This is a genomic window from Filobacillus milosensis (assembly GCF_004402015.1).
In the GTDB taxonomy this organism is placed as follows: domain Bacteria; phylum Bacillota; class Bacilli; order Bacillales; family Alkalibacillaceae; genus Filobacillus; species Filobacillus milosensis.
In genome coordinates this window covers 57672-115342 of the sequence record NZ_SOPW01000001.1, presented here as the reverse complement: position 1 = coordinate 115342, position 57671 = coordinate 57672, and the positions used below count along the sequence as shown (strand labels likewise).

Genomic DNA, 57671 nt, shown 5'->3' with positions numbered 1-57671 from the left:
CATTAATGGATTTCCGTTTTCAAAAACATTTTAAAGCTTCTCGAGGCGTCAATGGGATGCCAAAAGGTATGCATGGTAAAAATTCTGATCCATTAATCGTACCGGTTCCTCCAGGAACAACAATACGTAATGCAGATACAGGAGATTTAATAGCAGATTTAACCGAACATAAACAACAAGCTATTATTGCTCATGGTGGCCGTGGAGGCCGTGGAAACATTCGTTTTGCGAATGCTCGAAACAGAGCGCCTGAGCTAGCGGAAAATGGGGCACCAGGGGAAGAGTTATACGTAAAATTAGAATTAAAAGTATTAGCAGATGTTGGTTTAGTCGGCTTTCCAAGTGTGGGAAAATCAACGTTATTATCAATTGTTAGTGCTGCCAAACCTAAGATTGCTGATTATCATTTTACTACTTTGGCGCCAAATTTAGGTATGGTCCAAACTGAAGACGATCGTAGCTTTGTTATGGCGGATTTACCTGGACTAATCCAAGGGGCTCATTCAGGTATTGGGTTAGGCCATCAATTTTTACGACACATTGAACGTACAAGAGTCATAGTACACGTGATTGACATGTCAGGTTTAGAAGGACGCGATCCATACGAAGATTTTGTTACGATCAATGAAGAGTTAAGGCAGTATGATGAAAAAATGATGCAGCGACCACAAATAATCGTAGCTAATAAGATGGATATGCCAGATTCAGAAGACAACCTTGAATTATTTAAAGAGCAAGTAGGAGAAAAGTATCCGATTTTCCCTATTTCAGCGATCACTAAAGACGGAGTGAGAGAGTTATTATTCGCTGTGGCTGATACATTAGAAAAGATTCCTAAAAATCAGTTTGAAACAGATGAAGATGAGACTCAAACCGAAGAACGCGTATTATATAAATTTGAAAAAGATGATGATACGATTGAAATAACAAGAGATGACGATGGAGCTTATGTGTTATCAGGAAATACTATTGAACGTATCTTCAAAATGACAGATTTCAATCGAGATGAATCCGTACGTCGTTTTGCTCGTCAAATGCGTCATTTAGGTGTAGATGATGCATTAAGAAAACGAGGGGCAAAAGATGGTGACATTATTCGTCTGTTAGATTTTGAATTTGAATTTATTGAGTAAAGGACCAGAATACTGGTCCTTTTTATATTAGCGCTTAACATTAAATTTATAGGCAAACGCTCAACTTTTATTCGCATATGCATAATGTGTTAGTGGGATATTTTATACTTTAAGGACATTAACTTTCTTAAAGTATTAACGTATGTGAAAAACTAAGGCTTTCGCTATTTTGGCGTGGCGTAAGCCAAGTTTTTCTCAAAATTTGAAAGGAGAAATTCATCATGAGAATACATGTTGTGCAAAAGGGAGAGACGTTTGAGTCAATAGCTAAAGCTTATGATTTAACAGTTGATCAGTTAATACAAATGAACCGGCATTTAGATAGGAGTAATGTGCTTTTACCTCAAATGAAAGTAAAAGTGCCTTTAAATGTACAAAAGTCACCTAAAATGTCTAATAATGTTGGCAAAAAAATTGATGTAAGTAATAAACGTTTGTCACCACCACATGACCCTAATAAACCTAAAGTGTTACCAATAGTTGCGGAAGATGAATATGTCATGAGTGATAAATTGATTTCAGCGATCGATGATGATCAGGAGGATGAATTTATACAACAGTTTTTGCCAGAAGGATATTATAATTGGCAACCGGATCCATACGCTCAGCCGGTTATGTATGATTATCACATTCCCGTTCAAGTGATGGAACCAATCCCTTATGAGAACGAACCAGTCAGAAATAGTTACTATAATCCATACGAACACGTCAATCAGTATGCTTATTTTGCCCCATACTACCCTAATTATAATTACATGTATCGCCCATATAACCCGTGTGGCTGCGGTGGTTATTATTACTAATTCTTTGAGTAATTAAAACAGGTTATGATAATATATAAAATAGTACTCGTAATTAAAGGGGAATAATTAGATGGAAAAACATATAGAGCAATTAACGAAATGGCTCCAGGCTAAAGTTGAAGAAGCCAATGTTAATGGGTTAGTTGTTGGCTTAAGCGGAGGTATTGATTCTTCCGTTGTAGGTTACCTAATTAAAAAAGCTTTGCCGAATAACTCACTAGGTGTAGTTATGCCCTGTAAAAGTAATGGTCAAGATGAAGCAGATGCTCAATTAGTTATTGAAGGTTCGGGCATTGATTCAGTAACTGTAGATTTATCAGAGCAACATGATCTGCTTTTAAATGGCATTAAGACTTCTTTGGAAAGTAAAAATGACTGGAATGTAAATAATGAACAATTAGCCGATGCCAATCTTCGTGCAAGGTTAAGAATGAGCACACTTTATACCATTGCAACTAATTATAATTATCTCGTCGTTGGAACTGATAATGCTGCTGAATGGTATACAGGTTATTTTACAAAATACGGTGATGGTGGAGTTGATTTAGTTCCGCTATTACATTATACAAAATCAGAAGTTCGAGATTTAGCTCGAGAACTAGGTGTGCCGGATAAGATTATCACAAAGGATCCAAGTGCAGGACTTTGGGATGGTCAAACGGATGAAAGTGAAATGGGTGTATCATACGATACAATTGATGCTTTTTTACGTGGAGAAAAAGTGGATGAGGAATCAGAAAAAACAATTATTAAAATGCATGAACGAACGGCTCATAAACGTGCATTACCACCATCTCCACCAGATTTCCATCATTTCACATTAGAATAAACGAATGATGAAACACCTCTTATTTCAAACTAATGAATACGGAGGTGTTTTCATGTTTAAGAAAATGATTGTGTTTTTTAGTATAATGTTACTTGGCGCGTGTACGTATGTTAATCCTGAAAAGCAAGAGGAGAGTATTTCAAATTCTGAAGAAACGACAGAAATCCAATTTGATCAGGAAAGGCCAACTGATGAAGAGTTAATTCGCTATAATAATTATGAGAACCCTTATGAATATTATGAGCAGCGAGAAACTGATAAATCATTAGGGAATACCGATAATTCTAAGCGAATTCGCTCTGAGAAATTCAGAGAGCAGAATGATTTAAATCGTAATATTTATTATGAGTTAAGAAACATGCGTGAGTTTATTGAAGTTGGTGTTTCTGTTCAGGACCAGCAAATTTATGTAGCTGTACATTTAGCTAATCGCGTCACGGAAGATGAAGCCATTGCAAAAGTTAAAGAAGTAGTGGAAAATATAACTGGTCGTACAGATGTTACAGTTTATGTTAACCAGGAATATCACAATCGGATTGAAGACCGTAAAAAAGATTAATGAATTCTAGAAAAGGAGTTTTCTTCTCCTTTTCTTATACATAACGGAGGCGGGGAAATAATGAAATTTGCAATTGTTACTGGCGCTTCACGAGGTTTGGGTGAAGAAACGGCCAAAAATTTACTAACACAGGGTTATAATCTATTTACGATTTCCAGAAAAAGAAAAACTAATGAACTTAAAAATTTAGCTAATGAAAATCGCCAATCTTATTATCACCATTCATGTGATCTAAGTGATTTAGAAAAATTAAATGATGTGTTATATGAAATCGTAACAAAGCTACAAGATCAGAACATTGAAGAACTATTAATTGTTAATAATGCCGGAATGGTTACACCAATCGGTCCTGTTGGTTCATTAGAGAACCACGACATTGTTAAACATATTTCAGTTAATTTAACTGCAATTATGTTAATGGTCAATACAATGAAGAAACATGTTGAGTCCAATCGCTTATTTGTTGTAAACATATCTTCTGGTGCTGGGGAAAATGGTGTATATGGCTGGAATGCTTATTGTTCCACAAAATCTGCTGTGAATATGTACACGGAAACGGCAGCTCTAGAAGCTAAAGAATTAAAATCAAAAGATCTTCATATCGCTTTCAGCCCAGGAGTTATGGATACGGAGATGCAAGAGGAAATTCGAAGCAGCGATGAAGAGGACTTTAAAAACGTTGATAAATTCAAGCAATATAAAGAAGAAGGTAAACTTAGAAGTCCAAAAGAGGTCGCTGATTTACTTACAGATTTAATCCAAAAACCTGATGAAATAGAAAACGGTAAGGTTTACCGAGTTTATGATCTAGTTAAATAATTCTTTAAGGGGAGGAGATTATTATGGCAGGTCATTCAAAATGGCATAATATTAAACATAAAAAGGGCGCTAAGGATGCTAAGCGCGGAAAAATTTTCATGAAATTAGCTAAAGAGATTTATGTTGCTGCTAAACAAGGAGGCAGTGACATGGAGACAAATTCTGCTCTTCGTTTAGCAGTAGATAAGGCAAAATCCAATAATATGCCTAATGACAACATTGATCGTGCGATTAACAAAGCAACAGGAAATGTTGAAGGGGAAAACTACGAAGAAATGGTTTATGAAGGCTATGGTCCTGGCGGTGTAGCTGTAATGGTTGAAGCATTAACCGATAACAGGAATCGTACGGCGTCTGAAGTACGTCATGCTTTCTCAAAGAACAATGGCAATCTTGGTGAAAATGGCTGCGTATCCTTTATGTTCCATCGTAAAGGTTACATCGTGATTAAGCGTGAAGATTTAGATGTAGATGAGGAAACATTCATGCTGGAGGCAATTGAAGCAGGATGCGAAGAAGTTGAGGCTAGTGATGAAGTTTTTGAAGTGTACACAACAGTAGAAGACTTTGAAGAAGTTAGAAATGTTTTAAAAGAATCATATGTGCTTGAAGTCGCTGAATTATCTATGTTTCCTGATACTTATACATCAATTGAAGAAAACCAGCAAGAAGATATGAACAAAATGGTGGATATGCTTGAAGATCTTGATGATGTTCAGGAAGTGTATCATAACATGCAGTAAATGGTGAGCCTCTCCTTTTAGGGGGAGGTTTTCACATTTTTTATATCTCTAATAATTTAAAACATGTTACACTATGGGTAGAACATTTGTTTTATTAATATTAGGAGGAACCAAATGTACGCATACATAAAAGGGGAATTAGTTTCTTTAAATGAAGACCATGTTGTCTTAGATGTATCTGGGGTTGGCTATGAAATTTTTTGCCCCAATCCGTATCGTTTTCAAAAGGAAATTGACCAACAAATTAAAATACATACATATTTACATGTTCGAGAAGATGCTCAAATTTTATATGGGTTTAAAGAGCAAGAAGAAAAAGAAATTTTCAAGAAATTATTAAATGTTTCTGGAATAGGGCCAAAAAATGCATTGAATATTGTGGGACAAACTTCTGCACACGATTTTGCTATGGCTATTGAGAATGAAGATGATCAATATCTAACTAAATTTCCAGGTGTCGGTAAGAAAACAGCGAGACAAATGATCTTGGATTTAAAAGGGAAAGTTTCTGAATGGATGAACTCGCAAATAAGTCAACCAGTAGGTGAAGTGGTTACAACCCCTGCTGGAGATGTTTACTTTGATGAAGCAGTTGAAGCTTTAAAGGCATTAGGTTATTCATCACGTGAAATTAAAGGAATATCAAATCAGTTAAAAGCTTCTGAAGCTCAATCAACAGATGATGTAGTTAAGAAGGGGCTTCAGTTATTAATGCGTTAAAAAGAAGGTGAAAAATATGGATGAACGCATGGTTTCAGGTGAACTTCAAATTGACGATCAAGACGTCGAACAAAGCTTAAGACCATCAATGCTTTCTCAATATATTGGGCAATCTAAGACAAAAGAGAACCTAAGTATATTTATTGAAGCGGCAAAAATGCGAGAAGAGTCGTTAGACCATGTGCTATTATACGGACCACCAGGTTTAGGAAAAACGACGTTAGCATCAATTATTGCAAATGAGATGGGTGTTCAATTTAGAACGACTTCTGGACCAGCCATTGAAAGGGCGGGCGACTTAGCTGCAATATTATCATCTCTTGAAGCGGGAGATGTGTTATTTATTGATGAAATCCACCGTTTACCCAGGGCTGTGGAAGAAATTTTGTACCCTGCAATGGAAGACTTCGTTTTAGATATAGTGATCGGGCAAGGTTCTGAAGCACGTTCTGTCCGATTAGATCTTCCACCTTTTACTTTAGTTGGAGCAACGACACGTGCAGGCTTACTATCTGCTCCTTTACGTGATCGTTTTGGTGTACTTAGCCGATTAGAGTTTTATAATGTGGAAGAATTGAGCATGATTATAAAGAGAACAGCAGATATATTTGAGATTGAAATTAATCATGATGCAGCAGATGAAATTGCTTCAAGATCTAGAGGTACGCCACGTATAGCTAATCGCTTATTGAAACGTGTACGTGATATTGCGCAAGTTAAACAGGAACCGTCAATAACTTTCGCTACTACCCAAAAAGCTTTATCCATGTTGCAAGTTGACGTTGCAGGCTTAGACCACATTGACCATAAATATTTATTAGGAATCATTGATAAATTCCAGGGTGGTCCTGTAGGTTTAGATACAATTTCAGCAACGATAGGGGAAGAATCTCAAACTATTGAAGATGTCTATGAACCATTTCTACTTCAGCAGGGGTTCATACAACGAACACCTAGAGGGCGTGTTGCGACGTTGAGAGCTTATGAACATTTTGATCGGGAGGTCCAATAATCTTGATGGATTTTGGTAAAATCTTTATTATAATAGGGATTGTCTTGATTGTTGTTGGATTAGCTTGGAGTTTTATTGGAAAATTACCTGGTGATATAACCTTCAAGAAAGGGAATACGACCATTTATTTTCCAATAGTTACTTCAATCGTTATTAGTATCATACTTAGCTTAATCTTTTTTATTATTGGTAGGTTTAGATAAAGGGAAGTGAGCACAACATGAATATAGAAGATTTTGATTTTGAATTACCTGAAGAATTAATTGCTCAAACACCATTAGAAAACCGGGCAAATTCAAGGTTAATGGTGTTAAATCGAAAAGAAGAGTCCATTGATCATCGTAATTTTTATCATATTTTGGATTATTTCAATGAGGGAGATTGTTTAGTCTTAAATAACACAAAAGTTCTCCCTGCTCGATTATTTGGGCATAAAGAAGATACAGGCGGTAAAGTAGAAGTATTACTTTTAAATCAGCAAGAAGGCGATGAATGGGAAGTATTAGTCAAGCCTGCAAAAAAAGTAAAAGAAGGTACACGCATTGTATTTGGCGATGGACTACTTTCAGCTGAGTGCATTGGCTTAAAAGAACACGGTGGACGTGTCATCCGTTTTGAATATAATGGTATTTTCTTAGAAGTTCTAGATCAACTCGGTGAAATGCCGTTACCACCTTATATTAAGGAACAATTAGATGACCGTGACCGATATCAGACTGTTTATGCTGAAGAAGTAGGCTCTGCAGCGGCTCCAACAGCTGGGCTACACTTCACTGAAGAGTTGCTCGATCAGATTAAACAAAAAGGTGTTAAAATAGCTTATATAACTTTACATGTCGGTCTAGGTACTTTCCGGCCAGTACAAGTTGATAATATTGAAGAACATGATATGCACTCAGAGTTTTATCAAATGAGTGAAGACACAGCATCTTTATTAAATGATGTTAAAAATAGTGGGAACAAAATCTATGCAGTTGGGACTACATCTGTTCGAACATTAGAAACCATTGCAAGAGATGAAAGCGGACAATTTAAAGCTAAAAGTGGATGGACAGATATTTTTATTTATCCTCCTTATCAATTCAGAGCAATTGATGCGATGATTACGAACTTCCACTTACCGAAATCCACTTTAATCATGTTAGTAAGTGCATTTGCGAACAAAGAATTTATTCTGGAGGCTTATTACAAAGCTGTAGAGGAGCGCTATCGCTTTTTCAGTTTTGGTGATGCGATGTTAATCTTATAGTGAAGGTGAATGATAATGACAGCAGTTAGTTATGAACTGATTAAAACGTGTAAACAAACAGGTGCCAGGCTAGGACGTGTCACTACGCCTCATGGTTCATTTGAGACTCCCGTCTTTATGCCTGTAGGTACATTAGCTACGGTAAAAACGATGGCTCCAGAGGAATTGGAGTCTATGGGAGCGAATATTATATTATCCAACACTTATCATCTTTGGTTACGACCTGGAGAAGATATTGTTGAAGAAGCTGGAGGTCTGCACTCTTTCATGAACTGGGGCGGCTCAATTCTGACGGATTCAGGAGGTTTTCAAGTATTTAGTTTAAGTGAACGTCGGAAAATTGAAGAAGACGGGGTCCATTTTAGACATCATTTAAGTGGAGAAAAGCTCTTTTTATCACCTGAAGGAGCTATGCGAATTCAAAACTCACTTGGTTCAGATATTATGATGGCTTTTGATGAATGTCCTCCTTACCCTGCAACTCATGAGTATATGAAAGCATCTGTTGAACGAACAAGTCGTTGGGCAGAGCGTTGTTTAGAGGCACATCAAAAACCTGACCAACAAGGGTTGTTTGGTATCGTTCAAGGTGGTGAGTATGAAGAGCTTAGAAAGCAAAGTGCCAAGGATTTAATATCTATGGATTTCCCAGGCTATGCCATAGGAGGACTGTCTGTAGGTGAACCTAAAGATGTGATGAATCGTGTATTAGATTTTACTACACCTTTACTTCCAGAGGACAAGCCCAGATATTTAATGGGAGTGGGTTCACCGGACTCGCTGGTTGATGGAGCTATACGTGGTGTTGATATGTTTGACTGTGTGTTACCGACACGTATCGCTCGAAATGGGACATGCATGACATCAAATGGTCGTTTAGTTGTACGTAATGCAAAATTTGCCAAAGACTTTACGCCATTAGATGAGAATTGTGATTGTTATACATGCCGTAATTATACAAAGGCATATATCAGACATTTAATTAAGACTAATGAAACATTAGGAATAAGGCTTACGACTTATCATAATCTTTACTTTTTGATAAAATTAATGGAGAATGTGAGAGAAGCCATAAGAGAAGATCGTTTAGGCGATTTTCGTGATCAATTTTTTGATCAGTATGGTTTTAATAAACCAAATGCAAAGAACTTTTAGAAAGGAGGGGCAGCAGTGGATATTTTAAGCGGTTTACTACCAATTATTCTTTTTATTCTATTGTTCTGGTTGATTTTAATTCGTCCACAACAAAAGCGTCAGAAGCAAGTTAAAGATATGCAACAGAATTTACAAAAGGGAGATCGTATCATCACTATTGGTGGGCTTCATGGAAATGTACATGCATTAGATGAAGGCACACTAGTGATTGAAGTTGATGAAGGAACGAAACTTACATACGATCGTTCAGCTGTGCGAGAAGTTGTTCAGTCTAATTAATGAATAACGAGAGCCGACTCATTTTAATAGAGTCGGCTCTATTTTTATTTTCGTGTGTTTACTCCCATCATGCTCCCCACAATCGCAGCTACAACAAAGATTAAGAAGTATAATAGCTGGTTTTCATACATCCACGCATCTTGTGCTAAGAATTGATAAAGAATGATACCTACAACGTATAATACACCCACAATCAGTCCTGTCATCCAGCCTTTTTCCTCTGTCTTACCCCCACCAATAAAGCCACCAATCATTAATACTAATACACTGGTAATAAAACTTGTCCATTTGAAAGCCGAGCTTGACATATCCGAGAAGTTCACAATTAAAGCGATCATTAGACTGCTAATTAACATTAACGCAATGATGGAAAGGACTCCATATAAACTAGCTCTCATTCTCTCACTCATAGAATAACCTCCTTAAGTTCTCTTATTACGCCCAAGGCGAATGTTCTTTAATATAAAATATGCATGTTTCACTTAGAAAAGACGTATTTATTTGTAAGGGAGACTTACAAAGGGGATAAAAATATGGAAGCTATGATTGTTATGACAATCTTTGTCATAAGCTATGTGTTTTTACTATTGGATAAGATTAATCGAGCTCTAATAGCTGCAACAGGTGCGGCATTAATGGTTTTGTTTGGTGTGTTTTCCTGGGATGAAGCTTTATCTTCCTATGTAGATTGGAGTACGATTGCGTTATTATTTTCTATGATGGTTATGATCTCAATTACACAACGAACTGGTGTTTTTGAATTTATAGCTTTATGGATGATTAAACGTGTTAGTGGTAAACCTGTTGCCCTATTTTTTTGGATTGGAACTTTGACTGCTGTTGGATCCGCTCTATTAGATAACGTCACAACAGTTTTACTTTTAGTTCCGGTATTATTACACATGATTAAGCAACTAAATTTAAAAGCTTTTCCGTATTTAGTTAGTGTTATTATTAGTTCTAATGTCGGTGGAACAGCCACTATGATAGGAGATCCACCTAATATTATGATTGGACAAGCTGTTCCTTATTTTGATTTTCTGGACTTTTTACTACATTTAGGTCCTGTTGTAGTCGTCATACATATAACTTCAATGGCCTTGCTTTACCTTATGTTTAAGAGTGCACTAACATCGTATAATCGCATGGAAGAAGGATTTATAGAGAATTTAAATCCATCTGATTCATTGAAAAAGACGCCATTATTGTACCAATCTCTTATTATTCTTCTCCTTACAATTATAGCTTTTACACTACACGGTTTTTTACATGTTGAGTTAACGACCATTGCGATAATTTCAGCTTTATTAATGTTATTAATATCAGAAAATGATGAGTCTAGTGAGATTGTTTTTCAAAAGGTTGAATGGACAACCCTGTTCTTCTTTGTTGGCTTGTTTGTTCTAGTGGGTGGTTTAGAGAAGGCAGGAATTATTGATCGTGTAGCTTATACTTTTATTGATTGGACTGAAGGAGATTCATTTACATCATCATTAGTCATACTATGGTCTGCAGGCATATTATCTGGATTTGTAGATAACATACCTTATGTGGCGTCTATGATTCCAGTCATTGAGGAATTTCAATCGTTTGGTGTAAAACCAATTGATCCTTTATGGTGGGCGCTTGCATTAGGTGCTTGTTTAGGTGGAAATGGTTCGCTATTAGGTGCATCGGCAAATGTCGTTGTTGCAGGTATTGCCAGTACTCAAGGTGAAAAAATTCACTTCATCAAATTTATGTTTTATGGTCTAGTTATTGTTCTTATTTCTCTAGTGATATCCACCATTTATATTACACTTCGATACTTTGTATAACTTGTCATTCGAATAATATAGACATGAGAGGGTTAAATTAAATAGGAAATTTAATTGAAGGATGGACTCTATGGATGAAATTATAACCCTTACGACTAGAACATTTGGTGTCTATGTTGCAATTTTTATTGTCTTTCGCTTAATGGGAAAACGAGAAATCGGTGAGCTAAGTATAATGGACCTGGTAGTTTTTATATTATTAGCTGAAATTGCGATATTTTCTGTTGAGAATACAGACCAATCATTTGTCTTATTACTGACTCCAATGGTTGTTTTACTACTTGTCCAATTATTAACTGCTTATTTATCTTTAAAGAGCACCAAGATACGTGAATGGTTAGACGGCAGGCCTTCGATTATTATTAAGAATGGGAATATTGATGAAAAAGAAATGAAACGACAGAGATATAATATGGATGATTTGCTCGTTCAGTTACGAGAAAAGGGAATTATCGATGTGAATAACGTGGAGCTTGCCATTTTGGAAACGAGTGGCAAGCTTTCTGTGTTTGAGAAAAAAGATAACCCACCATCCATCATTGAACCAATTATTGTGGATGGTGAGATTCAGGTTAATGCATTGAAGAAGTATCAACTGTCTGAAGAAGATTTATTAAAGAAACTACAAGATAGAGGGATTAATGAAGTAGAACATATTTCATTAGCTCAAATGAACGCTGAACACCAATTGTTTATTGACCTTAAAAACTAATATCGCTTTTTACGTAACTGATTCCATTCTTCTTTGGAAACAATCTGTAATACAATCAGCCCAACGAAATAGATAAAGAATAAAGATATTATTGCTAACACCAATGTAATAATATTTGTATTTGTGTCCCATAAAGTTTGTAGTTTAGATCCAATTAGATAAATGATAATCAATAATCCGCCCATTTTAGCCATCAAGGAAACGGGTATCATAAATTTAATCGTTTTATATAGAGTCACAAAATGTAACGTGGTTACAACAACAATACCTACGATAATGGCGATTACTACACCTTCAATCCCAAAAGAGGGTTTAGTGGCCAATAACCAAAGCACAGATAATTTGACGATAGAACCTATGAGACTATTTACCATGGCTTGTTTAGCATAATCAAGAGCTTGAAGAGCTGCTTGTAAAGGTGCTTGAAAATATAATAATAAGAAGAAAGGTGCCATGAAACTTAAAAATGTTGTTCCGCTCACATTGCCATAAATTAAATTTAATATTGGATGGGCAAATAACATAAATACAATAGTTACTAACCCACCAGATGCGTATGACAACCTTAATGCTTGTCTAATACGATAATGAACCGATCCCTGATGATTTAACGCATTGAATTCACTTACTGAAGGAATTAGTGCAACAGATAGAGAATGTGTGATAAACGTGGGCAGCAGTAATAAAGGTAACACATACCCTGTTAATTGGCCGTAGGCAGCAGTACTTTGAGAGATTGTATAACCGGCTAAAAATAAACTCTGGGAAACTAATATAGGTTCTAAAAAATATGTGACAGAACCAATTAAGCGTGTACCAGCTGTTGGAATGGCAATGTGCATAATATCATTTAAGGTTTGTTTAAGGTGGCTGTATTTAGTTTTTATAAAGAATGATGTCGGTCGTTGTTTGTCAGTTTTAAAACAATAGAATATAAAACCTAATGAAGCAAGTTCTCCAATGACTACTGCAAACATAGCACCGCCAGCAGCATAGGAGATCCCATAAGGTAGTAACATTTGTATGAATAGTAATACCAATCCTATACGGACAACCTGTTCAATTACTTGAGCTGTAGCTTGTGGCTTCATATTCTGCATTCCTTGAAAGTATCCGCGCAAGACTGAAGATACTGCAATAATAGGTATAATTGGACTAATCAATAACATGGGAATATACGTACGCTCGTCCAACAGCATTTGTTTTGAAATAATCGGTGCTAATGCCACAAACAATATAGTCAGAATAATACTTAAGCTTGTTGTAATAGAAAAGGAAATCGTTAATATTTTTTTTATTCGTTGTTTGTCATTTTGAATACTTGCTTCTGCTACTAATTTTGACACAGCAACTGGAATACCAATTTGTGACAGAGTTATCATAAGAAATAGAGCTGGTAAGGCTAACATATAAACGCCTACACCTTCGTCACCTAGCATTCTCGCTAACACAATACGGTTAACAAACCCTAGTAAACGACTGATCATACCTGCAATAATTAATATAAGTGCACCTTTTATAAATGTTTGTTTTGTCATTTTCTGATAGCCTACCTTCTCAAAATGATGAAAATTCGGTACAATAATGTATATGCAAAATGATGTACAAGTCATGACACTGACTTTTAGTTAACTTGAGGAGGCAATCACTTGGAACCCATGGTACAGCACGTTGACGTATGGAAACCTTATATTAAAGACGTTTTACAAAGTAAAGTAAGCGAGTTAGAATTGTTAGGGTATGAAGGAGCTCATGAAGCGGAAGTATGGGAATGTTTAAAGAATAAGGTATGGAAAAAAGAGCAGGAAAAGCCGTTGTTTCAAGTCGTACAAGATATACTACATTTAAGTGGAAGTGTATATATGAGTTATCTAACGGTTCAAAGTCAAATGCATACGGATTTAATGGAGCAAATCCAAGCATTAAACAATGCAGATAAATAGTTAAAGAAATAACCAGGAAGGTTCAAGGGGGACAATACATATGGGTAGAAAAGGCAGAATAACCGCCTTTTTTCTTATCGTCATTATTTTAGGTGCGATGATAGGAACATCAACTAATTCAATTGCAAAGGGAATTCCATTAGGATTAGATCTACAAGGTGGATTTGAATTACTTTACGAAGTAGAACCTCAACAAGAGGGGCAGGAAGTAACCGATGAAATGCTAGATGCTGTTGTATCTAGTCTATATGAACGTGTAAGTATCTTAGGGGTCAATGAACCTAAAATTAATATTGAAGGTGATGACCGAATTCGGGTTCAACTAGCTGGGGTTGAAGATCAAAATGAAGCAAGGGAAATATTATCTACAACTGCAAAATTATCATTTAGAGGCGTAGATGATAAATTATATTTTGATGGTTCAGAAATCGTTCCAGGTAGTGCACAACAGGACTTTAGTCAGACAAATGAACCAATCGTTACATTACAAGTGAAAAATGAATTTGAAAATAGTGAGTATGAGAACTTTGGTGAAGTGACTGAGATTATTTCTAAAAAGACTCCACCAAACAATAGATTAGTTATTTGGTTGGACTATAAAGAAGGATATTCTTTTGAGGAAGAGTCAACAGAGGAAAATCCTAAATATATCTCTGCTCCAAGAGTCACAAAACCAATTTATTCACCAAATGTACAAATTGATGGAATGGCTTCGATAGAAGAAGCTCAAAATTTGGCGGAATTACTTAACGCAGGTTCACTTCCGGCTGATCTAAATGAGATTTACTCTGTTTCAGTTGGAGCTCAATTTGGTGAGCAGGCTTTAAATAAGACAGTGTATGCAAGTATATTAGGTGTCATTTTAATATTCCTTTATATGATTGCGTATTACCGTTTTCCAGGAATTATTGCATCTATTACATTAAGCGCATATATTTTCTTAATTTTATTAGTATTTAACATGATTAATGGTGTGTTAACGCTTCCTGGTATTGCCGCACTAGTTCTTGGTGTGGGTATGGCCGTCGATGCCAACATTATTACGTACGAACGAATTAAAGAAGAGTTAAAAGCAGGGAAAACGACCTTATCTGCATTTAATGCTGGTAATAAACGTTCATTTGCTACCATTCTTGATGCGAACGTGACAACAATTTTAGCTGCTATTGTACTATTTGTTTTCGGTACAAGCTCAGTTAAAGGCTTCGCAACGATGTTAATTATCAGTATTATATTAAGCTTTATTACTGCCGTCTTTTTAACTCGTTTCCTACTAGGTCTTTGGGTTAAAAGTAAGTTCTTAAATAAACGTCCTAAGTGGTTTGGTGTTAATCCAAAAGAAGTTAAAGACATTACGAAAGGTGAAGAAGTTGAACCTCACCTGTTCGGAAAAACATTTGATTTTGTGAAACACCGTAAGAAGTTCTTCTTAATTTCAATTGCTTTAGTTTTAATTGGAGTTATTTTCTTAATGTTTAGAGGACTAAACTTAGGAATTGATTTTGTTGCTGGTTCTCGTGTTGAAGTATTATCCGATCAACCATTAACAACAGAACAAGTAGAAGAACAATTTGGTGAATTAGGTCTGGACCCTAAGCAAGTCGTTCTAGGTGGAGAAAACGAGGATATTGGGATGGCTCGTTTTGATCAAGTATTAGATCAAGAGAAAATTGCGGAAGTAAATGAACACTTTAGTGAAGTTTACGGTAGTGCGCCAAATGTTAGTACTGTTACTCCTAAGGTAGGAAAAGAACTTGCAATGAACGCAATATATGCTGTACTTTACGCTTCTATCGGTATAATTATTTATGTCGCATTCCGATTTGAAATGATTTTTGCCATCACAGCTATAATCGCGTTATTACATGATGCATTCTTTATCTTAGCATTGTTTAGTGTCTTCCAATTCGAGTTCTCAATAACAATTATTGCCGCAATCTTAACCATCGTTGGTTATTCAATCAACGATACCATCGTTACGTTTGACCGGATTAGAGAGAACTTACGGATGGATAAGCAGGTCAAATCCTTTAAGCGCCTTGCTGATGTTGTAAATAAGAGTTTAATGCAAACGCTGGCTCGTAGTTTTAATACTGTAATAACAGTCGTGTTTGCTGCATTGATGTTATTTATTTTTGGTGCCCAAGCCATTACCTACTTCTCATTTGCATTAATCGTAGGTCTAATTGCAGGTACTTACTCCTCACTATTCTTAGCAGCTCAGTTATGGTTAGTTTGGAGAGGTAAAAACATCGATAAAAAACCAGTCGACTTCAGTAAGAAACAAAAAAATGATGGTCCCCAGGTATAACTATGTTTAAACTGACTTATCCTGATTAGGTTAAGTCAGTTTTTTTAATTGAGAACTGTAAAACATTATCTTTAAATTATATAAATTGAAAATAATATTTGACCAATTATGAAAAGCGAAAGGCGGCGACTCCTGCGGGAACAGCGCAAGCCGAAAATCACGCAAAACGAACGGGAGTGAGTTTTGGGAAGTTGAGGCCGTGCCCGCGGAATGCGTCCGCCTGTAGCGATTCGTAGAATCAACAATAAACCTTACCATAGCTTTAAATTAATATAATTTGTATCTGAAATGATTGTATAGGATAATAGTCATATGAAAAGGTGAAAGGGGTTGGAAACTTGAAGCAACAGTCCTGGATTGTGGTCTCATTAGTTTTCGCAGTTATTATCGCAGTATTTGCTGTCATTAATGTTGAAAATGTAGAAGTAGATTTCTTATTCACAACAACAACAGCTCCACTGATTCTTGTTATTCTATTATCTGTTTTAATGGGAGCTATTTTAATTGTCGGATTTAGTTTCTCGAAAATCTTCCAATTACAAAGAGATGTTAAGCAGTTGAGAAATGAAAATGAACAACTAAAACAAAAGCAATCGACTGATTTGACTCCAGAAAGCAAAAGTGATTCGACAGAAGTTCAACATAATGATGAACAAAAAGAATAATCTCATTGATACCCCTGATGAGCTCTAGTATAATGAGTTTCGTCAGGGGTGAATTTATGCTAGATAGTAAAATGAATTGGGTTATACATAATGCTGATTATACACCAGCACTTGATTTACCTTTTTCAAATGTTATAAAGAGAATGTTAGCTAAAAGAGGAATTAAAACAACAGAAGATGCGAACAGATTTTTACATGCAGACGTTAATGATTTGCATGATCCTTTTTTGTTTCCTGAAATGAAAAAGTCTGTTGAACGTATCCATCAAGCTATAAATAATGAAGAACAAATATTAATTTTTGGAGATTACGATGCAGATGGTGTAACATCCACTGCTGTGTTAATACGCACATTAAGACAATTAGGAGCAAATGTTAATTACTATATACCTAATCGCTTTACAGAAGGTTATGGTCCTAATGAAGCTGCATTTATGGAAGCAAAAGAGGCGGGAATCAATTTAATTATCACGGTTGACACTGGTATTGCGGCGCCTGAAGAAGCGAAGCTGGCTAAACAGTTAGGCATTGATTTAATCATTACCGATCACCACGAAGAACAAAACGAACTCCCTGAAGCCTATGCCATCATACACCCAAGGTTAGCAGAAACATATCCTTTTGATCATTTAGCAGGTGTAGGGGTAGCTTTTAAATTGGCTCACGCAATATTAGGTGAGCTGCCTTCGGAATTACTAGCTTATGCAGCAATAGGTACAGTAGCTGATTTAGTGCCATTAAAAGATGAGAATCGTATTATCGTTCAAAAGGGATTAGAAGAATTAAATAAAATTACCGAAGCCGGCCTTGAGGCTCTGAAGAAGGTTGGTAAAATAGAAGAAAAAGTAACTGAAGAGTCTATTGGGTTCATTATAGGTCCACGGCTGAATGCTGTTGGTCGATTACAGGATGCTTCGTTAGCTGTAGACTTGCTGTTAGAAGACGATCCATTAATAGCTGAAGATATGGCTAAAGAGGTTGACCAGCTGAATAAAGAGCGTCAGCAAATAGTGGCAGCATTAGCAGAAGAAGCGATTGAAGAAATAGAAAATAAATATAAAGACGATAAAGTGATTGTTCTTGCTAAAGAAGGTTGGAACCCAGGAGTTCTGGGAATAGTCGCTTCGAGAATTGTAAATCAATACTATCGACCAACGATTATTTTAGGTATTGATCCAGAAACAAATGAGGCTAAAGGAAGTGCTCGTAGTATTCCTGCCTATGACATTTTTAAAAACGGTATGGAATTACGTCATTTATTTTTACAATTCGGTGGGCATGCGCAAGCTGCAGGGATGACTGTGGCTGTTAATCAGATCGATGAATTAAGACAGGCATTAAATGAACAAGCTGAAGATTTATTAACTGAAAAAGACTTTCATCCTACATTAGAAATAGAAGATACAATTGATTGGAATGAAGTTGATTTAGATCTTCCTAAACAATTACAGCATTTAGCACCATTCGGTATGGGAAATCCAAAACCTTATTTCCAATTAAATAATTTAGTATTACGTGAAGCTAGAAAAATTGGTGCAAAGAAGAACCATGTTAAAATCACTGCAGATAGTGGTTTTGAGCAAATCGATATGGTTGGTTTTCAAATTGGCCATGTTGCAGATCAATTAACACCTGGTAGTCGAATAGATGTAGTTGGTGAGATTGATATTAATGAATGGAATGGGCACCGTAAATTACAAGTTAAGTTAAAAGATATACGTTGCCAGGAAACACAAATCTTTGATTTTCGTGGCAAAGGTAATTATTCAACTATGCTTTCAAACAATGATATTAAAGTAATTACCTTTTCGGGACAAAATCAACTGTTAGATTATCCACTGTTAGATTATAATAAAATTAAAGATCAAATTGAGCAGTACCTAGAAGGAACTAAGCGTATCATGTTTATCGATTTACCTAAAAGACTCGATGATTTAGAACATGTTATCTCATGTAATCAATATCAATCAGTTTATGCATGTTTTCAAAACGCTGATGAACAATATTTCACTTCAAGTGTTAAACGTAATCAATTCAAACAATTATATAGCATTTTAAAAAAACATAAGGAAATAAAAGAATCACAGAAACCCCAACTAGCAAAAGCTAAAGGGTGGAATATGGATCAGTTAGATTTCATGCTAAAAGTGTTTTTTGAATTGAATTTTGTTACAATGAGGAATGGCGATATAGTGTTACAGACGGATGTTGAACAACAACCGTTAACGAATTCCGAAACATATCAGGATCAGATGGAAAGAATTGAGGTTGAACAAGTTCTATATTATTCAACAACAGATGAGCTTAGACAATGGATAGTAGATCGTATGAAGCCTCAATTGCAGGAAGGAGAAGTTGTACATGGATTATAAAGAGTACATCACGATTGTAGAAGATTGGCCAAAAGAAGGAATTAAATTTAAAGATATTACAACTCTAATGGATAATGGTAAAGCTTTTAAATCTGCTGTAGATGAGATTGTAGAATATGCAAAGAAAAGGGATGTCGACATTGTTGTAGGACCCGAAGCTCGTGGTTTCATCGTTGGGTGCCCTGTATCTTACGCTTTAGAAATTGGGTTTGCACCTGTACGTAAAGAGGGTAAACTCCCAAGAGACGTTATCAAAGTAGATTATGGGTTAGAATATGGAAAAGATGTTCTAACAATTCATAAAGATGCTATTAAACCAGGACAACGCGTCCTCATTATAGATGATCTACTAGCCACGGGTGGAACAATAGAAGCTTCGATAGATCTTGTTGAGCAATTAGGTGGCGAAGTTGTAGGGTGTGCATTCTTAATTGAATTAACTTATTTAGATGGTAGAGATAAATTAAAAGATTATGATGTGTTAACCTTAATGCAATATTAAAATTTGCGCCGGCTGGTTCATATTATGGACCAGCCGGTATTGTAACTTTTAAATATATAATTGTATCTTTACATTTTTCGATAAATTATTAATAATATAACAAAGGCATTATGGACGTGAATCGAAACTTTTATGGGTGACTAGGTGATTGTATGGCAAAACATCAAAAAAAGACAATTGAAGAAGTACTAGAGGATGCAAGCCGTTATTTAAATGAAAAACATACGGCTTTTCTTCGTCGTGCCTATGAATATGCTAATAAAGCACATGAAGGACAAGTAAGGAAATCAGGAGAGGCTTACATTATTCATCCAGTTCAAGTAGCAGGCATTTTAATTGAACTTGAAATGGACCCAGCGACTATTGCCGGGGGGTTTTTACATGATGTCTTAGAGGATACGGAAGTTTCTTTTGATGATTTAAAAGAGGAATTTAGTGAAGAAGTTGCTTTACTAGTTGATGGCGTCACTAAACTAGGCAAAATTAAGTATAAGTCTAAGGAAGCTCAGCAGGCAGAGAATCACCGTAAAATGTTTGTAGCTATGGCTAAAGACATTCGTGTAATTTTAATCAAGCTTTCCGATCGTTTGCATAATATGCGTACCCTCGCTCACTTACCTGAAACTAAGCAGCGTCGTATTGCAAATGAGACACTCGAAATTTTTGCCCCATTAGCACATCGATTAGGTATTTCAACAATTAAATGGGAACTTGAAGATACATCGTTAAGGTATTTAAATCCACAACAATATTATCGCATTGTTCATCTGATGCGACAAAAGCGTGAAGAACGTGAATCTTACATCGAACAAGTTATTGATGAAATAAACTCTCAGCTTGGTGATGTAAATATTAAGGCAGAAATGTCTGGTCGTCCAAAGCATATCTATAGTATTTACCGTAAAATGGTACATCAGAAGAAAGACTTTAATGAAATTTATGATTTGTTAGCAGTTCGAGTGATTGTAAAAAGTATAAAAGACTGTTATGCCGTTTTAGGTATTATTCATACGTGTTGGAAGCCGATGCCAGGTCGATTCAAAGATTACATCGCTATGCCTAAACCAAACCTTTATCAGTCACTTCATACAACTGTTATAGGACCTAAAGGTGAACCATTAGAAGTGCAAATTCGTACACAAGACATGCACGAAATTGCTGAATATGGTATTGCTGCGCACTGGCTATATAAAGAAGGTAAAAGCGGAAGTGAAAAGCAAGAAGACATGTCAAGACAACTATCATGGTTCCGTGAAATTCTTGAATGGCAAAATGAAACGGTTGATGCTGAAGAATTTATGGAGTCATTAAAAGTAGACTTCTTTTCTGATATGGTTTATGTCTTTACACCTAATGGTGATGTGATTGAGCTTCCTAGGGGTTCAGTGCCTCTGGATTTCGCTTACCGTATTCATACAGAGGTCGGAAACAAGACGATTGGTGCTAAAGTTAACGGTAAAATGGAACCTTTAGATTACAAATTGCGAACAGGTGACATCGTTGAAATGTTGACTTCAAAGCATTCCTATGGACCTTCTGAAGATTGGCTAAAAATAACTCAAACTTCTCAGGCTAAAAACAAGATTAAGCAGTTCTTTAAGAAGCAACGTCGAGAGGAAAATGTTCAAAAAGGACAAGAATCGGTTGAAACAGAAATTAAGAATTTAGGTTTCGAGCCGAAAGAAGCTTTTACAGAAGAAAATATTCAGCTTGCATTAGATCGTTTTAGTTTTCAAACCGAAGAAGATTTATATGCTGCAGTAGGTTATCAGGGAGTTACAGCTCAGCAAGTGGCTAATCGAATCACAGAGAAGCTTCGTGAAAAAGAAAAAGCAACTGACTTAGAAAATTCGATTAAAGAAATGCAACAAGAAGTTGAGAACCGAAAACAACGCTCTTCTGGTTCAGGCGTCTATGTCAAAGGTGTGGACAACTTATTGATTCGCCTGTCACGCTGTTGCAACCCTGTTCCTGGTGATGATATTGTTGGGTTTATCACTCGTGGACGTGGCGTATCTGTGCATCGAAATGACTGTCCTAATATATCCAGTGAAGATGAATCAAGGTTACTTGAGGTTGAATGGGATAACCAAACTCAAGACCGTAAAAGTTATAGCGTTGATTTAGAAATTAACGGCTTTGACCGAAGTGGATTGCTCAATGAAATTTTACAAGTAGTTAATGAAACAAACACAAGCATTACAGCTGTAAATGGAAAATCAGACCGCAATAAAATGGCGACAATTAATTTAACCATTTTAATTCACAATGTTGAACACCTTAGAAAAATTGTGGAACGAATTAAACAAATTAGGGATGTATTTACTGTACAACGAACATTACATTAAGGAGTCGAAGAAACATGCGCGCAGTAGTTCAACGAGTTACAGAAGGTTCAGTTGAAGTCAATGGGGATACTACAGGTGCGATCGACCAAGGGTTAGTTGTTCTTTTAGGAGTTACCCATGACGATACAGATAAAGATATTCAGTTTTTAGCTGATAAAATATCTAATTTGCGTATATTTGAAGATGATCAAGGTAAAATGAACTTATCAGTAAAAGATGTAGGGGGAAAAGTGCTTTCCATTTCTCAATTCACATTGTACGGGGATTGTAAAAAAGGGAGACGCCCGAATTTTATGAAAGCAGCTAAACCTGATTTCGCTAATGATATGTATGAAAAGTTTAATCAGAGCGTCATTGACCAAGGGGTACCTGTTGAAACAGGTGTCTTTCAGGAATATATGAAGGTATCTTTACTAAACGATGGTCCGGTCACTCTTATTTTAGATACGGATGATTAATAAGTTCTTGACATAAGATTAAAACCCTTATATGATAAGTGAAACATTTAAATATCAAAAACCGAAGAAGGAAAAAGTAGTAAAGAATAAACTTTACAGAGAGGGTTTATCATTGGCTGAAAATAAACCTAAATGTTATCTTTACGAAAGACATTCTGGAGGTGCCACATCGAAACCAAGAGGCAGTAGGTGTCGGCCGCTTTAAGGCGTTACATAATTAAGAGAGAAATATGGTTTAACTATGTTTCTAAGCAGGGTGGCAACACGGGTCATACTCGTCCCTATCAAAGACTAATTAAGTCTTTGATAGGGACTTTTTTAATTTTTTCGAACTATTTGGCAAAATTAGTTGTTGTTGAGTGGGTGTGTGAAGTAATAAAAAGCGAAAGGCGGCGACTCCTGGTCGACTAAAAGCGGCCACGTCCTGTGGCCAACGTCGACACTTGACCGTCCAGGTCTTCACGGGAACAGCGCGAGCCGAAAATCACGCAAAACGAACGAATGTGAGTTTTGGGAAGTTGAGGCCGTGCCCGCGGAAAGCGTCCGCCTGTAGCGATTCGTAGAATCAATAACAAACTTAATAAAGCCGATTTATTAATTGATTTTGAAATATGTTAAAGGAGGATCATTATGAGTATAAACGTTCCAAGAGGTACAGAAGACCTTTTACCAGAAGCTACAAAAAAATGGCAAGCTATTGAGGATAAACTAAACCATTTAGCTCAAGTCTATAACTATAAAGAAATCAGAACACCAATTTTTGAGCGAACTGAGTTATTTCAACGAGGTGTCGGCGATACAACAGACATTGTACAAAAAGAAATGTATTCATTTGATGACCGAGGTGGAAGAAGTTTAACGCTTCGTCCTGAAGGTACAGCATCTGTTGCTCGAGCATATGTCCAACACAAAATGCACGGATTACCAGAACAACCAACAAAACTTTATTATATAGGACCGATGTTTAGGTATGAACGTCCACAACAAGGTCGTACAAGACAATTCACTCAATTTGGTATAGAAGCCATAGGCAGTGCTAACCCTGCTATTGATGCAGAAGTTATGGCATTTGCCATGGATTGCTATCAAGCTTTAGGACTAAAATCATTAAAGCTTGTAATTAATAGCCTTGGTGATCAAGAAAGTCGAGAAGCTCACCGAAATGCATTAATTAATCATTTTAAACCTTTTAAAGATGAATTATGCTCTGATTGTCAGCAGCGTTTAGAAAAAAATCCTTTAAGATTATTGGATTGTAAAGTTGATAAGGATCATGAAGCGATGCTAAATGCTCCATCTATTTTAGAATATTTGAATGAAGAATCATCTACTTATTTTGAAGAGGTTAAAAAGCACCTTGATACAATGGGCATAAATTATGTTGTTGATGAGACCTTGGTTAGAGGTCTTGATTACTATACACATACTGCATTTGAAATTATGAGCGAAGCTGACGGGTTTGGTTCCATTACCACCCTATCTGGTGGAGGCCGTTACAGTGGATTAGTTAAAGAGTTAGGTGGACCAGACATTTCAGGTATTGGCTTTGCTTTAAGTATTGAACGTCTAATCATGGCGCTTGATGCTGAAGGTGTCAAGTTAGAACGTGATGAATCAGTTGATTGTTATGTGATTAACATAGGTTCAGAGTCCAAATATGAAGCATCTAATATTGTTAATCAATTAAGACGAAGTGGAATTAAAGTCGATCAAGATTATTTAGATAAAAAAGTTAAAGGTCAATTTAAATCTGCAGATCGCTTAGAAGCAACTTACGCGATTATTATCGGTGAAGAAGAAATACAAAATGGCGTTGCCAATGTAAAGAATTTAAAAAGTGGCGACCAAAAAACAATTGAAATTAAAAATATCCCTTCAGAAATAAAAACAGGATTTTAGAGGAGGCACACCATGGAAACTCGTACACAATGTGGTTTATTAACAAAAGAATATGTAGAGCAAAAAGTTTTATTAAAAGGGTGGGTTCAAAAAAGACGAGATTTAGGTGGATTAATATTTGTTGACTTGAGAGATCGTTCAGGAATCGTTCAAGTGGTCTTTAATCCAGATTTCAACCAGGAAGCTCTAGAAATTGCAGAAAAAATAAGAAGTGAATTTGTTGTAGAAATTCAGGGAATCGTTAAAAAACGTGACGATTCAACGATCAACCCTAAAATGAAGACCGGTGAAATTGAAGTTGAAGCCAGTCACATTAAGATTTTAAACAAATCGAAAGCTCTTCCTATAAAAATTGAAGATGAGACAGAAGCAAATGAAGAAATCCGTTTAAAATATCGTTATCTGGATTTACGACGCCAGGAAATGCAACAAACGATGAAAATGCGTCACCAGATTTCACAAGCATTTAGAAGTTACCTGGATGATAAAGGTTTTTATGAGATGGAAACGCCAATGCTGACTAAAAGTACACCAGAAGGGGCTCGTGATTATTTAGTGCCAAGCCGTGTCCATCCAGGAGAGTTTTACGCTTTACCACAGTCTCCTCAATTATTTAAGCAATTATTAATGATTTCAGGTTATGAAAAGTATTTCCAAATCACTCGATGCTTCCGTGATGAAGATTTACGCGCTGACCGTCAACCAGAATTCACGCAATTAGATATTGAGACATCATTTATGTCTCAAGAAGAAATCATGGAAATGACTGAGGAAATGCTACAAGTTGTTGTTGAAAAGGTTAAAGGTATAAAGGTCGAAAAACCTTTCCCACGAATGACATATGATGAAGCGATGGAGCGATATGGTTCTGATAAACCAGATACTCGATTTGGTCTGGAATTAGTAAATATGAATGATGTAGTTGCTAATAGCGGCTTTAAAGTCTTTAAAGGTGCTGTAGAGTCAGGTGGAAAAGTTAGTGCTATAAATGTTAAAGGCCATGCTGACGAATTTTCTAGAAAAGATATTGATAAATTAACTGAAGCTGTAGCTGTATATGGAGCAAAAGGGCTAGCTTGGATGAAAGTAGACGGAGGTTCGTTAACTGGACCAATAGCTAAATTCTTCAGTGATGAAGAGGTAACAAACATTAAAGATAAATTAAATGCTGAAGATAATGACTTATTGTTATTTGTAGCAGATAAGGAAAGTGTTGTCGCTGATAGCTTGGGAGCCTTAAGGTTAAAGCTTGGGAAGGAACTTGGACTCATTGATAATAATCAATTCAATTTCCTTTGGGTGACAGATTGGCCACTATTTGAATATGATGAAGATGAAGAGCGCTATCATGCGGCTCACCATCCATTCACAATGCCACAAACTCAGGACATTGAAAAACTTGAAAGTGATCCTGTAAATGTAAAAGCACAAGCATATGATATTGTTTTAAATGGTTATGAATTGGGTGGTGGCTCATTACGTATTTATGAGAAGGACCTTCAGGCTCAAATGCTGAAAACCCTAGGATTTAGTGAAGAAGAAGCAACTGAACAGTTTGGCTTTTTATTAGAAGCTCTTGAGTTTGGTGCTCCGCCACATGGAGGTATTGCTCTTGGGTTAGATCGTACGGTTATGATTTTAGCAGGTAAAACAAACTTGCGTGATACGATTTTATTCCCTAAAACAGCGTCAGCATCAGATTTATTAACAGATGCACCATCTCCTGTTAATCCAGTTCAATTAGATGAGTTAAGCTTAGCATTAAAGGCTAAGAACAAGGAATAGAGGAAAAAAATACATCCAAATGACTACCTCATCAATATTGATTTGATTTCAGATCTATGCTATTATTCAATTACACAAACAAATGAACACAACAATCCTAATGTGTACGTCAATCTTCACATGTTTTGACCGAACACTTATAGAAAAGGGAGTCTGGTGTTTCCATGCAGCGTACATGCCTCGTGTAGGACTTACAAAACATGGAACAGGACACCCACCTGCTTAGAGCGGGTTCAAAACTATAACCAGATTGACGGCACGATTGGGATTGTAGTACATACCAAAAGTTAAGGCTATTTGCAGTTAATGCAAATAGCCTTTTTGTTTTTGCGAAGTATCTTCCTTAGCTGAACTTACTTCGCGATTTGTTGCAAATTTCCGTTTTTCTCCATTTTGAACGTAGGAGAAGATAATGAAGAGTCTTCATCCAATACAACCATTTTTCTCGCTCTTTCCATAATGGATATGAAAGTTTGATAATCTTCTTGTAATGATTGATATTCTTCATTCATTTTATTGATCTGACTCTCTAATTTTGAAACCTCATTTTTTAACTGTTCATTTTCATTTTGTATTTGCTCTAATTCAACAGAATTGATTCTTTGTTCATTTGATTTTAATTCTTGTAATTGATTAATAATCGAATCTATTGAAGGTTGTGAATCATATGAACCAACATATTGCCTTGATGGCTGAACTGAAGGTTGTACTGTTTTTAGAGCTGTTTGAGTTTGAACTTGTCCTTTATGTTTATGTTTTTCAGCTTGCTTACGTTGTTTACGTTGTCTTTTGGCCAAATCTATCGCTTTTTCATAGTTTCTACGAACTTCAGCATTCCAACGAAAACCGCATGCAGCAGCTGTACGATTCAAATGATCTCCAACTTCTTCAAAGGCATTCAGTTGAGTACTTCCTTCACGTATATGTCTTAGAACAGTTTCAGCTAGTAGTAAATCATCTTCATGAGACCAAGCATCTTGTCGTACTTTTACCACGATTTTCATCTCCTTTTAATAGTGATAGTTTTCTATTTCTATCATGTGCAAGATTAATTCAATATATACATGTAATTTAATAAATACTACTATTCGCCATGATCCTTTGAAATATAGTAAAATAGGAAACTATAGTAGTTTGTACGTGAAAAGGAGATTATTATACATGCTTTTTCAAGAGCCATTAGCTTATCGAATGCGACCTGAAAAAATTGAAGAGGTTGTTGGCCAAGATGAGATTATCGGTCAAGATACGCCATTATATAAAATGATCCAAAAAGGCCATGTGCCTTCCATGTTATTGTATGGTGAACCAGGTACTGGTAAAACATCATTAGCGTTTGCCATATCTGGTTCAACTAATAAAGAGTTTTTCGCTATTAACGCTACAACGGCTGGGAAAAAAGATGTTGAACGAATTATAAGTGAAGCCCGAATGACAAATGAAGCAATCCTATTTATAGATGAGATTCACAGGTTTAATAAAAGTCAACAGGATTCATTACTAAAAGCATTAGAAGAAGGCGTAATAACATTAATTGGGGCAACTACTGAGAATCCATTCCATAGTGTGAATAATGCCATTCGTTCGAGATGTGGGCAGATAAAGCAATTAAAACCTTTAAATAAAGAGTCCACAATTAATTTATTAAAAAGAGCTTTAAATGATGAAGAAAAAGGACTTGGTGAATTAAACGTCATAATGGATGATTCATTATTAGAGATTATTGCAGAAACTACAGGCGATGGGCGTACAGCACTATCATTGTTGGAAGATATCGTCTATGCATCAGACGAAACTGAAGACGGTATTCATGTCACAACGAATACAGTTGAATATTGTATTAAGAATAAAGGATTTACGCACGATAAAAAAGGAGATATCTATTATAATCTACTGTCTAGTTTTCAAAAAAGTATAAGGGGCAGTGATGCAGATGCTGCTTTATATTACTTAGCTCGTTTAATTGAAGGTGGAGATTTAGAAGCTATATCAAGACGATTACTTGTAATTGCTTATGAAGATATTGGGTTAGCTAATCCTCAATTATGCGCACGGGTATTGCCAGCCATTCAATCCGTAGAGCGTTTAGGTTTACCAGAAGCCCGAATCCCTTTGTCGGTAATTACTGTTGAATTAAGTTTGTCACCGAAATCAAATTCTGCATATAAAGGACTCGATAAAGCAATCAAACATGTACAGAAAGGTGTGACTGATGAAATTCCAGCTCACTTAAAAGATACACATTACCAAGGCGCTAAAAGCCTAGGTCATGGAGAAGAATATAAATACCCACATAATTATCCTAATAGCTGGATTTATCAAGAATACCTTCCTGAATCTATTAATTCTATGTCTTATTATCAGCCCAAGGATTTAGGTGAGGAAAAACGTTATAAGCAAGTTTACGACAAATTAAAACAATTAAAGCAGGCTGAACGTAAAAAAAATTTATAGGATTCAGTTTGTGCATAAATAACCAGTTCATGCTATAATGACATTTGGTTTTTATACTAATTGATACTAAAAAAACGTGTTAAAATAAAGAGTATGTATGATTAGGGAGGTCCAACCGGTGAAGATCTCAACAAAGGGTCGTTATGGATTAACGATTATGATTGCTCTAGCAAAAAATTATGGTGATCAACCATTACCTTTAAAACAAATTGCAAATGAATATAATTTATCTGAGCATTATTTGGAGCAGTTAATTGCTCCTCTTCGTAATTCTGGTTTAGTTAAAAGTGTTCGTGGAGCAAAAGGCGGATATTTGTTAACTCGTGAACCTAAACAAATTACAGCTGCTGATATTATAAGAACGTTAGAAGGTCCTATTCGACCAGTTGAGGAAATGGATGATGATGAACCTTCAAAACGTGAGTTATGGAAGAGAATTAGAGATGCTGTTAAAGATGTGTTAGAACAAACAACATTACAGGATTTAATTGAATATAATGATATGAATTATCAAGAAGAAAATATGTTTTATATCTAGAAAGTATTTATAAAGGGTGATCATATGAAACGCATTTATTTAGACCATGCGGCAACGACACCGATTCATCCATCTGTTAAAGACGTTATGCGTGATGCTATGGAAGAAAGCTTTGGAAATCCATCTAGTATACACCATTTCGGACGCGAAAGCAGAAAACGTTTAGATGAAGCTCGTACGACAATGGCTAAAAGTATAAATGGAAATTATGAATCCATTATTTTTACAAGTGGTGGCACAGAAGCGAATAACTTAGCTATTTTCGGTGCAGCTTATGCCAATCAGCATAAAGGGAATCATATTATAACCACACAGATTGAACACCACGCAGTGTTACATCCATGTGAACAATTAGAAAAGGAAGGGTTCGACGTAACGTACCTTCCTGTAAACGAAAATGGTTTAGTAGACATTATGGATGTAAAAAAAGCATTACGTAAAGATACTATTTTAACGACCATTATGTTTGTAAATAATGAGACTGGAATGAAACAGCCCATTCAAATGATTGGAAATATGATGAGAAGTCGTGGGATCATTTTCCACACTGATGCTGTACAAGCATTCGGTATCGAATCGATTGATGTAAATGAGATGAAAATTGATTTACTAACCGTTTCTTCTCATAAGATTTATGGTCCAAAAGGCGTTGGCTTTTTATATAAAAGAGATGAAATTGAATTAGCTCAAAGATTATTCGGTGGTGAACAAGAAAGAACGTGGCGTTCTGGCACTGAGAATACTCTTGCTATTGAAGGATTTAAAAAAGCAGTAGAAGTATTGCAGGACGAACGAGATAAAAGAAATGAGCATTATCAATCCTTAACAAATCGATTAATCCATTCTTTAGACGAAAAAAGTATTGATTACCATGTTAATGGAGACTTATCCCCGGAGGTCCATGTGCCTAATATTATTAATCTTAGTTTTCCAGGAATGGATGTTGAAATCTTTTTAACGAATTTAGACTTATCAGGAATTGCGGTTTCTTCAGGATCTGCTTGTACAGCAGGTGCCATTGATCCGTCGCATGTTTTAAGAGCCATGTACGGTGAAGACAGTCCAAGATTACGTAATTCAATTCGATTTTCTTTCGGTAAGGATAATACAGAAGAAGAAATGGAACAGGTTGCTGAACGAATTCAATTAATCGTGAACCGATTAGCATCAAAGAATTAAGGTGGTGAAATTATGAGCGATCATTCAAATACTCGCGTAGTTGTAGGTATGTCAGGTGGAGTTGATTCATCAGTAACTGCATTATTATTGAAACAACAAGGCTATGAAGTAGTTGGAATATTTATGAAAAACTGGGATGATACCGATGAATTTGGAGTGTGCACAGCAACGAAAGATTATGAAGACGTTGTACGTGTGTGTAATCAATTAGATATTCCTTACTACGCAGTTAATTTTGAAAAACAATACTGGGATAAAGTGTTTACGTACTTTCTAGACGAATATAAGTCAGGGCGCACACCAAACCCAGATGTGATGTGTAATAAAGAAATTAAGTTTAAAGCCTTTTTAGACCATGCCATGTCACTAGGTGCTGATTATTTAGCAACTGGTCACTATGCGCAAGTGGCTGAACGTGATGGGGAGCATGTCATGTTAAAAGGAATTGATGAAAATAAAGATCAAACTTATTTCTTGAACCAAATTCCTAAAGAAATTTTACCTAAAATTATGTTCCCATTAGGTGGCATGGATAAAAAGAAAGTCCGTGAAATTGCTAAAGAACACGATTTAGCCACTGCTACCAAAAAGGATAGTACCGGTATTTGCTTTATTGGAGAAAGAAACTTCAAAGAATTTTTAAGTGAATATTTACCTGCACAGCCCGGTGAAATGCAAACTCTAGATGGTGAAGTTAAAGGCAAACATGATGGTTTAATGTATTATACTATCGGTCAACGCCAAGGTTTAGGCATCGGTGGAGAAGGTGAACCGTGGTTTGTCGTTGGTAAGAATTTAGAAGATAACGTTCTTTATGTCGGTCAGGGATATAATCAGGATGCTCTACATGCTGACGGTTTAGAAGCGGTTGATGTCAATTGGTTAGTTGATCGTGAGTTTTCTGAACCATTTACTTGTAAGGCTAAATTCCGTTACCGTCAAGTAGAGTGTCCGGTGACTGTATATCCACATGAAGATGGTTCATATACAGTTCAATTTGATGAGGAGCAACGAGCAATTACACCAGGTCAAGCCGTTGTTTTTTATGAAGATGACGTTTGTTTAGGTGGAGGAACGATTGAACGTGTCTACAAAGATGAAAAGACAGTCAAACATTTAGCCTAATTTAGAAAAAGTCAGCACATCAACTTGTGGTGACTTTTTCTGATTTATTATTATTTTTGGGCTGCAGGCGGACGCTTTCCGCGGGAACAGCTTCAACTAAGGAACATCAATGAATAATCTCCATTGCACCTTTGCACCGAGGAAGCCAGCTTCGAAGCATTACTAGAAGACGCAGGTGCATCCTGCGTGATTTTCAGCTCGTGATGTTCCCGCGAAGACCTGGACGGTCAAGTGTCGATGTTGGCCACAAATGCTACTTGCTAAACACCTTTGCATTATTTTGCGCCGAGTAACCGCAGGCGCAGGACGTGGCCGTGTTTAATCGACCAGGAGTCGCCGCCTTTCGCTCCACATCCCATTATCCCATATTAAACAGTATATTTTTTGAAAGGAGTTTGGATCAGTTATGGATTTAATTAAACAAGGGTTGGATCTTATGAAAGATCAGAAACTTGATGAAGCAGCACAAAAATTTAATGATCATATTGAAGCAAACCCGGAAGACCCTATAGGCTATATTAACTTTGGTAACTTATTAATTCATATTAAAGAATATAATCGTGCCAAACGATTTTTTGAAAAAGCATTATCTTTAGATGAAACCTTACCAACAGCCCATTATGGTTTAGGAAATGTTCATTTTGAAGAAGAACAATATGCTGAAGCTACACAACATTTTCAAGAAGCTATGAAGCAAGGTTTAGATGAAGCAGATGTATACTTAATGCTTGGCATGTCATTAATGAACCAAGAAAAACCTAAACTAGCTCTACCTTATTTACAGCGAGCTAGTGAATTAAATGAAAAAGATATTGATATTCAATTCCAATACGGATTATCATTAGCATATGCTAATTTAATTGATGAAGCACATGAACAATTTCAGATAGTGCTGGAACTTGATGAGGAACATAGTGATGCACATTATAATATGGGTGTGACCTACTTGTATAAAAAGCAACCTCAAGAAGCCCTTACACATTTTAACCGTGCTTTAGAAATCCAGCCAGAACATTTATTGGCAGGTAATGCAAAACAACAAGTTGAGGAAGCATTAAATGAGTAATGATTGATTAAGGAGGCCGAATGTCAATGGCGGACCAAGGCTTTGTAAAAGCGACATTAAATCACATGATTTTTCACAAAGCAGAAGAACAATTTTCAATTGCTTCGGTCTCTGTGATTGAATCAAATGAAGAACTGGATGAAGATGAGTTAGTGGTAAAAGGACATTTTCCACCATTAACTTATGGTAATGATTATATTTTCTACGGAACAATGCAGAACCATCCTAAATTTGGTGAACAATATCAGGTTTTTACATACGAAAAAGAAATGCCTAAGACAGAAGAAAGTTTGGTTAAATATTTCGCCAGTGACCTCTTTTATGGTATTGGTTTAAAGACAGCCAAAAAAATCGTTGATACTTTAGGTATACAAGCAGTTGAGCATATTCTTAAGGATGAATCAGCCTTAGATCGTGTGCCAGGAGTAAAAGCAGAAACTAAAAAGCAACTGATCAGCGACCTTAGATTAAATCAAGGATTTGAGCAAGTAGCCGTAGAATTAGCTAAGTATGGTATAGGTTTACAGCTTGCCCAAAAAATATATGAGGTTTTTCAAGAGAAAACCATTCAACAGCTAAATGAGAATCCTTATGCCTTTGTATTTAAAATAGAAGGGTTTGGGTTTCAACGAGCAGATGAAATAGCTCAAGAGATGGGAATTGAAAAGGACCACCCTACGCGGATAGAAGCGGGTATTTTACATGTACTTGAACAAGAGTCAATGAATGGACATGTGTATCTTGAAGAAGAAGAATTACTTCATAATACGAACAAATTGCTTTATCAAAGGCAACAATTATTGTCTGTAGATATTTTACAAACCAGATTTAAATCTTTAGAAGAAGAAGATCTAATCGTAAAAGAACATTCAAGAATATATTTACCACATCTGTATTACTCAGAGGAAGGTATTGCATCACAAATTAAACGAATTATGGACGTTAATGAGAATGAAGGCTTTGAAGAAAGTGAATTACTAAAAATCATCGGTGAAATTGAAGAAAATGAAGGTTTTGCATATGGAGAAGAACAATATGATGCCATCAAAAAAGCTATGAATGAAAAGGTAATGCTTTTAACTGGTGGTCCAGGTACAGGAAAAACAACCGTTGTTAAAGGGATTATAAGTTGCTACGATGCGCTCGTAAGAACTAATAAAAAAGGGAAGCATGATGCGGATTATATTTTAGCCGCACCTACTGGGCGTGCTGCTAAGCGGTTATCTGAGGCGACAGGGTTAAAAGCAAAGACGATACATAGTTTACTCGGATGGTCGGGTGACGATACATTTGAATATGATTTAGGCAATCAACTTGAAGGAGAACTAATTATTATTGATGAGTTTTCAATGGTAGATGTTTGGTTAGCTAACTCTTTACTAAAAGCTATCCCATCATCAATGAAAGTTATTTTTGTTGGTGATGAAGATCAGTTACCTTCTGTTGGACCAGGACAGGTATTAGCAGATTTGTTAAAAGCTGAATGTGTACCCGTCAGCAATTTGTCTGAAATTTATCGACAAAAAGAAGACTCATTTATTGTACAGTTAGCTCACAGAATTAAGAATAATGAAGTTCAGAATTTACCTTTGGCTAAATCAGGTGATTTTAATTTTATTCAAAGTAATCAGGATTATACTTTACAAGTGGTAGAGCAAATCGTACAACGTGCTTTAAATAAAGGATATACCATGAAAGACATACAGGTTTTAGCGCCTATGTATAAAACTGATGTTGGTATACATCAATTAAATCGTACTTTGCAATCTATATTCAACCCGCCAAATGAGCAAAAAAGGCAAATTCAGCATTTTGACCATATCCTAAGAACAGGGGATAAAGTTATTCAGCTTGTTAACCAGCCTGAAAAGAATGTCTATAATGGAGATATTGGAGAGATTGTTGCAATAAAAAAGCCGAATGAAGCGGAAAGTAAAAAAGACGAGTTAATTATTGATTTTGACGGATTACAGGTATCTTATACTAAACAAGATTTTAATCAAATAATGCTCGCGTACGCCATTTCTATTCATAAGTCGCAGGGAAGCGAATTTCCTATAGTGGTCATTCCAGTTGTACGGGCCTTTAAGCGAATGTTAGTGAAAAAATTATTATATACTGCAATTACCAGGAGTAAGACCTCCTTGATTATTTGTGGAGATTACCAAGCCTTTGTAGAAGGTGTACAAAAAGAACATGCTTATGAACGCCAAACAACATTAGTTCGACGTCTACAAAGTATGTTCTCAGACCAAATGTTAAAGCAAGACGAAGAAAATAAGGAAGAAATTACGCCTTATGATTTTATGTGATTCAGCCAAACTATGACTGTCTTACACAATGTGTATAGGACAAAATCAATTGGAAAAACTGAGGGCAAGCAACGTAATAGTTGTCCAAACTTTAGAGAAATTTAGAAGGTGATTGTCCGATGAAGTGTCCAAATTGCCAAACTTCTGATATAGGAAGAATAGGCGAACAACAGTTTTACTGTTGGAATTGCTATATTGAAATGGCTTTTGTCGACGGAACCATGCACGTTCGTGAAATTAAAGAAGATGGATCCCTCTCTTCTCTAGATGATCTGTTTTTAGATGAAAACGGATAAATAAGGTTGGTGATTGGCGTTGAACAGAGTGTTTTCGAACAGCGCTAAAATGGGAATGGGTGCAGCTATGGGTTGGATGATGCGTAATAAAGCGTTTAGAAAGAGTCGAATGATGAAGAGATTCCGAAAAGTAAGTAAGAAAATTAAAAAGCAATATTTTTGATTGAAGCTGTGGCGTTGCTCCTTTACCGGTAAGGGGCAACGTTTACATAATTATTTGACAGATTACAAGTAGTTATCTATAATAACTGCAGATAAAATATCTGAAAACATTGATGGAACTGAGTAAATGACAGTCCACTTCTTAGAGAGGTATTTCATTAGCTGAGAGAAATACTAAGTGAAGGGTCATTGAAGCTATTCCGGAGTGTGGTAAAAGGCCACCGTCAACACTGCGTTATGGTGTATAACCGAGAGATAAGTTTAAGTACTTATAATTAGGGTGGTACCGCGAATCCATCGTCCCTACAAACTATTGTAGGGGCGATTTTTGTTTTTTGACTTTATGAATGAAATGAATTGCTTAAAAATGAGGAGGATAAATAATGAAACCTTTAAATTCTGCAGAAGTTAGACAAATGTTTTTAGACTTTTTTAAAGAAAAAGGGCATTCAGTTGAACCGAGTCGTTCCCTTGTACCACAAGACGACCCAACACTACTATGGATTAATAGTGGCGTTGCAACTTTAAAGAAATATTTTGATGGAAGAGTGATACCTGATAATCCAAGAATAGCGAATGCTCAAAAATCTATTCGTACAAATGATATTGAGAATGTAGGTTTTACAGCTCGTCACCATACATTCTTTGAAATGTTAGGTAATTTCTCAATTGGAGATTATTTTAAAGAAGAAGCGATTAAATGGGCTTGGGAGTTCCTGACAAGTAAAGACTGGGTAGGCTTTGATCCGGAAAAATTATCTGTTACAGTCCATCCAGAAGATGAAGAAGCTTTTGCTATTTGGAGGGACCAAGTAGGTATGCCTGTCGAAAGAATTATTAGAATTGAAGAGAATTTCTGGGATATCGGTGAAGGCCCGAGTGGACCAAATACAGAAATTTTTTATGACAGAGGAGAGAAATACGGTAACGATCCAAAAGACCCTGAACTGTACCCAGGAGGAGAAAACGAAAGATACTTAGAGATTTGGAACTTAGTATTTTCACAATTTAACCATAATCCTGATGATACTTACACACCATTACCGAAGAAAAACATTGATACAGGAATGGGACTGGAACGGATTCTTTCTGTTATTCAAGATACGCCAACTAACTTTGAGACAGATTTATTCATGCCAATCATTAAACAAACTGAAGAGGTTTCTGGCGAAAAATATGGATCTTCTAAAGAGAAAGACACTGCGTTTAAAGTTGTGGCTGACCACGTAAGAACTGTAGCGTTTGCGATTGGTGATGGCGCATTACCATCAAATGAAGGACGTGGTTATGTCCTGCGACGATTACTAAGACGTGCGGTTCGGTTCGCAAAAGAATTAAACATTAATGAACCATTTATGTACCGACTAGTCGATCAAGTCGCTGAGATTATGAATGACTTTTACATTGAAGTAGATGATAAAAAAGACTTTATTAAAAATGTTATTAAAACCGAAGAAGAACGTTTCCATGAGACTCTACAAGAAGGTTTAGCAATCTTAGAAAAAGTAATGAAACAAGAAAAGGACAAAGGCAGTCAGACCTTTCCAGGACACGAAGTCTTTACTTTATATGATACTTATGGATTCCCTAAAGAGTTAACAGAAGAATATATTCAAGCAGAAGGGTTTACTATCGATGAAGCAGGCTTTGAAGCAGAAATGAAAAAGCAGCGTGATCGCGCACGTGAAGCTAGACAAAAAGTAGATTCTATGCAAGTTCAAAGCGAAGTGCTACAAAACATTCATCATGAGAGTGAATTTGTCGGTTATGATCAATTGAATGTAGAATCAAACATTGAAGTTTTAGTGTTTGATCAACAAATGGTTGAAGAACTGAATGTTGGAGATACAGGTTACTTAATTCTTAAAGAAACACCTTTTTATGCAGAAAGTGGCGGACAGATAGCTGATAAAGGGTTAATTGAAACAGAAACTGGTCGTGCTCAAGTTATTGATGTTCAAAAAGCACCTAATGGGCAGAACTTACATCAAATAGAAGTGGAAGATGGATCTATTTATGTTCAACAACCTGTAAAAGCATCTGTATATCGTCAATTTAGAAAGCAAGTTATCAAAAACCATACTGCAACTCACTTATTACATCAGGCTCTAAAAGATGTATTAGGTGAACATGTTAATCAAGCCGGCTCATTGGTTGCTCCAGACCGCCTTCGTTTTGACTTTTCTCATTTTAGTGCGGTTAATCAAGAAGAGTTAAAGCAGATTGAAGAGATTGTAAATCAAAAAATCTGGAATTCAACAGAAGTAGATATTGCACATCGCTCTTTAGATGAAGCCAAACAAATGGGAGCAATGGCTTTGTTCGATGCGAAATATAGTGATGTAGTACGCGTTGTATCTATTGGTGATTATAGTATTGAATTATGTGGTGGTTGCCATGTTAATAACACTGCCGAAATTGGGTTATTTAAAATTGTAACTGAAGCAGGCATTGGTGCAGGCACACGAAGAATTGAAGCACGAACTGGTCAAGGAGCATATCAATTTTATGAACAACGTGAAAAGTTATTAGAAGAAGCAGCTAATTTGCTTAAAACTAAAACAGAACAAATCCCTAGTCGAATTGAATCTTTATTCAATGACATGAAGGAGCTAGAAAAAGAGAAAGAATCCTTAACAGCTAAAATTGCTAATTTCGAATCAGCAAACATTACAGATCAAGTTGAACAAATTGATGGGATTCCTTTATTAGCTGCTAAAGTTAATGTAAGTGACATGAATGCGCTAAGAGGTATGGTTGATGATTTGAAAAATAAACTTGGCTCTATCGTTATTTTACTTGCAATGGAGAAAGATGGTAAAGTACAATTAGCTTCTGGAGTGACAAAAGATTTAATCGACCAAGGACTACACGCAGGACAATTAATAAAAGAAGCAGCAACACGTTGTGGTGGTGGCGGTGGTGGCCGCCCTGACATGGCTCAAGCTGGAGGAAAACAACCGGAGAATATCGATCAAGCATTAGAAGCTGCAAAAGATTATGTTCAAACTGTTTTAACTTCTTCTTAATTACGTTTATAATAAAATTAGAAGTTAAACGAGGGGGTTTTGAGATGATGTCGAATGATCACACCATGAAATTTCAATTTAATGATGATTCACAAGAGCAAAAAGTAAACGAAATATTACATTCTGTCTATGGCTCTTTGGAAGAAAAGGGCTATAATCCAATCAACCAAATCGTTGGTTATTTATTATCTGGTGATCCTGCTTACATCCCTCGTCATAAAGATGCAAGACATTTAATTCGAAAAGTAGAAAGAGACGAGATCATCGAAGAGGTTGTTAAATATTATTTGAAATCGAATAAAGAGGCATAGAAATGAAAACATTAGGTTTAGATGTAGGTGAGAAAACGATTGGAGTCGCCATATCAGATGCATTAAATTTTACTGCTCAGGGTATAGAAACAATTAAGTGGGATGAGTCACAGTATGACACCGCTCTTCCCAGGCTAAAAGAAATTATTAAAGATAACGAAGTTACTAAAATTGTTGTAGGTCATCCTAAGAATATGAATGGTACAATCGGAGACCGTGCCATAGCTTCTGAAGAATTTGCCGATTATTTAAAAGGCTATCTTGAACTTCCAGTAGTTCTTTGGGATGAAAGATTAACAACAATGGCAGCTGAACGTGTTCTCCTTGAAGCTGATATGAGTCGGAAAAAAAGAAAAAAAGTCATTGATAAAATGGCTGCCGTCATGATTTTACAAAGTTATTTAGACTCCAACCAATAATATTAGGAGGTAATGAATTATGGATGAAAGAGAACGCATTATTATTCCAGATGAGAATGGTGAAGAACATTTATTTGATATTCTTTTCACATTTGATGTTGATGAAACAGAAAAATCTTATTTAGTTGCTGTTCCGGCCGATCAAGCAGAGGAAGAAGAGCAAGAAGTTTTTGCTTTTAGATATGAAGAAAGCGAAACGAATGATGATGATATTACCCTTTATCAAATTGATACCGAGCAAGAATGGGAAATGATTGAGGAAATGCTTGCCACATTTACAGAAGATGATGAAGAGTAATTTTTGAATAGAGAATGACCATTTTGGTTATTCTCTATCTTTTTTATATAGAAAAAAGATAGAAAAATATTATAAAATAATTTATAATATTACGGGTGGAAGGGGGAAAATTGGAATGTCTTCCAATGACCAATTTAACTTAAAAAAACAACGCATCAAAGAGGCTAGCACAGCTCGTAAAATTATAGTTACAATCTTAACTCTTATTATAATCACCATTGGTGTAGCAAGCTACCAGGCTTATACATATATTAGTGAGGGTTTAAGTCCGGCTGATCCAAATGATAATGAAATTATTGAGGTTGAAATTCCATTAGGTTCAGGAGTCAGTTCAATTGGACAACTGTTAGAAGAGAAAAATATTATAAATGATGCACGAATCTTTAAATATTATATAAAATTTAAAAACGAGACAGGGTTTCAAGCAGGTGAATATAAATTATCAAAGAGTATGACACTTGATGAAATTATTGAATCACTTAAGACAGGTAAAATTCTTGTTGATCCAATATTTAATGTAACAATCCCTGAAGGTACAACCATTGAACAAATCGCTGAAATTTACGGTAAAGAAACATCAATTGATGAAAAAGAATTTATAGAGAAAATGAATGATGATGAATATATTAGCTCATTAATCTCTCTATATCCCAACCTATTATCAGAAAACATATTAGCGGAAGATATTCGTTATCCATTAGAAGGGTATCTCTATCCTGCAACCTATCCTTTTTATGAGAAGAATCCAACAATTGAGCACGTTGTTGAAATGATGTTACAGGAAACAGCTGATCGCATTTTAACTTACAGACAAGATATGGTTAATCAAGAATTAAGTGTTCATGAGGCAATTACAATGGCTTCATTAATTGAAGAAGAAGCAGTTAGTGAAGAAGATCGTTATATGATAGCGGGGGTATTCTATAATCGAATTGAAGCTGGTATGCCTTTACAAACAGACCCAACAGTATTGTATGCACTAGGTGAGCACAAAGACCGAGTATTATATAAAGATTTAGAAGTAGAATCACCTTATAATACTTATATAAATCGTGGTTTACCAATCGGTCCTATAGCTAACTTCCGTGAAAATGCCATGAAAGCAGCTCTCTATCCAGAAGATCATGAATATTATTACTTTGTAGCAGGTTACGATGGAGAAGTTTATTATGCTGAAACAAATGCTGAGCATGAAGCTAACATTAGAGAACACCGACCACCACAGGACTAAGCAAAGATTATAAAAAAGGTTTTCTAAGCTTAAAAAGAAAAGACAGGGAATGCGTAAATCTCTCGCATTCTCCTGTTTTTTTATGATAAAATGATGAAGTTGTTTATACTTAAGTAAAATTTAACAGATGGAGCGCGAATTAAAGTGACTAATCACAATAAGCTATATATTCAGGAACTATATATGGGTAACAAATCCCTGCCTGTTATTGATATGATGGAGAAATATGCACAAGAACACCATATTCCCATCATGGAAAAAGACGGGATTGAACTATTGAAGCAATTGATTCGTTTACATCAACCCAAACAGATTTTAGAGGTTGGGACGGCAATAGGGTACTCTGCGATTCAAATGGCATTAACACTTCCAAACCTTCACATAACATCCATTGAGAAAGATGAGAATCGGTATAATGAAGCAATAAAGAATGTTGATGAAGCAGGATTAAGCCAGCGAATCAAACTCGTTTTAGCAGATGCTTCAGATTACCTTGAAGAGTTAGATGAATCATACGATTTTGTGTTTATTGATGCAGCTAAAGGGCAGTATCAACGTTATTTTGAGCAAATTCATCCTTGTTTAGTAACTGGTGGATTAATGGTTATTGACAATGTTTTATTTAAAGGTTATGTTTCTAAAGAAGTCCAAGATAAAGATCGTTTAGTTAAATTAGGTGAAAAAATAAACCGGTTTAACAAATGGTTAATTCAACATCAAGAATATGATACAACAATCCTTGAAACAGGTGATGGTGTAGCATTAGCATTAAAGAGGTGACAGAAAGCGTGATTAAGAATCAACCAATTATTATAGGGGTAGCAGGTGGAACAGGATCAGGAAAAACAACGGTAACACGTTCTATATGTGAACATTTTAAAAATACATCTGTTCTTATGATGGAACAAGATTTTTATTATAAAGATCAATCTCATATGCCATTTGAAGAACGATTAAATACAAACTATGATCATCCATTGGCATTTGATAATGAGCTTTTAGTAGAACATTTAAACCAACTTAAGAATTGGGAATCAATTGATAAGCCTGTATATAATTATGAAATGCACACTCGTTCAGATGAAACTATTACAGTCGATCCAAAAGAAGTTATAATTTTAGAAGGAATTTTGGTCCTAGAAGACGAAAGATTAAGAAATATGATGGACATTAAAGTATTCGTGGACACAGATGCTGATATTCGTATTATTAGACGACTAATGAGAGATATTAATGAACGAGGTCGTTCCATAGAGTCGGTTATTAATCAATACATTAACGTTGTTCGTCCAATGCATTTGCAGTTTGTTGAACCAGCGAAGCGTTATGCAGATGTTATCATACCTGAAGGTGGACAAAATCATGTCGCTATTGATTTATTGACAACAAAGATTGAAAGCATTATAAATAAGAATTAATCATAAATATTACTCAAAATGAACTAATTCTCGTAAATATTCAAAGGAGTGTAGGAACTATGGCTGAAGAGAAAAGCTTTTATATGACGGAAGAAGGTAAAGCAAAACTAGAGCAAGAATTAGATGAGTTAAAAACTGTGAGACGACCTGAAGTCGTTGAACGAATTAAAGTTGCACGAAGCTTTGGAGATTTATCCGAAAACTCTGAGTATGATGCTGCAAAAGATGAACAAGCATTCGTTGAAGCGCGAGTTGCTCAAGTTGAAAATATGATTCGTAACGCTGTAATCATTGAAAATGATGATGAAAATTCAGATGTAGTTCAATTGGGTAAATCGGTTAAGTTCATTGAATTGCCTGATGGTGATGAAGAGGAATATCAAATTGTAGGTAGTGCTGAATCTGACCCATTTGAAGGACGTATTTCAAATGATTCACCAATGGCTCAAAGCTTACTTGGTAAGAAGATTGGAGACCAAGTAACAGTTCAAACACCAGGTGGAGAAATCGACGTAAAAATTGTTGAAGTATTTTAATTAACTCCAAAATCTTGTCCTACACTAAGTGGTGTAGGACATACTATTATACTACCGTATAAGCAAAGGGGTGCAGGATAAATGTCTTATGACTCAGTAGGATCTAGATCCAATCGTTATGAAAAGAGAAGAAAGAATACAAAACTCATTAATATCCTAATCGTTCTAGCTATTTTATTATTTGCATTTTTAATTGGGATGATATTTTTCGATTCGGATGATAGTGAAGAGCAAACACAAGATGGACAGACTAATGAAGATAATATTCCTGATCAATATGAAGAGTCTGATTCTGAAGAAGATACCGAAAACGAAAATACTGAAGATGACACAACTGACGAATCAACTAATCAGACAGATGAAAACAACAATGAAGAAAATGACGAAGAGCAAAACAATAATGAAAATGATGAACAAACACAAAGTAATGATGAGGACGTAAAAGAAACCATTAGTGGAGATTGGGCACCTTACCCAACTGAACAAGATGAGCCTCATACAATCAATTTCAATGATGGTTCTCAAGACCGTCAAGAGATGGAGTCAGCTATTGCTGAAGCTATAAATATACCTCGTGATCAACTCATTTATTGGTGGTTAGAAAGTGGTGGCGTTCCAGACCGTGTAACAGGATATGTAGAGGACCGTTCTGGCGGTGAGTATTACCGAGTCTATTTACAATGGATTGAGAACGAAGGTTGGCAACCACAAAAAGCTGAAGTTTTACATGAAAACTTAGGTAAACAAAAACTAGAATCAAATTAAGGCAACATGAGTTTAAGTGAGGGTTATAAATGAAAATAGGAATCATTGGAGCAATGGAACAGGAGCTAGAATGGCTACTGTCCGAAGTAGACATAACAAATGAAAAGACTGTAGCAAATTGTAAGTTCTATGAAGGAAAAATGGCTGAAAAAGACGTAGTTGTTCTGCAATCAGGGATTGGTAAGGTAAATGCAGCTTTATCAACGACTATTCTTCATGAACAGTTTAAACCGGATTATGTGATTAATACTGGTTCTGCAGGTGGAACAGATCCATCGCTAAATGTAGGCGATATTGTAATTGGTAGAGCGATTTTACACCATGATGCTGATGCTACAGCATTTGGTTATGATTATGGACAAATTCCTCAAATGCCAAAAATATATGAATCAAATGAACGCTTGGCTGACCAAGCCACAAAGGTAATTGAAAGTGTTGATTCGGCCATTCAAGTAGTCGAAGGAATGATAGGTACAGGAGATTCTTTCATGTCAGATGAACAACGAGTAATGACTGTTGTTGAGCAAATTCCTGAAGTAAAAGCACTGGAAATGGAAGCTGCTGCTATAGCTCAAGTTTGTTATCAATATCAAACACCTTTTCTAATAATTCGTTCTTTATCTGATATAGCAGGAAAAGAATCGAATGTATCTTTTGAACAATATTTAAATCAGGCAGCCAAAAATAGCGCTGGCTTAATTGTTAATATGCTTAAGTCAATGTAAAAGAAAAAGCAACTTATACTTTTAAAGTATAAGTTGCTTTATTTATAGTAGTAGAGATAATATCCACCAAAAATTAATAGAAGAAGAAGACTAACTATTAATAAGCTATAGGCAAATGAATTTGGTTGGTAAGAATAATTAGGGTAAGGAGCGTCATAGGGTCCATATGCATAGGGTGGGTACTTATACATTAGATTCACTCCATTTCTTTAGTTATATATACAATATATGCGTATATAACAAAAATGGATAGATACTAGCCTAAATATAAATAATTATATAGGTTCTTTATGAATCATTATTTTGAGAATGTTGTTCCTCTCTATAAAATGCATGAAACATCTTCATTAAAGCTCTTTTTTCAATTCTTGATACATAACTTCTTGATATCTTTAGTTCTTTAGCTATTTCTCTTTGTGTTAACTCATCTTGTGCATTTAAACCATAACGCTTAACAATCACTTCTTTTTCTCTTTCATCTAATAAATTAATGTATTTAAATACTTTTGCGATTTCCATTGATGTTTGTATCTTTTCTACCAGGTCAGGCTGATCTGATTTTAAGATATCAATTAAGCTAATTTCGTTTCCTTCTTTATCTTGCCCAATGGGATCATGCAGAGACATATCTTTGTTACTCTTTTTAGAAGTTCTTAAGTACATTAAAATCTCATTATCTATACACCTTGCGACATAAGTGGCCAATTTTGTTCCGCGATTGCTCGAGAAGCTTTCTACACCTTTGATTAACCCAATTGTTCCTATCGAAATGAGGTCTTCCTGGTCTTCTTTATTGTTTTCATATTTTTTTGCAATATGGGCCACTAGACGTAGGTTATGTTCAATTAATTTATTCCTGGCTTCTGTATCCCCATTTTCCCATCTTTTTAAATATTCTTCTTCTTCATCTTTACTTAAAGGTTGTGGGAATGCATTGCCTTTTACATATGAAGCAAAGAAGTAAAGGTTCTCAAAAAGCACCGTTAGTATTTTAAAAATCGTGTACATCGCACCAACCCCACGTCTAAGATTTATAGGTATTAGCCTATAATAAAATGTATGAGGCAGATTGAATTTAGTGCACGTACACATACAAAAAGTCAGTTCAAAATAAATGAACTGACTTAAGTTTTAAGCATTATTCTTTTTTTGATCGTTTTTTAACTCATCTCTAATACTATGTTTCCATAGCCTGACTCCAGTTTGGTGAGCAGCTCGAGAAATCATATGACCTGTCACTGGAGCAGTAATAAGGATAAATATAATTCCTAAAATTAATTTACCACTTATAATCCCATTTTCAACGTATAAAAATACAAACGCTCCTAATAATACACCTGCTACACCTAGTGTCGCAGCCTTTGTTGCTGCATGTAATCGTGTATAAATATCAGGAAATCTTAAGATTCCAATCGAACCAGAGATTACAAAAAAGGTGCCCAATAATAATAGTAAACTAATGATTATTTCAATCAATAATAACACCCTTTTCTATGAATTTCGCAATAGCGATTGTTCCAATAAATAATAAAATACCTATTAACAAAACTACATCATTTAATTTATCTGTAACTAATTGAATGCTCACAAGTCCTGTAAGTGCCATCATATTAACACCTATTGTATCAATAGCAACTGCACGATCTGCATTAGAAGGGCCTTTAAATGCTCTGATGACTAATAATAGTATAGAAATGGCTAAAGTAATGTAACAAACAATTATAACAACGCTTAACAATTGACTACCAAATTCCTCTAGCATTATCGTGTCACCTCCATGATGGCCTTTTCAAACGAATTTTTAATATCATTAATTTCTTCTTCAACATCAGGTAAATCCATAGCATGAATATAAATGGTTGAATAATCATGTGATACAGCAACCGACAATGTACCTGGAGTCAAAGAAATCAAGTTTGCAAGCAAGGTAATTTCCCAATTACTTTTAAGCTCAGTAGGTAAAGCAAATATGCCTGGCTCAACATCTAATTTAGGTTTATAAACTAATATTACAATATTCCAAGTTGATAAGATTAACTCTTTAATAAAGAGTAGAATTAAACTGACGACTTTCCAGACTCGAAATAAGTAATATGCGTCAGGTACAAACCTTCTTAGGAAAAATAAGAGGGCCATACCGATTAGATAGCCTGTGAAGAATGTTAGAAAGTCATAAGACTCTTTTAAAAACATCCACATTAGTGCGATTAATATATTGAGAATAATTTGTAATGTCATTGATTATTACCCCTTTAAAACAGAAGAGATGTATTCTGTACGATCTAATAAATAGCCAGAAATAGTTTCAATATACGGCAGTACTAGTTCAGCACCTACTCCTAAAAATATGGATACTGACAGTAAAAATATAGCTGGTATAGTTAGAGCATGCACTTTTCTATTATCACTCGTCATACCTTCCATTTTTTCGCCCCAAAAGCCGCGAATAAATATACGGATCATAGATAGCAATATTAATAAGCTTGATACTAACGCAACGAGTGTTAACAGAAAGTATCCTTCACTTAAAGCCCCTCTTAGTAATAATAATTTACCGATAAAACCACTAAAAGGAGGGATCCCTGTAAGTACAAGTGTACCTAAGAAAAATAACCAACCCAATAATGGGAATCGTTGAATAACACCACTCATTTTTGATAAATCTTTTGTACCTGCTGCAACCACTAAGGCCCCTACTAAGAAAAATAAAGCGGCTTTAACTACCATGTCGTGCATTAAGTAATAAATTGAACCTGTTAGACCATCTTCAGAATACAATCCAATTCCCATTAAAATAAAACCTATAGCGGGAATAATATTATAAGTAATAATTAACTTAACGTTATTAGTAGATAACGCACCAATGACTCCGAATAACATGGTGAACATAGCCAACCATATAAATAATTGATCGTGAGTAAAGGATGTATCATGAACAAATATTAACGTGTAGATACGAAAAATCGAATAAATTCCCACTTTAGTTAATAATGCTCCAAATAATGCTGAGACGACAGGGTTAGGAACTACATAAGAATTCGGTAACCAATAATAAAGTGGAAAGATAGCAGCTTTGACTGCAAATACAAAGAATAATAGAACACCAATAGCTGTTATAATTCCTTGTTGTTCAGCTGGTACTGCTTCAACCCGTTCAGCAATATGCGCCATATTTACTGTGCCTACTATTGAATAGACAAATGCTACTGTCGTTACAAATAACATAGACGAGAATAAATTTATTAGTACGTATTTTAATGATTCACGTAACTGTACTTTACCGTTTCCTAAGATAATTAATCCGTACGAAGCCATTAAAAGGACTTCAAAAAACACAAATAAGTTAAATAAGTCACCTGTTAAAAATGCACCTGATACTCCTGAAATGAGTAAGAAGAAAAATGTATAGAAATAAAATTTTTCTTGTTGATTAGATAAGGAATGTGGTGCATAAAAAACAGCTGCAGCAGCAATAACGTATGTGGTTAATACAAGAATAATTGAAAGATAGTCTGCTACAAAACTTATTCCATAAGGTGCTTTCCATCCACCACCTTGAAGAACGATTACACCATTTGAAAATACTTCCCATGTAATATACCCAACGATGATGAGAAATAGAATACTTAAGGTCTGAGAAATTTTTCGGACCATATTCAGTTTACCCGGAATAAAAGCTACGATTACACTTGCTAGTAATGGTAGGATGATTGGTAGTATAGCTAAATTATTCATTATTCAGAACCTCGCAATTTCTCCATATTATCAGTGTTATTTAACTTGTAAGCTCTATAGGCAAGGACAAGCAAGAAACTAGTTACCCCAAAACTAATTACGATAGATGTTAAAATTAATGCTTGAGGTAAAGGGTCTGCATAGTCTGAAACGCCATGTGCTTCTACAGGAGGCGCTCCACGCTTCAATTTTCCCATAGTCAAAATGAACAGGTGTGCACCATGTGAGATCAGGGCTGTTCCAATAATAATTCGTAATAACTGTTTCTGTAGCAAATTATATACACCTGTAGCAAATAATATTGCTGCTAAGACAATCATTATAATTTCCATTTTATTTCGCCCCCTTATCTTGGCGAAGTTTAATCATGGTATATATTCCGAGAGCTGCACCAAACAGCACAGCTATTTCAAACAATGTATCAATTCCACGGAAATCTACTAGGATAACGTTAACCGCATTATGCCCGCCACCAAGTTTATAAGTGTTTTCCATGAAATATGTAGATATAGTTTCAGCAAAACGACTGTTATAAGCACTGATACCAATGAGCATCATTAATAAACCATAACCAGTAGAAATTAATAAATTTGTTCCAGTCTTTGTAAACGACTTTGTGCCTGATTCAAGGTTTGGTAAATGGTAAAAGCATAATAAGAATAATACGACTGTAACTGTTTCTACTATTAATTGAGTTAAGGCTAAATCTGGTGCACTATACATAACAAATAAGATGGATAATCCATAACCGACAACGCCTAGTATTAAAATGGCAGCAATTCTATTTTTAGCAATTGTTGTACCAATTGCTCCTAACGCCATAATTGTAGCGATGATTATTTCAGCGGTTGTTATTGGAGCTAAATCATTAACATCAAAATTCATACCGCCAGTAAATACTAGTGTGCTAGCTGTAATAATTATGATAGTGGTTAAAATTAACACCATATATAAACGTAATGAACCAGTCATATAGAATGTAGTAATTCTGTTAGAAACTGATTCAACTTTTTCAACAATCCAATCGTACACACGATTAAAACTTAATGGGCCAGGCAAAAAGCTATAGATGGAATCCCATTTACTTTTAGTTAGGTAGAGAAGGACTCCTAAGCTAATAACCACTAGGGACATTTGAAAGGCCCTGCTATCCCAGCCGTGCCAGAACTTAATTTTTTTTGTGACAGAATCACCGTAAACAGCATCCGCTGAATGAGATATTAAAACATGGTTAAAGAAATTTGGAAATAGACCAATTAAAATAACACCTAGTACTAATATTGCAGGTGGCACTAACATCATAATTGGTGCCTCATGTGGCTTTTTAGGTAATTCGCTTTCTTGATATTCCCCTCTAAACGTTCCAAAGAATAAATACATGGAATATACGAACGTAAAGATACTTCCAACCACAGCTATAATTGGAGCAGCTGTTATTAATCCTTCAACAAATGTTCCTGAACCTTCTAAATGTAAAGATGATTCGAAAAACTTCTCTTTACTATAAAATCCGTTTAAAAATGGCAGTGGTACACCGGCCATTGAAAATGTACCAAATACAGCTAGAGTTGCAGAAATTGGCATAAACGTCATTAAACCGCCTAATTTTCTGATATCTCTTGAACCTGTTTCATGATCTACAATTCCTGCGATCATAAATAAGCTCCCTTTGAAAGTAGCATGGTTTAGAATATGGAACACCGCTGCGAAAACTCCATAAGTAGTACCAAATCCTAACATTGCCATAATCATTCCTAGCTGACTGATTGTTGAAAAGGCCAGTATTCCTTTTAGATCAGTTTGACGGACTGCCATATAAGAAGCCCAAGTTAAAGTAACTAGTCCAAAAATGCTTAGTAAGACGAAAAATAACGGAACCTCAGAAAATATAGGTGAAAAGCGAGCCATTAAATAAATGCCGGCTTTTACCATAGTTGCTGAGTGTAAATAAGCACTGACTGGAGTTGGGGCTTCCATTGCATCGGGTAGCCAGATATGAAAAGGGAATTGAGCGGATTTTGTAAATGCGCCTAATAATAGAAATACTAAGATGAATAAGAAATACTCACTATTTATAATAAGGTCAGATTTTGAAACCATTTCTTGAATACTTGTTGTCCCTGTAACAATAGTGAGTAGTATAATTCCACCTAATAAACTAAATCCTCCGAAAACCGTAATTAACATTGATTTTAATGCGCCGTAGCGAGATTTCTCTCTGTAATGCCAATAACCAATTAATAAAAACGATGATAATGAGGTGAATTCCCAGAAAGTATAAAGTACAAATACATTATCAGATAAAACGACACCTAACATCGATGACATAAATATGTATAAGTAAGTATAAAAATGTCCGAGCTGTTCTTCTTTATTTAAATAATATATGGAATATAGAACAACGAGTGTACCAATCCCACTAATGAGCAACGCAAATAATAAACTTAATCCATCTAAATAAAAATCTAAAGATATATCTAAAGATGGAATCCAGTTCGTAGATTGCATGATCGTTGAAAAGTCACGGCCGACAAACTGTAAAAAATAAATAAAGATCAATAGTGGTACGGGTAAAATCAACCAACCAGTATGTATTTTACGTTTGAAACGGCTGATAAATGGAATAATGATAGCAAAAATAAGTGGTGCAAATACGGCAAAAACCATATAGTCGTGTCCGTCCTTTCATTATGAATGTATCGCTGCATAGTACAGTAATATTATAACGATATTTAGGGGCTAATGAAAAGAAAAACCCCCACTTAAAAAAAATATAAAAAAACTGACACAATTTTATGTGTCAGTTTAACGCTATCTATTTAAAATATTTTTAAGACGATTCTTTTAAGAATTGATAAAGCCCTCGTCTAACAAGCTCCTCCTCAATCATTTTAATAAAGTCGTGGTTCAATTCTAATTCTTGTGCCTTATTGTACGATTCTACCAACAATTGATTTGATAATTGTTCCATAATCGTCTTAGCCGAATGGCTTGCACCTCCTTGAAAGTCGTCCACTTTGTAACTGTTATTATCCTACCATTAATTAGGCCTTTAAACAACTTGATTTCAATGTTGATAACTTGTGTATAAGTTGTTTATATTTAATGATTATTACACCAAAAATATTGTAATTATGCTGTGTATAATGTTGATAAAATTATCCACAGGTTGAATTTTGGAGTTATTTGTCGAACGATTTTTGGAATATTTAAAAAACATTTAAGTGAGAGAATATCATATAAATTTTGCTTTTAGTAAATTTTTCTTTGAAACATTGGATTGAATTGTATATGATGAAGATTAGTTAATGAGATTTTGTTGAGGTGAAAGGCTTGTTAAATCTTTTTTTACCAAATGACCAAGTTAATACTGTATTAGAAATTACACCTGAATTCTTGAAAGAGAAAGGAATTAAGGGTGTTATAACAGATTTAGATAATACGTTAGTAGCCTGGGACCAACCAGAGGCTACACCTGAAATTATTGAGTGGTTTAAACGGCTGAAAGAAGAGGGAATAGATGTAACAATTATGTCGAATAACTCAGAAAATCGTGTTTCTCTATTTTCTGAACCGTTGGATATCCCTTTTATATCAAAAGCTAGAAAACCTATGCAAACAGCATTTAAACGTGCCAAGCAAACGATGGGTTTACCTGAAGAGAAAATAGTAGTTGTGGGAGATCAATTATTAACAGATGTATTTGGAGGGAATCGCGCTAATTTACATACTGTACTAGTTGTTCCAATTGTGAAAACGGACGGTTTTTTTACTCGTATTAATCGAAAAATTGAACGTCGACTATTAAAGTATTTTAAGAAGAAAGGTAAACTTAACTGGGAGGATTAGAATGGAAGAATTTTATTGTCAAGGCTGTGGAGCTAAAATACAGCATGAAGATGAAACAAAAGCAGGTTATGCACCTGAATCAGCATTGCAGAGAGAAGAAGTGATTTGTAAACGTTGCTTTAGATTAAAACACTATAATGAAGTCCAAGATGTCGATATGACTGCTGATGACTTCCTTAATATGCTGCATGAAATTGGAAGCAAACAAGCGTTAATTGTAAAAGTTGTCGACTTATTTGACGTGCATGGCAGTTTTATACAGGGACTAAACCGTTTTGCAGGAAGTAACCCTGTCATTATAGTAGGAAATAAAGTTGATTTATTACCAAGCTCAGTTAACTTAAACAAAGTTAAAAATTGGATGCGTCGTGTTGCAAAAGACTTTGGTTTAAAGGTTAAAGATATATTTTTAGTGAGTGCTGTTAAGGGCACTGGTATGAAGGAAACTGCTTTTGAAATTGAACGATTGAGACAAGGGCAGGATGTATATGTTGTTGGTAGTACAAATGTAGGGAAATCAACATTAATTAACTATTTTATACAAAACTCGACTGAAGAGAAAGATGTCATCACAACATCATACTTCCCTGGGACAACTCTAGGTTTTATTGATATTCCATTAGATGATCGATCATCGATGATAGATACGCCAGGAATTATTAATCATCATCAAATGGCTCATTATTTATCGAAGAAAGACCTTAAGAGTATTACTCCTAAAAAAGAAGTCAAACCTAAAGTGTTTCAATTAGAAGAAGGTCAAACCTTGTTTATTGGAGGTTTGGCTCGTTTTGATGTGGAAGCGTCCAATGAAAAGGTTGGGTACGTTTGTTACTTTAGCAACGAATTAAACATTCATCGTACGAAACAAGAGAAAGCTGACGAATTATATGAGAATCATTTAGGAGACTTATTAGCACCTCCTTCAAAAGATACATTAGCTACATGGCCTGAAATGGAGAAAGAAACCTTTCGAATTAAAGGTGGAAAAACAGATGTCGTTTTTTCAGGTTTAGGATGGATTACTGTTCCAGAAGGAGAAATTACAATAAATGCTTATGTACCAAAAGGTGTACGTGTTATTTTAAGAGAAGCAATTATTTAGGAGGGATTTGGTGTATCAGTTTGGTTTAATTGGTCATCCAGTTAGTCAATCAAAATCCCCGATTATTCATAATTATTTTCTAAAGAACATGGGCTTCAATGGTCAGTACAACTTGTATGATGTTCTTGAAAGTCAATTAAGTAAGAAAGTGATTGAACTTAGGGAAAATAATATTGATGGGTTTAATGTCACGGTTCCTTATAAGGAAAAAATTATTCCATTATTAGATGGTCTTGATGAAAAGGCTGAGAAACTCCAATCTGTGAATACTGTAAAAAGAGAGAAAGAAAAGCTAATTGGGTATAATACAGATGGTGTAGGATATTTAGAATCACTTAGACAAGCTTATCCCAGCTTTATTAAACATACTTCAAAAAAGAATATTTTGTTACTTGGCGCAGGTGGGGCTGCAAGAGGAATATACTATACTCTACAAGAATTTCGTCCTGCGCGACTGGATATCGCTAACCGTACGGTAAATCGAGCCTATGACATTTGTGATGGGTATCAAAATAGTTCAGTTTATTCCTTATCAGAAGTTGAAGGTTGTTTAAGTAAATATGATTTGATTATTCAAACCACAAATATAGGTATGGAACCTGATGACAAAAAACAAATCATTTCATTAAAATATTTAAGCTCAGCTACGATTGTTAGTGATATAGTATACAAGCCCAAATTAACGCAATTTCTAAACGAAGCTAAACAAAGAAAAGCTAACTTATTGTTTGGAGATACAATGCTTTGGTATCAAGCAGCTAAGTCATTTGAAATATGGACAAACCATTCAGTTGATGGTCTTGAACCATTTGAATTTGAGAAAGGAGTCATTTAATTGTTAACAGGCAAACAAAAGCGTTATTTAAGGAAAGAAGCCCATCATTTAAACCCAATATTCCAAGTTGGTAAAGATGGTGTGAACGAAAACATGATTCAACAAATTAGCGAGGCCTTAGAAAAAAGAGAATTAATTAAGGTGAGTATCTTGCAAAATTGTTTTGAAGATAAACGAACGATTGCAGACCAATTAGTAGAAGGTACAGATGCTGAATTAGTTCAAATTATTGGTAATATCATTGTTTTATATAAAGAATCTGAAGAAAATAAAATGTTAGAGTTACCATAAAAGGAAACAATGTTATGAAAAAAATAGGATTATTTGGGGGAACATTCGACCCGCCGCATATCGGACATGTAAAACTGGCTCAAACGGTCCAAAAGAAATTGAATTTGGATGAAGTGTGGTTAATACCTACTTATCACCCCCCTCATAAAACCGGGGCTAAGGCTCATCCAAATGAACGGTTGGACATGTTGAATTTATTATTAAAAGACTTAGAACATAAGTTCAAAGTTTCAACAATAGAATATAATTTAAAAGGTAAGTCATACACCGTGGAAACGGTCAAACATCTTATAAACCAGTACCCTGATGTATCTTTTTATTTTATTATTGGTGGAGATATGATCGATTATCTCCCAAAATGGTACAAAATTGATGAACTAAAAAAGTTAGTTCAGTTCGTTGGTGTGACACGAGAAGGTTTTGAGCAAGCCAGTGATCCTGATGTCATCATGGTTGAAATGGAAGATGTGCCCGTTTCTTCTACAAAAATTAGAAAAGAACTTAAAGCTGAGAAAGTACCTTATGGATTAACGGATAACGTTTTACTTTATATAAGGGAGAATCAACTTTATGAAGATTGAAGAAGCACTAGAAGAGTCGAAGAAAGTACTTACTCAAAAAAGATACGATCATGTTGAACGGGTAACAGAAACAGCTATCAATTTGAGTGAACAATACCATGGGGATCATTACAGAGTAGGCTTAGCTGCAGCATTACATGATTACGCAAAGGACATGGACTTTTCAATATTAAAACAGTGGATAGTTGACCATGTTGATTTACCCAAGGACTTATTAAATTATCATCACGAAGTCTGGCATGGACCAGTTGGTGCAAAAATGATGGAGCGTTTTTTTATGATTCATGATGATGAGGTTCTTAATGCCATCCGATATCATACTACTGGTCATAAACATATGTCTTTAACTGAAAAAATTGTATTTCTTGCTGATTTTATTGAACCTGGCAGAGACTTTCCTGCTGTTCATGAGGCAAGAAAAATCGCAGAAAAAGATCTTGATCGAGCTTGTCATTTTGCTCTGGAAAATTCAATACATTTTTTAATAAGCAAAAAACAATCGATTTATCCTGATACATTTTTTGCCTATAATGAATTTACCGACCAGTTAACATACTAATAATGGAGGTATATATATGGACAGTCAAAAATTATTAGAAATCGCGGCAAAAGCCTGCGATGACAAACGAGCAGAAAATATAGTGGCTTTAGATATGCAAGAAGTTTCATTAATTGCTGACTATTTTTTAATTTGTCATGGTTCGAATGAAAGACAAGTTGATGCAATTAGTAAAGGGATTAAAGAAGCTGTTGAAGAAGAAGGGTTTAACGTTAAAAAAATTGAGGGAAGAGACCAGTCGCGTTGGGTGTTAGTTGATTTAGAATTTGTCGTCGTGCATATTTTCCATAAAGATGAGCGCGAATACTACAACCTTGAAAAGTTATGGGGAGACGCTGGTCGTGTCCCATTAGATTTATAGTTGGTGCAATATGTATAAGAAAATGGCAGAAGTATATGATCTGTTAATGTCGGATGCACCATATGATAATTGGTTGAATTTCACTGAAGCTGCAATTAGCTATAATGAGGTTAGTCATGTTTTAGAAGTAGGGTGCGGCACAGGTGAGTTAGCTTTAAAATTATCAAATAAAGGCTATGATGTCACAGCATTTGATGTATCGTGTGAGATGATTGAGGTAGCTCAACAAAAAGCAAAAGTTCAAAATTCCAATTGTCAATTTTTTCAGGGTGAAGCATCATCATTTGATATCAATCAATCGTTTGATTTAGTTGTTAGTTATTGTGATGTATTAAATTATATTGTTGAACCGTCAGCCCTAAATAAGACTTTCAAAAATATATTTAAACATTTGAATGATGATGGTATTTTTATTTTCGATGTTCATAGTATTGCATATGTTGATTGGTTAATTGAACGTGAGATTTTTTCTGAAATTAGAGAAGAAATAACTCATATATGGCTGTGTGAACCAGGCATGAATGAAGGAGAAATCCAACACGATCTTACATTTTTTGTGCAAAGAGAGAATCAGTTATATGAGCGCTATGATGAACAACATGTACAACGGACTTATCCAGTTCAATATTATAAACAGGTATTAAATGATATAGGTTTTGAAAAAGTGGATATATATTATGATTTCCATGTTGAAGAGAATGAAAAGGCAGAAGAAGATGCAGATCGTATTTTCTTTGTGTGTTCAAAGAAATAAGTAAAAGCTGGTGAATTTTCACCAGCTTTTTTATTGCTTTTTATAGAAAAATAAATAAAATAAAAATAGGTAGAATTATTTGAGATTATGTTCGTTGACAATAGCATCGATATGATCCTTCTCATTATAAAACTTAGTATGTGTTGCATTAAAAACCTCATCAAAGACATCATTAAATGAATGTTCTAATGCAATCATACCTTCCCCTGTAATACCACCTTTGACCATGACTTTTTCTTTTAAAGAAGAAAAATCATAAATGTTCTCTTCAAATAGTTTACCGAATCCCACAACCATCTGTTCTACTAATGTAGTTGCTTGATGGACCGGAATTCCTGTTTTCTTATGCGCAGATTGAATCATTTCTTCTAAAATAAAACTTAAAAATGCCGGGCCACAAGATACAATATCCGAAGCTATCCGAACATGTTGTTCTTCAACTTCTACAGGTTTAGAGAAGTGTTTACATGTTTGAAGTAACATCCACTTTTTCTCCTGATCAAAATTGTTCGGAAAAGTAAGTAATGTAACACCACTTAAGGCGCGATTTGTTATGCTTGGAATCATACGTGCAACTTGACACGGTAAAATGTCGTTCAGGTGATCAACCGAAACTGAACTCGTAATTGATATAACACACTGTTCTGGTCGAACTTCAGATTTAAGTTCTTTTGCGAGTTTAATGATTTCTTTTGGTTTTGCACATAAAAGAATAAAATCACATTCGCTAATTAACGAATCAAGCATTTGAACCACATGCACCTTAGGATAATCTTTTTTTAACGCGTAAGCTTTCATAAAGGTTCGATTATATAAATATACATCATCCTGGTTAACCGCCTGACTGGAGGTGAGGGCATGAAGTAATACGGTTCCCATGTTACCTGTGCCGACTATTCCCCATTTCATGACTAACCCCCCTTTTCGTATTGCTCATTCTTCTTAAATGTAGACAATATGAACTCATCAATATATATATGAAAGAAGGACTAAATCATGCCTGTAAATAAAATATGGCTATTTATCCCTTTAATAATTTTAGCTTTAATTATTTATATCCTTTGGCCAGAGCCAGAGCTCGAAGTCATAGTAGAAGAACCATTAATTAATCATATGGAAGAGGATGTAGTTGAAGAACCATTAGTTGAAAAGAATATAGTTTATGTGGATGTAAAAGGTGAAGTTAAAAAGCCTGGAGTATATAAAATGACAGAAGGTAAACGTGTAATAGATCTGATTAATAAAGCTGGAGGGTTTTTAGACGAAGCGGATCAAACTAGAGTAAATTTAGCCATGCTTTTACGAGATGAAATGGTCATACATGTACCAAAATTAAGTGAATTAAATAAGAATGATATTACTACAGAGGCAAGTGATGGAAAAATTAGAATTAATATAGCATCAAAGGAAGATCTAATGAAAATACCTGGTATTGGTGAACAAAAAGCTCTGACAATTATTGAGTATCGTGAACGGGAAGGTTTGTTTAGAACGGTTGAAGATTTATTAAATATTAGCGGTATTGGAGAGAAAACTTTAGAAAAAATATCTGAATACATTATTGTACCTTAAGCACAATCATTTATAATATAATGTAAATGTTTGTTGAAATTTTGGAGGTGAT

General features: G+C 35.3%; 62 protein-coding genes, 1 other RNA gene and 2 other annotated features (1 of these 65 only partly in view). Of the genes, 51 read left to right on the top strand and 12 right to left on the bottom strand.

All coding sequences use genetic code 11. The features are described 5' to 3' along the window. The 12 genes from obgE to yajC all read left to right on the top strand — a co-directional run. Nucleotides 1–1133 carry the 3' portion of a GTPase ObgE gene (obgE, locus tag E3U55_RS00600; protein ID WP_134338384.1) on the top strand. Its footprint begins 160 nt before the window's first position, so the window shows 1133 of its 1293 coding nt (coding positions 161–1293); its start codon lies off the left edge, out of view; it ends in the stop codon at nt 1131–1133. 221 nt (nt 1134–1354) lie between these two features. Then, nucleotides 1355–1936, top strand: a complete 582-nt coding sequence (locus E3U55_RS00595; protein WP_134338383.1) for a LysM peptidoglycan-binding domain-containing protein — start codon at nt 1355–1357, stop codon at nt 1934–1936. Between the two features lie 70 nt (nt 1937–2006). Next, nucleotides 2007–2765 carry an NAD(+) synthase gene (nadE, locus tag E3U55_RS00590; RefSeq protein WP_134338382.1) on the top strand — a complete coding sequence of 253 codons (759 nt, stop codon included), beginning with the start codon at nt 2007–2009 and terminating at the stop codon, nt 2763–2765. A gap of 52 nt (nt 2766–2817) precedes the next feature. Then, nucleotides 2818–3324, top strand: a complete 507-nt coding sequence (locus E3U55_RS00585) for a YhcN/YlaJ family sporulation lipoprotein (RefSeq protein WP_194840777.1) — start codon at nt 2818–2820, stop codon at nt 3322–3324. Between the two features lie 60 nt (nt 3325–3384). Continuing rightward, a complete protein-coding gene (locus E3U55_RS00580; RefSeq protein ID WP_134338380.1) occupies nt 3385–4143 on the top strand; it encodes a (S)-benzoin forming benzil reductase in 759 nt (252 codons plus the stop codon). Nucleotides 4144–4166: 23 nt separating this feature from the next. Then, nucleotides 4167–4886: a YebC/PmpR family DNA-binding transcriptional regulator gene (locus E3U55_RS00575; RefSeq protein ID WP_134338379.1), complete on the top strand. Its 720-nt coding sequence runs from the start codon at nt 4167–4169 to the stop codon at nt 4884–4886. 114 nt (nt 4887–5000) lie between these two features. After that, nucleotides 5001–5606, top strand: coding sequence for a Holliday junction branch migration protein RuvA (gene ruvA / locus E3U55_RS00570; protein ID WP_134338378.1), 606 nt, complete (start codon nt 5001–5003; stop codon nt 5604–5606). A gap of 16 nt (nt 5607–5622) precedes the next feature. After that, nucleotides 5623–6618, top strand: coding sequence for a Holliday junction branch migration DNA helicase RuvB (gene ruvB, locus E3U55_RS00565; RefSeq protein WP_134338377.1), 996 nt, complete (start codon nt 5623–5625; stop codon nt 6616–6618). 5 nt (nt 6619–6623) lie between these two features. Then, nucleotides 6624–6821: a DUF2905 family protein gene (locus E3U55_RS00560; protein WP_134338586.1), complete on the top strand. Its 198-nt coding sequence runs from the start codon at nt 6624–6626 to the stop codon at nt 6819–6821. A 17-nt stretch (nt 6822–6838) separates the two neighbouring features. Beyond that, entirely contained in the window at nt 6839–7867 is a 1029-nt protein-coding gene (queA, locus tag E3U55_RS00555; RefSeq protein ID WP_134338376.1) for a tRNA preQ1(34) S-adenosylmethionine ribosyltransferase-isomerase QueA, read from the top strand. A gap of 15 nt (nt 7868–7882) precedes the next feature. Further along, nucleotides 7883–9022 carry a tRNA guanosine(34) transglycosylase Tgt gene (gene tgt, locus E3U55_RS00550; RefSeq protein ID WP_134338375.1) on the top strand — a complete coding sequence of 380 codons (1140 nt, stop codon included), beginning with the start codon at nt 7883–7885 and terminating at the stop codon, nt 9020–9022. Nucleotides 9023–9037: 15 nt separating this feature from the next. Next, nucleotides 9038–9301, top strand: coding sequence for a preprotein translocase subunit YajC (gene yajC / locus E3U55_RS00545; RefSeq protein WP_134338374.1), 264 nt, complete (start codon nt 9038–9040; stop codon nt 9299–9301). A 44-nt stretch (nt 9302–9345) separates the two neighbouring features. On the opposite strand, the gene E3U55_RS00540 is transcribed toward yajC, so the two are convergent. Further along, nucleotides 9346–9711 carry a TIGR04086 family membrane protein gene (locus tag E3U55_RS00540; protein ID WP_134338373.1) on the bottom strand — a complete coding sequence of 122 codons (366 nt, stop codon included), beginning with the start codon at nt 9709–9711 and terminating at the stop codon, nt 9346–9348. 123 nt (nt 9712–9834) lie between these two features. Between E3U55_RS00540 and E3U55_RS00535 the strand changes: the two genes are divergently transcribed. Further along, nucleotides 9835–11118, top strand: a complete 1284-nt coding sequence (locus E3U55_RS00535) for an ArsB/NhaD family transporter (protein WP_134338372.1) — start codon at nt 9835–9837, stop codon at nt 11116–11118. A 70-nt stretch (nt 11119–11188) separates the two neighbouring features. Continuing rightward, nucleotides 11189–11830 (top strand): YetF domain-containing protein, encoded by a 642-nt coding sequence (locus E3U55_RS00530; RefSeq protein WP_134338371.1) that lies wholly within the window; start codon nt 11189–11191, stop codon nt 11828–11830. On the opposite strand, the gene spoVB is transcribed toward E3U55_RS00530, so the two are convergent. Next, entirely contained in the window at nt 11827–13368 is a 1542-nt protein-coding gene (spoVB, locus tag E3U55_RS00525) for a stage V sporulation protein B (RefSeq protein ID WP_134338370.1), read from the bottom strand. The two genes, E3U55_RS00530 and spoVB, sit on opposite strands and share 4 nt — an antisense overlap. A gap of 120 nt (nt 13369–13488) precedes the next feature. Here spoVB and E3U55_RS00520 point away from each other — a divergent pair, with 120 nt between their 5' ends. The 10 genes from E3U55_RS00520 (at nt 13489) to ssrS (ending at nt 26386) form a co-directional block, all read left to right on the top strand. After that, nucleotides 13489–13773 carry a post-transcriptional regulator gene (locus E3U55_RS00520; protein ID WP_134338585.1) on the top strand — a complete coding sequence of 95 codons (285 nt, stop codon included), beginning with the start codon at nt 13489–13491 and terminating at the stop codon, nt 13771–13773. A gap of 40 nt (nt 13774–13813) precedes the next feature. Further along, nucleotides 13814–16084, top strand: a complete 2271-nt coding sequence (gene secDF / locus E3U55_RS00515; RefSeq protein WP_134338369.1) for a protein translocase subunit SecDF — start codon at nt 13814–13816, stop codon at nt 16082–16084. 338 nt (nt 16085–16422) lie between these two features. Further along, nucleotides 16423–16749: a LapA family protein gene (locus tag E3U55_RS00510; RefSeq protein WP_134338368.1), complete on the top strand. Its 327-nt coding sequence runs from the start codon at nt 16423–16425 to the stop codon at nt 16747–16749. A gap of 56 nt (nt 16750–16805) precedes the next feature. Next, entirely contained in the window at nt 16806–19121 is a 2316-nt protein-coding gene (gene recJ / locus E3U55_RS00505; RefSeq protein WP_194840776.1) for a single-stranded-DNA-specific exonuclease RecJ, read from the top strand. Further along, entirely contained in the window at nt 19111–19623 is a 513-nt protein-coding gene (locus E3U55_RS00500; protein ID WP_134338366.1) for an adenine phosphoribosyltransferase, read from the top strand. Before recJ ends, E3U55_RS00500 begins: the two co-directional genes overlap by 11 nt. A gap of 152 nt (nt 19624–19775) precedes the next feature. After that, nucleotides 19776–21971 carry a RelA/SpoT family protein gene (locus E3U55_RS00495; RefSeq protein WP_134338365.1) on the top strand — a complete coding sequence of 732 codons (2196 nt, stop codon included), beginning with the start codon at nt 19776–19778 and terminating at the stop codon, nt 21969–21971. Nucleotides 21972–21985: 14 nt separating this feature from the next. Beyond that, a complete protein-coding gene (dtd, locus tag E3U55_RS00490) occupies nt 21986–22429 on the top strand; it encodes a D-aminoacyl-tRNA deacylase (protein WP_134338364.1) in 444 nt (147 codons plus the stop codon). A 55-nt stretch (nt 22430–22484) separates the two neighbouring features. Beyond that, nucleotides 22485–22715, top strand: a binding site (T-box leader). A gap of 344 nt (nt 22716–23059) precedes the next feature. Further along, nucleotides 23060–24328, top strand: a complete 1269-nt coding sequence (gene hisS, locus E3U55_RS00485; RefSeq protein WP_134338363.1) for a histidine--tRNA ligase — start codon at nt 23060–23062, stop codon at nt 24326–24328. A gap of 12 nt (nt 24329–24340) precedes the next feature. Further along, nucleotides 24341–26113 (top strand): aspartate--tRNA ligase, encoded by a 1773-nt coding sequence (gene aspS / locus E3U55_RS00480; protein ID WP_134338362.1) that lies wholly within the window; start codon nt 24341–24343, stop codon nt 26111–26113. A 91-nt stretch (nt 26114–26204) separates the two neighbouring features. Beyond that, nucleotides 26205–26386: non-coding RNA, 6S RNA (gene ssrS, locus E3U55_RS00475), on the top strand. An 80-nt stretch (nt 26387–26466) separates the two neighbouring features. On the opposite strand, the gene E3U55_RS00470 is transcribed toward ssrS, so the two are convergent. Beyond that, nucleotides 26467–27108: an RsfA family transcriptional regulator gene (locus E3U55_RS00470; RefSeq protein WP_134338361.1), complete on the bottom strand. Its 642-nt coding sequence runs from the start codon at nt 27106–27108 to the stop codon at nt 26467–26469. Between the two features lie 166 nt (nt 27109–27274). Here E3U55_RS00470 and E3U55_RS00465 point away from each other — a divergent pair, with 166 nt between their 5' ends. The 18 genes from E3U55_RS00465 (at nt 27275) to E3U55_RS00390 (ending at nt 43977) form a co-directional block, all read left to right on the top strand. Further along, nucleotides 27275–28567, top strand: coding sequence for a replication-associated recombination protein A (locus E3U55_RS00465; protein WP_134338360.1), 1293 nt, complete (start codon nt 27275–27277; stop codon nt 28565–28567). 118 nt (nt 28568–28685) lie between these two features. Further along, nucleotides 28686–29105 (top strand): cysteine metabolism transcriptional regulator CymR, encoded by a 420-nt coding sequence (gene cymR / locus E3U55_RS00460; protein WP_134338359.1) that lies wholly within the window; start codon nt 28686–28688, stop codon nt 29103–29105. A gap of 24 nt (nt 29106–29129) precedes the next feature. Next, entirely contained in the window at nt 29130–30284 is a 1155-nt protein-coding gene (locus tag E3U55_RS00455) for a cysteine desulfurase family protein (protein WP_134338358.1), read from the top strand. Between the two features lie 12 nt (nt 30285–30296). Then, nucleotides 30297–31409: a tRNA 2-thiouridine(34) synthase MnmA gene (gene mnmA, locus E3U55_RS00450; RefSeq protein ID WP_134338357.1), complete on the top strand. Its 1113-nt coding sequence runs from the start codon at nt 30297–30299 to the stop codon at nt 31407–31409. A 406-nt stretch (nt 31410–31815) separates the two neighbouring features. Further along, nucleotides 31816–32475 (top strand): tetratricopeptide repeat protein, encoded by a 660-nt coding sequence (locus E3U55_RS00445; protein WP_134338356.1) that lies wholly within the window; start codon nt 31816–31818, stop codon nt 32473–32475. 26 nt (nt 32476–32501) lie between these two features. After that, nucleotides 32502–34787, top strand: coding sequence for an SF1B family DNA helicase RecD2 (gene recD2, locus E3U55_RS00440; RefSeq protein ID WP_134338355.1), 2286 nt, complete (start codon nt 32502–32504; stop codon nt 34785–34787). A 119-nt stretch (nt 34788–34906) separates the two neighbouring features. Continuing rightward, entirely contained in the window at nt 34907–35083 is a 177-nt protein-coding gene (locus E3U55_RS17510) for a hypothetical protein (RefSeq protein ID WP_194840775.1), read from the top strand. Nucleotides 35084–35102: 19 nt separating this feature from the next. Further along, nucleotides 35103–35246, top strand: coding sequence for a hypothetical protein (locus E3U55_RS17225; RefSeq protein ID WP_153801881.1), 144 nt, complete (start codon nt 35103–35105; stop codon nt 35244–35246). 100 nt (nt 35247–35346) lie between these two features. Continuing rightward, nucleotides 35347–35553 (top strand) — a binding site (T-box leader). Between the two features lie 75 nt (nt 35554–35628). Further along, nucleotides 35629–38274: an alanine--tRNA ligase gene (gene alaS / locus E3U55_RS00435; protein WP_134338354.1), complete on the top strand. Its 2646-nt coding sequence runs from the start codon at nt 35629–35631 to the stop codon at nt 38272–38274. Nucleotides 38275–38318: 44 nt separating this feature from the next. Next, nucleotides 38319–38585 (top strand): IreB family regulatory phosphoprotein, encoded by a 267-nt coding sequence (locus E3U55_RS00430; RefSeq protein WP_134338353.1) that lies wholly within the window; start codon nt 38319–38321, stop codon nt 38583–38585. Between the two features lie 2 nt (nt 38586–38587). Then, complete coding sequence (ruvX, locus tag E3U55_RS00425) at nt 38588–39004, top strand: Holliday junction resolvase RuvX (protein WP_134338352.1); 417 nt, start codon at nt 38588–38590, stop codon at nt 39002–39004. A gap of 19 nt (nt 39005–39023) precedes the next feature. Continuing rightward, a complete protein-coding gene (locus tag E3U55_RS00420) occupies nt 39024–39302 on the top strand; it encodes a DUF1292 domain-containing protein (RefSeq protein WP_134338351.1) in 279 nt (92 codons plus the stop codon). A 115-nt stretch (nt 39303–39417) separates the two neighbouring features. Then, on the top strand, nt 39418–40533 hold the full coding sequence (gene mltG / locus E3U55_RS00415; RefSeq protein ID WP_134338350.1) for an endolytic transglycosylase MltG: 1116 nt from the start codon (nt 39418–39420) through the stop codon (nt 40531–40533). 144 nt (nt 40534–40677) lie between these two features. After that, on the top strand, nt 40678–41313 hold the full coding sequence (locus tag E3U55_RS00410; protein WP_134338349.1) for an O-methyltransferase: 636 nt from the start codon (nt 40678–40680) through the stop codon (nt 41311–41313). An 11-nt stretch (nt 41314–41324) separates the two neighbouring features. Next, nucleotides 41325–41951 (top strand): uridine kinase, encoded by a 627-nt coding sequence (gene udk / locus E3U55_RS00405; protein WP_134338584.1) that lies wholly within the window; start codon nt 41325–41327, stop codon nt 41949–41951. A gap of 59 nt (nt 41952–42010) precedes the next feature. Further along, complete coding sequence (gene greA / locus E3U55_RS00400; RefSeq protein ID WP_134338348.1) at nt 42011–42487, top strand: transcription elongation factor GreA; 477 nt, start codon at nt 42011–42013, stop codon at nt 42485–42487. A gap of 81 nt (nt 42488–42568) precedes the next feature. Continuing rightward, nucleotides 42569–43252: a DUF1510 family protein gene (locus E3U55_RS00395; protein ID WP_134338347.1), complete on the top strand. Its 684-nt coding sequence runs from the start codon at nt 42569–42571 to the stop codon at nt 43250–43252. A gap of 29 nt (nt 43253–43281) precedes the next feature. Further along, on the top strand, nt 43282–43977 hold the full coding sequence (locus E3U55_RS00390) for a 5'-methylthioadenosine/adenosylhomocysteine nucleosidase (RefSeq protein WP_134338346.1): 696 nt from the start codon (nt 43282–43284) through the stop codon (nt 43975–43977). A 288-nt stretch (nt 43978–44265) separates the two neighbouring features. Here E3U55_RS00390 and sigK read toward each other — a convergent pair whose 3' ends face one another. From sigK to sda, 8 genes are all read right to left on the bottom strand, one after another. After that, nucleotides 44266–44985 carry an RNA polymerase sporulation sigma factor SigK gene (gene sigK / locus E3U55_RS00385; RefSeq protein ID WP_134338345.1) on the bottom strand — a complete coding sequence of 240 codons (720 nt, stop codon included), beginning with the start codon at nt 44983–44985 and terminating at the stop codon, nt 44266–44268. A gap of 123 nt (nt 44986–45108) precedes the next feature. Next, a complete protein-coding gene (gene mnhG / locus E3U55_RS00380; RefSeq protein WP_134338344.1) occupies nt 45109–45453 on the bottom strand; it encodes a monovalent cation/H(+) antiporter subunit G in 345 nt (114 codons plus the stop codon). Further along, a complete protein-coding gene (locus E3U55_RS00375) occupies nt 45446–45739 on the bottom strand; it encodes a monovalent cation/H+ antiporter complex subunit F (RefSeq protein WP_134338343.1) in 294 nt (97 codons plus the stop codon). The genes mnhG and E3U55_RS00375 overlap by 8 nt, the downstream gene beginning before the upstream one ends. Further along, nucleotides 45739–46215: a Na+/H+ antiporter subunit E gene (locus tag E3U55_RS00370; RefSeq protein ID WP_134338342.1), complete on the bottom strand. Its 477-nt coding sequence runs from the start codon at nt 46213–46215 to the stop codon at nt 45739–45741. Before E3U55_RS00370 ends, E3U55_RS00375 begins: the two co-directional genes overlap by 1 nt. A 6-nt stretch (nt 46216–46221) precedes the next feature. Further along, entirely contained in the window at nt 46222–47712 is a 1491-nt protein-coding gene (locus E3U55_RS00365; protein WP_134338341.1) for a Na+/H+ antiporter subunit D, read from the bottom strand. Continuing rightward, nucleotides 47712–48044 (bottom strand): Na(+)/H(+) antiporter subunit C, encoded by a 333-nt coding sequence (locus E3U55_RS00360; RefSeq protein ID WP_134338340.1) that lies wholly within the window; start codon nt 48042–48044, stop codon nt 47712–47714. The genes E3U55_RS00365 and E3U55_RS00360 overlap by 1 nt, the downstream gene beginning before the upstream one ends. A gap of 1 nt (nt 48045) precedes the next feature. After that, nucleotides 48046–50379, bottom strand: a complete 2334-nt coding sequence (locus E3U55_RS00355; protein ID WP_134338339.1) for a Na+/H+ antiporter subunit A — start codon at nt 50377–50379, stop codon at nt 48046–48048. Between the two features lie 163 nt (nt 50380–50542). Next, entirely contained in the window at nt 50543–50728 is a 186-nt protein-coding gene (gene sda, locus E3U55_RS00350; protein ID WP_407644087.1) for a sporulation histidine kinase inhibitor Sda, read from the bottom strand. A gap of 317 nt (nt 50729–51045) precedes the next feature. On the opposite strand from sda, the gene E3U55_RS00345 reads away from it, so the two are divergent. The 8 genes from E3U55_RS00345 to E3U55_RS00310 are packed head-to-tail and all read left to right on the top strand — an operon-like array spanning nt 51046 to nt 56047. After that, complete coding sequence (locus E3U55_RS00345) at nt 51046–51561, top strand: YqeG family HAD IIIA-type phosphatase (protein WP_134338338.1); 516 nt, start codon at nt 51046–51048, stop codon at nt 51559–51561. Between the two features lies 1 nt (nt 51562). Next, a complete protein-coding gene (gene yqeH / locus E3U55_RS00340; RefSeq protein ID WP_194840774.1) occupies nt 51563–52666 on the top strand; it encodes a ribosome biogenesis GTPase YqeH in 1104 nt (367 codons plus the stop codon). Nucleotides 52667–52676: 10 nt separating this feature from the next. Next, the gene (gene aroE, locus E3U55_RS00335) at nt 52677–53501 is read left to right on the top strand and encodes a shikimate dehydrogenase (protein WP_194840773.1); all 825 of its coding nucleotides are present in this window, start codon (nt 52677–52679) and stop codon (nt 53499–53501) included. Further along, nucleotides 53502–53792, top strand: a complete 291-nt coding sequence (yhbY, locus tag E3U55_RS00330) for a ribosome assembly RNA-binding protein YhbY (protein WP_134338335.1) — start codon at nt 53502–53504, stop codon at nt 53790–53792. 14 nt (nt 53793–53806) lie between these two features. Beyond that, a complete protein-coding gene (locus tag E3U55_RS00325; RefSeq protein ID WP_134338334.1) occupies nt 53807–54373 on the top strand; it encodes a nicotinate-nucleotide adenylyltransferase in 567 nt (188 codons plus the stop codon). Beyond that, nucleotides 54363–54932 carry a bis(5'-nucleosyl)-tetraphosphatase (symmetrical) YqeK gene (gene yqeK, locus E3U55_RS00320; protein WP_134338333.1) on the top strand — a complete coding sequence of 190 codons (570 nt, stop codon included), beginning with the start codon at nt 54363–54365 and terminating at the stop codon, nt 54930–54932. Before E3U55_RS00325 ends, yqeK begins: the two co-directional genes overlap by 11 nt. A 16-nt stretch (nt 54933–54948) precedes the next feature. After that, a complete protein-coding gene (gene rsfS, locus E3U55_RS00315; RefSeq protein WP_134338332.1) occupies nt 54949–55293 on the top strand; it encodes a ribosome silencing factor in 345 nt (114 codons plus the stop codon). A gap of 10 nt (nt 55294–55303) precedes the next feature. After that, nucleotides 55304–56047 (top strand): class I SAM-dependent DNA methyltransferase, encoded by a 744-nt coding sequence (locus tag E3U55_RS00310; RefSeq protein ID WP_134338331.1) that lies wholly within the window; start codon nt 55304–55306, stop codon nt 56045–56047. 75 nt (nt 56048–56122) lie between these two features. On the opposite strand, the gene comER is transcribed toward E3U55_RS00310, so the two are convergent. Next, complete coding sequence (gene comER / locus E3U55_RS00305) at nt 56123–56956, bottom strand: late competence protein ComER (protein WP_134338330.1); 834 nt, start codon at nt 56954–56956, stop codon at nt 56123–56125. 87 nt (nt 56957–57043) lie between these two features. On the opposite strand from comER, the gene E3U55_RS00300 reads away from it, so the two are divergent. Then, nucleotides 57044–57619: a helix-hairpin-helix domain-containing protein gene (locus E3U55_RS00300; RefSeq protein WP_134338329.1), complete on the top strand. Its 576-nt coding sequence runs from the start codon at nt 57044–57046 to the stop codon at nt 57617–57619. The last annotated feature ends 52 nt before the right edge of the window (nt 57620–57671 follow it).

Excerpts from the sequence above, each read along its gene's own strand:
- E3U55_RS00595 (WP_134338383.1), top strand. The coding sequence starts at position 1,355 with ATGAGAATACATGTTGTGCAAAAGGGAGAGACGTTTGAGTCAATAGCT.
- nadE (WP_134338382.1), top strand. The coding sequence starts at position 2,007 with ATGGAAAAACATATAGAGCAATTAACGAAATGGCTCCAGGCTAAAGTT.
- E3U55_RS00585 (WP_194840777.1), top strand. The coding sequence starts at position 2,818 with ATGTTTAAGAAAATGATTGTGTTTTTTAGTATAATGTTACTTGGCGCG.
- E3U55_RS00580 (WP_134338380.1), top strand. The coding sequence starts at position 3,385 with ATGAAATTTGCAATTGTTACTGGCGCTTCACGAGGTTTGGGTGAAGAA.
- E3U55_RS00575 (WP_134338379.1), top strand. The coding sequence starts at position 4,167 with ATGGCAGGTCATTCAAAATGGCATAATATTAAACATAAAAAGGGCGCT.
- ruvA (WP_134338378.1), top strand. The coding sequence starts at position 5,001 with ATGTACGCATACATAAAAGGGGAATTAGTTTCTTTAAATGAAGACCAT.
- ruvB (WP_134338377.1), top strand. The coding sequence starts at position 5,623 with ATGGATGAACGCATGGTTTCAGGTGAACTTCAAATTGACGATCAAGAC.
- E3U55_RS00560 (WP_134338586.1), top strand. The coding sequence starts at position 6,624 with ATGGATTTTGGTAAAATCTTTATTATAATAGGGATTGTCTTGATTGTT.
- queA (WP_134338376.1), top strand. The coding sequence starts at position 6,839 with ATGAATATAGAAGATTTTGATTTTGAATTACCTGAAGAATTAATTGCT.
- tgt (WP_134338375.1), top strand. The coding sequence starts at position 7,883 with ATGACAGCAGTTAGTTATGAACTGATTAAAACGTGTAAACAAACAGGT.
- E3U55_RS00540 (WP_134338373.1), bottom strand. The coding sequence starts at position 9,711 with ATGAGTGAGAGAATGAGAGCTAGTTTATATGGAGTCCTTTCCATCATT.
- E3U55_RS00535 (WP_134338372.1), top strand. The coding sequence starts at position 9,835 with ATGGAAGCTATGATTGTTATGACAATCTTTGTCATAAGCTATGTGTTT.
- E3U55_RS00530 (WP_134338371.1), top strand. The coding sequence starts at position 11,189 with ATGGATGAAATTATAACCCTTACGACTAGAACATTTGGTGTCTATGTT.
- spoVB (WP_134338370.1), bottom strand. The coding sequence starts at position 13,368 with ATGACAAAACAAACATTTATAAAAGGTGCACTTATATTAATTATTGCA.
- E3U55_RS00520 (WP_134338585.1), top strand. The coding sequence starts at position 13,489 with ATGGTACAGCACGTTGACGTATGGAAACCTTATATTAAAGACGTTTTA.
- secDF (WP_134338369.1), top strand. The coding sequence starts at position 13,814 with ATGGGTAGAAAAGGCAGAATAACCGCCTTTTTTCTTATCGTCATTATT.
- recJ (WP_194840776.1), top strand. The coding sequence starts at position 16,806 with ATGCTAGATAGTAAAATGAATTGGGTTATACATAATGCTGATTATACA.
- E3U55_RS00500 (WP_134338366.1), top strand. The coding sequence starts at position 19,111 with ATGGATTATAAAGAGTACATCACGATTGTAGAAGATTGGCCAAAAGAA.
- E3U55_RS00495 (WP_134338365.1), top strand. The coding sequence starts at position 19,776 with ATGGCAAAACATCAAAAAAAGACAATTGAAGAAGTACTAGAGGATGCA.
- dtd (WP_134338364.1), top strand. The coding sequence starts at position 21,986 with ATGCGCGCAGTAGTTCAACGAGTTACAGAAGGTTCAGTTGAAGTCAAT.
- hisS (WP_134338363.1), top strand. The coding sequence starts at position 23,060 with ATGAGTATAAACGTTCCAAGAGGTACAGAAGACCTTTTACCAGAAGCT.
- aspS (WP_134338362.1), top strand. The coding sequence starts at position 24,341 with ATGGAAACTCGTACACAATGTGGTTTATTAACAAAAGAATATGTAGAG.
- E3U55_RS00465 (WP_134338360.1), top strand. The coding sequence starts at position 27,275 with ATGCTTTTTCAAGAGCCATTAGCTTATCGAATGCGACCTGAAAAAATT.
- E3U55_RS00455 (WP_134338358.1), top strand. The coding sequence starts at position 29,130 with ATGAAACGCATTTATTTAGACCATGCGGCAACGACACCGATTCATCCA.
- mnmA (WP_134338357.1), top strand. The coding sequence starts at position 30,297 with ATGAGCGATCATTCAAATACTCGCGTAGTTGTAGGTATGTCAGGTGGA.
- E3U55_RS00445 (WP_134338356.1), top strand. The coding sequence starts at position 31,816 with ATGGATTTAATTAAACAAGGGTTGGATCTTATGAAAGATCAGAAACTT.
- recD2 (WP_134338355.1), top strand. The coding sequence starts at position 32,502 with ATGGCGGACCAAGGCTTTGTAAAAGCGACATTAAATCACATGATTTTT.
- E3U55_RS17510 (WP_194840775.1), top strand. The coding sequence starts at position 34,907 with ATGAAGTGTCCAAATTGCCAAACTTCTGATATAGGAAGAATAGGCGAA.
- alaS (WP_134338354.1), top strand. The coding sequence starts at position 35,629 with ATGAAACCTTTAAATTCTGCAGAAGTTAGACAAATGTTTTTAGACTTT.
- E3U55_RS00430 (WP_134338353.1), top strand. The coding sequence starts at position 38,319 with ATGATGTCGAATGATCACACCATGAAATTTCAATTTAATGATGATTCA.
- ruvX (WP_134338352.1), top strand. The coding sequence starts at position 38,588 with ATGAAAACATTAGGTTTAGATGTAGGTGAGAAAACGATTGGAGTCGCC.
- E3U55_RS00420 (WP_134338351.1), top strand. The coding sequence starts at position 39,024 with ATGGATGAAAGAGAACGCATTATTATTCCAGATGAGAATGGTGAAGAA.
- mltG (WP_134338350.1), top strand. The coding sequence starts at position 39,418 with ATGTCTTCCAATGACCAATTTAACTTAAAAAAACAACGCATCAAAGAG.
- greA (WP_134338348.1), top strand. The coding sequence starts at position 42,011 with ATGGCTGAAGAGAAAAGCTTTTATATGACGGAAGAAGGTAAAGCAAAA.
- E3U55_RS00395 (WP_134338347.1), top strand. The coding sequence starts at position 42,569 with ATGTCTTATGACTCAGTAGGATCTAGATCCAATCGTTATGAAAAGAGA.
- E3U55_RS00390 (WP_134338346.1), top strand. The coding sequence starts at position 43,282 with ATGAAAATAGGAATCATTGGAGCAATGGAACAGGAGCTAGAATGGCTA.
- sigK (WP_134338345.1), bottom strand. The coding sequence starts at position 44,985 with ATGTACACGATTTTTAAAATACTAACGGTGCTTTTTGAGAACCTTTAC.
- E3U55_RS00375 (WP_134338343.1), bottom strand. The coding sequence starts at position 45,739 with ATGCTAGAGGAATTTGGTAGTCAATTGTTAAGCGTTGTTATAATTGTT.
- E3U55_RS00370 (WP_134338342.1), bottom strand. The coding sequence starts at position 46,215 with ATGACATTACAAATTATTCTCAATATATTAATCGCACTAATGTGGATG.
- E3U55_RS00365 (WP_134338341.1), bottom strand. The coding sequence starts at position 47,712 with ATGAATAATTTAGCTATACTACCAATCATCCTACCATTACTAGCAAGT.
- E3U55_RS00360 (WP_134338340.1), bottom strand. The coding sequence starts at position 48,044 with ATGGAAATTATAATGATTGTCTTAGCAGCAATATTATTTGCTACAGGT.
- E3U55_RS00355 (WP_134338339.1), bottom strand. The coding sequence starts at position 50,379 with ATGGTTTTTGCCGTATTTGCACCACTTATTTTTGCTATCATTATTCCA.
- yqeH (WP_194840774.1), top strand. The coding sequence starts at position 51,563 with ATGGAAGAATTTTATTGTCAAGGCTGTGGAGCTAAAATACAGCATGAA.
- E3U55_RS00325 (WP_134338334.1), top strand. The coding sequence starts at position 53,807 with ATGAAAAAAATAGGATTATTTGGGGGAACATTCGACCCGCCGCATATC.
- yqeK (WP_134338333.1), top strand. The coding sequence starts at position 54,363 with ATGAAGATTGAAGAAGCACTAGAAGAGTCGAAGAAAGTACTTACTCAA.
- rsfS (WP_134338332.1), top strand. The coding sequence starts at position 54,949 with ATGGACAGTCAAAAATTATTAGAAATCGCGGCAAAAGCCTGCGATGAC.
- E3U55_RS00310 (WP_134338331.1), top strand. The coding sequence starts at position 55,304 with ATGTATAAGAAAATGGCAGAAGTATATGATCTGTTAATGTCGGATGCA.
- comER (WP_134338330.1), bottom strand. The coding sequence starts at position 56,956 with ATGAAATGGGGAATAGTCGGCACAGGTAACATGGGAACCGTATTACTT.
- E3U55_RS00300 (WP_134338329.1), top strand. The coding sequence starts at position 57,044 with ATGCCTGTAAATAAAATATGGCTATTTATCCCTTTAATAATTTTAGCT.